The following is a 56,280-nucleotide window of genomic DNA, read 5'->3' on the forward strand; positions in this document are numbered from 1 at the left end:
GTCGACGCGGCCGGACCGCATCGCCATCTTGAGAAAGCATCTGCGCGGCAAGGGCGCTGCAGCGATCGGCGCTGCAGCCGCCATCGATTTCGGCCAGGTCGACCTGCCCGGACCGACCGGCGAGGCCAACACGCTGTCGCTGTCGCCGCGTGGCCGGGTGCTGTGCCTCGGTCCGGACGCCGACACGCTGCTTGCCCAGACGATCCAGGCGCTGGCCGCCGGCAATGCGGTGCTGGCCGTGGCGCCGAGCGCGCCGGCGGCACTGTCGGCGCTGACCGGCAAGGGGTTGCCGCTGGCGGCCATAGACGGTCGGCCAGACCCAGTCGAAGCGCGTTCGCTGCGCGTCCATGTCGTCGCCTTCTCGGGCAGGCCCGAGGCGGCGCGGATCGTGCGCAAGGTCATTGCCGACCGCAGCGGGCCGATCGTGCCGCTGGTCAGCGAGGTGCTCAACCCGGCGGCCTATGCGCATGAACGCGCTGTCTGCGTCGACACCACGGCCGCCGGCGGCAATGCCAGCCTGCTCGCGGCGGCCTAGGGGGCTTTTCGCGGCTCGCTTGCCTGCGTCGGGTTGCAAGGGTATGCGCAAGGGATAGAGAGCAACTCGAGCGGGGCAGCCGAACAGATGGAAGACACGTCCCGACCGTTTGAGCTGCCGCGCGTGGCGGTGGTCATCACCTGCTTCAATTATCGGCCGTACGTCGAACAGGCGATCCGCTCGGTGCTTGCGCAGACCTACCGGAATTGGGAATGCGTCATCGTCGACGATGCCTCGACGGACGGCTCGGCCGACCATGTCCGACAGCTTCTAAGGGATATAGACGACCCGCGCCTGCGCCTGTTGGCGCGCACGGAGAATGGCGGCCAGACCGCGGGATTCCGCGACGGCTTTGCCGCAACCGACGCGCCCTTCGTCGCGTTTCTCGACGCCGATGACGTGTGGCTGCCGGATTTTCTCCTCGCGCATCTGTCCGCCCACCTCAACACGACGCATTCGGCCGCACTGTCGAGTTCCGATGTGTTCCTTGTCGATGGCGACGGCACCTTGCTGGGCGGTACCTTCCTTGCCTTGCGCAAACCGCGGTCCGGAGCGGATCGCAGTGGCGTCGCCATCGCGCCCGGTGGCCGGCTTGCCGGCATGGCGCCCGGGATCGCCTACGCATCGGAGCATCCGGTAACCTATTTCGCACCTGCGGTGACGGGCTGGCTGTGGTCGCAATGCTCGGCGATCATGTACCGGCGTGGCGCGCTGGAACCGGTATTGTCCTTCCCGTTCAAGGCCAAGGTCGGGACGGATTATCTGACGGCGACACTCGCGCACCAGGCCGGCGGCAGCCTCATCCTGTCAGAAGGTCTCGGGCTCTATCGCCTGCATGGCTCCAACCTGTCCACCGGAACTGCCTTTGCCGGCGGCAATGTGCGGCAAACGCCTGCATACAGGAGCTACAGGAGCGTGTTGGCGGCGGATGCCGCAGACTATTTGCTGGCGAATTCTGCCTGGCTCAGCGATCTCAACGGGCGCAATTTCATAGCTGCATTCCTGACGCAGCATGTGCGCCAATTCCCGGAGCTGGCCGGTGATCCGCGGTTGGCGCGCTACCTGACACGCGGACAGCCCTGGCGGCGGCTGCGCCTGCACATTGCCCAGTGGCTTCAGCGACTGGGCGGCCGGAATTCAACCGGAACATGACGGCATCTGCCCGTCGTCAGATCTCGTCGACGGGTGAAATCTCAATCAGGCGCCTTCGACGACCGAAAAGCCTTCGAACTGCGGATGGCCGAGATAGTGCACCTTCGACGTGCCGGTGTTGCGGTGGGCGGCGCGAAAATTCTCGGATTTGGTCCAGGCGACGAAATCCTCATGGCTTGCCCACACCGTGTGCGAGGCAAATAGCGTGTAACCCTCGGGCTCGTTGACCGGGCCGCGCAGCAAGTGGAATTCCCTGAAGCCTTTCATCTCCGAGAGGCTCGAATCGCGGTTCTTCCAGACATCCTCGAAAGCGGTCTCCGAGCCGTTCTGGACCTTGAAGCGGTTCATGGCGATGTACATTGGGCTTCCTCTTGAATTGATGGACGATTTGGCGAAGGTCTGCGAGCTGGTTAAAACGGACCGATCCGCGCCCTGAACACCCAACTTGATAATCCGGTCTCGGGTGGAATGGGCGGGAACGGGGCTTGCTGGCGCACCAGTTTCAAAGCGAATTGGTCTAGTTCGGCAGACCCTGAACTTTCGACAAGCTGCAAGTCGCTGACGCTGCCGTCAGCCATGACGACGAAATAGACCCTGGCATTGTTGCGAGCCTTGGCTTGAATTTCCTTCGAAACGCGCCGGTTAGCGCGGGCAAGCTTCTTTTGAATTTCACCGCCGTAACGAGATTCCATCGCATTGCCAGCCGCGTCCTGGTTTTTACCCTTGCTGGCAACCGCCGGTGCGTCGCGTTCTTCGCCATCTGCCGCACCGCGGGTATCTCCAGATCCGGCTGGAGGGGTCGGCCGCGGGCTCGGGACTGGTGGTTTGGCAGCAGGCAAATCAACGGCGGGCTCGTCGGCGGGCGGTGCCTCTGAACTTTGCGTTTGAACCCCTGGCGGAGTCGACGTCTCAGCGCTTGGGGCGACAGTTTGATCATTCGGGATGGCGGCCGTCAGTGTATCTGGCGCGGCGGTCGCCTGTTCGGCGGCTTCCGGCGCAGGCTTGGGCGCCGCCGGCTCCTTTACCGGTTGAGGCGCCTCGGTCGGCGGCACGGGTCGAACGGCCTCGGGCTTGGCCGGCTGCGGATCGGTTACCAGGGTAACATCGACCGCGTCGGGAGCCTGGCTGTCCAAGGCGCTGCCGACCACCTCGGCGCCCGATTGGTCGGTGCCTTCGGATTGTATCGCGTTACTGGAATCGAATGTCCCTGCGGGTCCGATGAAGAACGCCGCTGCGGCAGCGGCATGGAGCAGGCAGGACGCGACGATCGCCACAGTCCATTTGCGGTCCGCGGCTGCCGGCTGTGCGAGCTCGTCCATCGTAATCGCCGGTTCGTTGCCGGCGTCGGGGAGGGGGGTGATGTCCTGCATGGTTCGCGGCGAGACCTGCCGCGAGCGGGGTGGGATTGTCAAATCAAGATCGGTTGCCGGCCATGACGGCGGAGCTGCGACGGGTCGTGTCGCATTGTCGTGCAGGAAGGCGGGATGCAGGCCCACCTCAGACGCCGAATGCGATACCGGTCTTGGTCTGCGTCTTCAGGCCGCGCATGCAGGCGCCCGGTTCGACGCCGGCGCATTCGGTGGCGCTGTTGATCAGCACGCGGCTGAGTTTGGTGCAGTCGGTGCCGGCGAGGTCGAAGCGGGTCACCTTGGTCTTGCCGGCCGGCAGGTCCTTGAAGTCGAGCACGCTCAGGCGGTCGACAATGCCGGCCTCGTTGAACAGCGCGATTTCGAATGCCGCCTTGGAAAGATCGGCGCCGAGCGCATTGTTGACGACGAAGGTCAGCCGGCAACCCTTTTCGGAGGGCTGCGCGGCATTGAGCTCGAGGCTGAGTTGCGGAGCCGACGCGGACTGAGCCCACGCCGGCATCAAGCCAAGCGACATCGCCAGCGTCGAGGTCAGGAGGCGAAGCGATGCCGTCAAACTTGTCATGGGTGTCAGCCTCCAAAGCGCATGGTTGCGGCCAGCTTCAGCGTGATGCCGGGTTCATAGATGACGGCGGTGGTACCGCCGTTCAGCGGGTTGGTGTATTTGACGTCGAACAAATTGTCGGCGCGGAAGTCCACCTTCAGATTGTCGGTGGCCTGGTAACTGGCGAAGGCGTTGACCAGAGTATAATCCTTGGCCACGGGGTTGCCCTTCGGCTTGCCGTTGTACTGCACCTCGCCGCCGACGGTCAGCTTGTCCTGAAGGAAGCGGAAGCCGAGCTGCCCGGTGACCTGCGAGGACGGGATGGTGGCAAGGTCGGCCCGCTCGCCTTCATCGGAGATGGTGTGGCCGTTGATGATCGAGGCTGAGAGGCCAGCATAGCCCCAGCCGGCATCGTAGACGCTTTCCAGTTCGAAGCCGTTGATCTTGGCCTGGGCGACGTTCTGGTACTGGAAGCAGATCGGGATGCCGGGGCCGAACGGGCAACCGCTGGTCGGGTCGAATGCCGACAACGTGACGCCTTCGATGTAGTCGTCGACATCGTTGTGGAAGTAGCCGGCCTTGAGCCGGAACGCGTCGCCGGCCTCGATAAGGTCGTTCAGCTTGTAGTTGACGCCGAATTCAGTGGTCTTGCCGGTTTCTGGCCGCAGGTTCGGATTGGGCAGGAACGGGAAGGTGACGCCCGCCGGATGGTTGCCGCTGATCAGCGTTTCGGTCAGCGACGGCGAGCGGTAGCCTTCCGCGTAGGTGCCATAGAACTGCAGGCCCGCCAGGCTGGCGCTTTCGAAGGGCGTGACACCAACGGTGATGCGCGGCGACAGACGATCACCTGACGTTTCGTGGGTGCTGTCTTCGAGGCTGTAATTGTCGTAACGCAGCCCGGCAATGACCTCGAGCCAGTCCCAGGTGAGCTTGTCCTGGATGTAGGCGCCCGAAACACTACGCTTGCCCGATGGGGTGTAGAAGCTGTCGCCGCCGGCGGTGCCGCCGGTCTCGACATCGTCACCCACCCAGTCGCCGCCATAGGTCAATTCGTGCGCAACACCGGCTGTTTCGAAGCGCGACGTGTTCCAGATGTCGACGCCGGCCGTGCCAACGTCGAAGGTCGAGGTCGAACCGACGGGCAGCAGCACGGGAAGGCCGGTCGACGGATCGAAGCGGTTCTGCGGGACCAGCGTGGTGAGGTCGAGATTGGTCTTGTTGTAGGAGGCGTTGATGTGGAGGTCGAGCCAGCTCTTGGCGTCGTCAGTGATGTTGTAGCGGGCGGTGAAGGTGTTCGACTTCAGGTCGACGTCGTTGGCCGGCACGCCGCCGCTGGTTTCCGTCCAGCCGTCGCTCGAGCCGACCCAGCCGAGCTTCAATTCGCTGTTCTCGCTCGGGCGGATTGTGGTCTTGAGCAGGCCGCTCAGCACGTCGAAACCGGTACCGGCGACGGTGTCGCCGCTGCCATTCTTGTAGTCGCCGTAGTCGCGGTAGACGATGTTGCCCAGCACATCCAAATCGTCGTTGAATTTGTAGGCGCCGCTGGCGCTGGCGGTCCAGCCCTTGCCGTTGCTTTCATAGCGCCCGGTGACGGAGCCGGCCCAGGTTTCGCCCGATCTGAGGAAATCCACCGCATCCTTGGTGTCGAAGAAGACGACGCCGCCAATGGCGCCGGAGCCGTAGGTGTTGGCGGTCGGTCCGCGAATGACGTCAACGGATTTGATGAGCTCGGGATCGACATAGAAGGTCGACTGCGTGCCGTGGTCTGAGCGCTGGAAATTCTGCCTGGCGCCGTCGACGATGACGGCGACGCGACCGAAATCCTGCAGGCCGCGGATGTTGATGCTGGAGCTGACGCGTCGCGCATCGGCCTGCACGGCGACACCAGGCACACCGAGCAGCATTTCGTTCGGCGTCGTCGCCATGCGGCGGTCGAGCTGTTCCTGGTCGACATGGCTGGCTGAGGCCAGCGATTCGATTGCCGTCTCGCCGGTGCGGCTGATGACGAGGATCTTGTCCAGCAGGGTCGCGCCGGCGGGCGCCGGCTTGGTGTCTTCGGTTTTCCTGGTCTGGTCGGCCTGGTCAGCGGCCGGCTGAGCAGCCTGCTGAGCGCTGGCCGGCGATGTCAGCAGCGCGATCGTCGCTGCCCCCGCAAGCAAGGCTGCCATTGCCTTTGCCATAGGCCGATGCACCGGATCGGCGTTCGCCAGACCCAGTCGTCCACAATTTCCCAAGCCCATGCCCCAACTCCAAAATTCCAGGTTCGATGCTGGCTGGCTTGGTGCTCGCTGGCATTTTTCATTCTGTCCGGCGTCTTAAATGTTGACTCATTTTGTCCGGTATTGCACTGACTAATAAACATGTCGAGTCAAGAAATGAATCGGCATTTTTACAACGCTAGCCAGTTGCCCGGCACAGGAAAGGGATCGAAAGAGATGAACACCCACAATCCCAACGACTTCCGTTACCGCGTCCGCCGTTCCGAGGAGACGCCGACCCGCTTCGACCGGGTGCCGCTGGCGGTGCGGACGCTGTCCTCCAACACGCTGTTCCAGGGCGAGCACGAGATCGGCATCGAGCACCATGGGGCGCTCTATCGGCTGAAGATCACCCGCCAGGGCAAGCTCATCCTCAACAAGTGACGAAACAGCCAGGCAGGCCAAAACGCCAGGCAGGACAGGTAAGCAGGACATGGACCAGCGCGTAAAACCCGCACCGCATGAAATCCGGCGAGCGCGGGCAGACAATCCGAAAGCGCGCGAGCGCGATCTTGCCGCCGAGCTCGGTATTTCCGAAGCCGAGCTGGTGGCCGCGCGTTGCGGCGACGGTGTCGTGCGCGTCGAGCCCAGGGTCAACGATCTTCTGACCGGCCTCGACGCCGTCGGCGAAGTGATGGCGCTGACCCGCAACGAAAGCGCGGTGCACGAGAAGATCGGCGTCTACGACAAGGTTGTCACAGGCGCGCACAATGCCATGGTGCTGGGCGAAAACATCGACCTGCGTATCTTTCCAAAGGTCTGGGCGCATGGCTTTGCCGTGGAAAAGCGCGACGGTGGCGACATCCGCCGCAGCCTGCAATTCTTCGACGCGGCCGGCGATGCGGTGCACAAGGTGCATCTGCGGCCGGCGTCCAATCTCTATGCCTACCAGAAGCTCGTGGCCGCACTCGAATCGCCGAACCAGGAGGCGACCGTGTCTATCGCAGGCCTGGCCGACGACGACGCGGAGACGTCGGGCATTGCCGCAGACATCGATGATCTGCGCGACCGCTGGAGCCGGCTGACCGACGTCCACCAGTTCTTTGGCATGTTGAAAGCGCTGAAGCTCAGCCGCCGCCAGGCCGTGCGCATGGTCGGCCAGGACTATGCCTGGCTGCTCGACAATCACGCCATCGGCGCCATGTTCCACCATGCCGCCGCCGACGGCATGCCGATCATGTGTTTTGTCGGAAACCGAGGCTGCATCCAGATCCATTCCGGCCCGGTCAAGTCGATCAAGCCGATGGGGCCGTGGATCAACGTCATGGACGAGACCTTCCATTTGCATCTGCGCACCGACCACATCCAGGAGGTGTGGGCGGTGCGCAAACCGACCAAGGACGGTCATGTCACCTCGCTCGAAGCCTATGGCGCCGACGGCAAGATGATCATCCAGTTCTTCGGCAAGCGCCGTGAAGGCGAGGGCGAGCGCGACGACTGGCGGTTCCTTGCCGAGAACCTGCCGCGCATTCCAAGCCCGACCGCAGCCTGAGGAAACGACGATGATTTCACTGTTCAGGACGCTTGCCGTGGCCATGGGCCTGTCGCTGTTTATTGCCGCCCCAGTGCCGGCCAGCGAGAACGTGGCCGTGTTGGCCGACACGTCGCGGATCGTGGCGATCGGCGGTTCGATCACCGAGATCGTCTACGCGCTTGGCGAGGAAGGTCATCTCGTCGCCCGCGATTCGACCAGCCGCTACCCCGCCGCCGCGGTCGCGCTGCCCGACGTCGGCTATATGCGCCAGCTGTCGCCGGAAGGCGTGTTGTCGGTCAATCCTTCGGGCATTCTGGCGCTGCATGGCAGTGGGCCGAAGGAAGCGGTCGATGTGCTGAAAAAGTCGAGCGTTCCGTTCATCGACGTGCCCGAGCATTACAGCCATGACGGCATCCTGGAAAAGATCCGCATCGTCGGCAAGGCGCTTGGCGTCGACGCCAAGGCCGAGACGCTGGTGGCTGAGACCGACGCCAAGCTGAAGGCGGCCGAGAAGCAGACGGCGTCGATCAAGCAGCGCAAGCGCATCCTGTTCGTGCTGTCGATCCAGGGCGGCAAGATCCTGGCCGCCGGCACCGACACCGCCGGTGACGGCATCATCAAGCTCGCCGGTGCCGTCAATGCGGTCGAAGGTTTTTCCGGCTACAAGCAGATGTCCGACGAGGCGATCGTCACTGCCAGGCCGGACGTGATCCTGGCCATGAAGAATGCCGGCCCGCCGATTGCGGAGGCCGAGCTGTTCGCCATCCCGTCGATCACCTCGACGCCGGCGGGCGAAGGCCGCAAGCTGACCCTGATGGATGGCAGCTATCTCCTCGGCTTCGGGCCGCGCACGGCCGATGCCATCCACGATCTGGCCGCCTCGCTCTATGGCAGCCAGGTCACGGACTGAGCCGATGGTGGATCAGTCGATCGCCGGCGCGGCGGGCAAGGTGGCCGAGGGCGATCGTTCCGGGCGCGCTCGCCTGGTTATTGTGCTCCTGTGTGTGGCGCTTGCCCTTTCGATGTTCCTGTCGCTGAGGTCGGGCGCTTCCGATGCATCGGCCGTTGGTGTCATTCGTGACTGGCTGACCGGCGCCACGCCGGACGACGCCGCGCTTGGTGCCCGCGACCGGTTGATCGTCTACGATATCCGCATGCCGCGCGTACTGCTCGGTGTGCTCATCGGGGCGGCACTGGCCGTATCGGGTGCGGTCATGCAAGGCCTGTTTCGCAACCCGCTCGCCGATCCCGGCCTGATCGGCGTTTCCGCCGGGTCGAGCCTCGGCGCGGTCGCCGTCATCGTGCTCGGCACGACGTGGCTGGCGCCGCTCACTCTGGCGCTCGGCGGGCTGGCCTTGCCGCTCGCCGCTTTCTGCGGCGGCCTTGCGGTCACGCTGGTGCTCTACCGCGTCGCCACGCGGCAGGGGCGCACATCGGTCGCTACCATGCTGCTTGCCGGCATTGCGCTCGCAGCCCTTGCCATGGCGCTGACCGGTATCCTGATTTTCATGGCCGACGACCGGCAGTTGCGCGATCTGACCTTCTGGCAACTGGGCTCGCTGGGCGGCGCGACCTGGCCGAAGATCGCTTCCGTCGGTCCGATCATCATCCTGGCGCTTGCGGCAATGCCGTTCCTGGCCAAAGGCCTCAACGCCCTGGCGCTCGGCGAGGCGACGGCCGGACATCTCGGCATCCCGGTACAGCGGCTGAAATACACCGCGATCGTCGGCGTCTCGGCAGCGGTCGGCGCCTCTGTCGCAGTCAGCGGAGGCATCGGTTTTGTCGGCATCGTCGTGCCGCATCTGCTGCGGCTGCTGATCGGTCCGGACAATCGCTATCTCTTGCCGGCTTCGGCGCTGCTCGGCGCCTCGATGCTGCTGATTGCCGATGCCGTCGCCCGCGTCATCGTGGCGCCGGCCGAACTGCCGATCGGCATCGTCACGGCGATCGCCGGCGCACCGTTCTTCCTCTGGATCCTGCTGCGCAAGCGCGGGGTAATCGACTTGTGAGGCGGCATGATCGAAGCACGCGATGTCTCGGTGGCGATCGGCGGCAAGCGCATTGTTGCCAATGTCGATTTCGTCGCGCGGCCGGGCGAAATTGCGGCAATCGTCGGACCCAACGGCTCGGGCAAGACGACGTTTTTGAAGGCGTTGTCGGGCGATCTGGCGTTTACGGGGACAGTGGCCGTCAACGGGCGCGACCTCTCCGAGATGAAGCCGGTGGAGGCCGCGACCGTGCGTGCCGTGCTGCCGCAGACCGCGACGCTGTCCTTTCCCTTCACCGTGCACGAAGTGGTCAGGCTCGGCCTTATCGGCGGCCGTTCCGGCGTTCTGCCGGGCGAAGATGATCGTCTGCCCGAGCGGGCGCTGGCGCGGGTCGACCTCGACGGCTTTGCCGGCCGCTTCTATCAGGAGCTTTCGGGCGGCGAACAACAGCGTGTGCAGCTGGCGCGCGTGCTGTGCCAGGTCTGGGCGCCGGTGCTCGACGGCAAGCCGCGCTATCTCTATCTCGACGAGCCGGTCTCCAGCCTCGATATCAAGCACCAGCTGATCATCATGAACATCGCCCGCGATTTCGCCCGGCGCGGCGGCGGTGTGATCGCCATCCTGCACGACCTCAATCTGACGGCCATGTATGCCGACCGGATTTTCGTGATGCATCGCGGCCGGCTCGCCGCCGACGGTTCACCGCAGGAGGTGCTGAGCGACGATCTGATCGAAAAGGTGTTCGATTGTCGGCTAAGGGTCGGTGTGTTGCCGGCGGCGAACATGCCGTTCGTCTTGCTGCAGTCAGCCGCCTAAAGCGCGTCGCGTTTGAACGGACTCAGGCGACGCGCTTTAGGTCTTTGTTTTTATGCATGTCATTGTCTCAAAACCGGGGCCACTTTTGAGCGACATGCACTAGAAAACTCAGGCGGCCGGTGCTCGCTGGACCAGCATGTCGATGCCGAGTAAATGACGCACATTCGGGCGCGCCGCCACCATATCGGCGATCGTGTAGCGGGAAAGCACGGCAAAGAAGGCGTTGAGCGCCTCGCGCAGCGCCGAATTCAGCTGGCAGCTGTCGACCAGCGGGCATTCGGCGGCGTCGTTTTCGAAGCACTCGGCCATGGCAAAGCTCTCTTCTGTCACCCGTACGACGTCGAACAGGCTGATCTGCTCGGCGGGGCGGCCGATCCTCACGCCGCCATTCCTGCCGCGCACTGTCTCGACCAGGCCATGCTCGACCAGCGGCTGCAGGATCTTGAACAGGAAAAGCTCCGACACCGAATAGGCGGCCGCAATCTCGGGGATGCGGCTCAGGCGATCGTTGTTGGCGGCGCAATACATCAGGATGCGCATGGCGTAGTTGGTCTGGCGCGTCAGCCGCATTTCATTCCTCACCGAGTGCTGGCGCGCTGGAACTGCACCAGATTTTAGATTGTGCTGGTGCAGCTTTCTCACCCGGAGTTTCGGATTCGCCCACACTGGCCTGATCGGAATATGGCCTATACCTTGGAACAATTCCAGACTGGGATTGCATGATAGATGAACATTCTTGTCAACTTTGCGTGCGAAACCGGCAATTCCCGGACGAAATCGGCCCATCCGATCATGCTACGGGCCCAAACACCCCCTAAATAGCCCATGCCAGATAGCCAAGAGATCGATGAGGAGCGGCGTATCATGTCCCAATCGGCTTCGTCCCTGGCGCCTGGCGGTTTTGATGCCGAGACGGGCGCCAAGCTTTTCGCGTTGCGGCGGACAAAGTTCCTCGCCACGGCTGCGCTGGTGCTTTGCGTCGTGGTTTTTGCCGTGGCCAAATCGTTCGAGGCCAAGTATCCGTGGCTGGGCTTCGTGGCGGCCTTCGCCGAGGCGGCGACCATTGGCGGCCTGGCCGACTGGTACGCGGTGGTGGCGCTGTTCAAGCGGCCGCTGGGCCTGCCGATCCCGCACACCGCCATCATCCCAGCGAACCAGAACCGCATCGCCGATAATCTGGGCCGCTTCATCGAGGTCAATTTTCTGGCGCCCGGGCCGGTGCGGGAAAAGCTGGCCGAGGTCGATTTTGCAGCACTCGTCGCCGACTGGCTGACTGACGCCGAACGCTCTGCCGGCCTGTCGCGCTTCGTCGTACGGCTGGTCCCGCAGACGCTTGCGGCGATCGAGCAATCCGGCCTGCGGAGCTTCGTCACCAGCCGCATGCTGGAGCAGATCGACAAGGTGCCGCTGGCGCCGCTCGCGGCCGAATTGCTGTCGGCACTGACCGACGACCGCCGCCACCAGAAACTCTTCGACGAATTCACCAGGGTGATCGGCCGGTTCCTGAACGATGAAGAGGCGCTGGCGACCATGCGCGAGAAAATCCGCGAGGAATTGCCGTCGCTGTTCAACCTGTTCAGAGCCGACGCCTATCTGCTGAAAAAGATCGTCGCTTCCGCCGGTTCGCTGCTTGACGAGGTGCGGGCCGATCCCGACCATCCGATGCGCGCCGAATTCGACCGTTTCGCGCACAGCTTCATCGAGCGGCTCAGAACCTCGAAGCAATACGCCAAACGGGCCGAGAAGCTGAAGCGCGATTTCCTGGCGCGGCCGGAAGTGAAGTCGCTCGCCGGCGACATGTGGCAGAGCCTCAGCGTGTTCATCGAACAGGACGCCAAGGCGGAGAATTCGATTGTTCGCGCGCATCTCGCCAACATGTTCGTCGAGGTCGGCCGCCATCTCTCAGGCGATCCGCAGATCAGGGCCGACATGAACCAGGGCTTTGTCGTGGCGCTGTCGTCGTTCGTGGAGAGCCAGAAGAGCGGTGTGTCGACGTTCATCGCCGATCAGGTCAAGCGCTGGGACCTTGCCCAGCTGACGAGGCTGATCGAGATGAACATCGGCAGGGACCTGCAATATATCCGCTTCAATGGCATGATTATTGGCGGCCTGGCCGGTCTCGTGCTCTACACGGCGGAGAGGCTGTTTCTCGCTGGCTGATGCTGCATTTGCCGCTGAATTGCTTGGGCGTCCGAATGGACACACGGCGCGCGAGTGCTATTGTCCAGAACAGAACAGTTCACCGTTTCAAGGAAACGGCGACCTGCTCTAACTCTTTGTTTTGACGCAATTCCTGACGGAAAACCGTTTCACACTTTTCCTGGAATTGCTCGAGGTTCAGCATTTGCGACAACTGGGGAGCACGAGCAATGGCCAAACAACCCGACTCCGATTCGTTCCTTGACATGTTCAGCCGGTTCGGCCGTGACCTGAAGGTGCCGAATGTCGAGGCGATCCTCGCGCATCATCGCAAGAACCTCGAGGCCCTGGAAAGATCGGCGCGGGCGGGAGCTGCCGGCGCGACCTCATTGTTGTCCAGACAGCGCGAGATGCTGCAGGACACGCTGCGTGAAGTCAGCGACATGGCGCAGAGCTACAAGGCGCCGGGCAATCCCCAGGAACTGATGACAAAACAGGCGGAGTTCGCCAGGAAATCCTTCGAAGCCGCCCTGAAAAATGCCGGCGAAGTGGCCGAGCTGGTCAAGAAATCCGGCACCGAATCGATCGAAATCCTGCGCAGCCGCATCAAGGAAGCGATGGAGGAAATCCGCTCGGGCTATGACAAGAAGTGACTCTCAACGCAACCATGAGAGGAGTGGGCCGGTTGCGGCGCATGAGCATGGACGAGGGACGCTGTTTGGCGGAAAATGGCGGAACGGAATCGCAACGGGCGAATTGACAGGAGCCGTCCGTTCGTGGTCCGAGGCACTGGGAGCCACCGGGAAAGCAGGAATGACGGAACTACGGCCGAAAACGCCGCCGACCTTCGAGCAGTTAAGGGCGATGGCCGGGCAGGAGCTCGGCGTGTCGGAATGGACGACCGTCGACCAGAACCGCATCAACCAGTTTGCCGAATGCACAGGCGACCATCAGTGGATCCACGTCGATCCGGAGCGGGCGAAGCGGCAGAGCCCATTTCGCACCACGATCGCGCATGGCTATCTGACGCTGTCGATCATCGGCGCGCTGGCGCTGGGCATGGGCATCGTACCCGAAAACACGCAAGCCGCCTTCAATTACGGCTTCGACAAGGTGCGGTTCCTGGCGCCCGTCAGGGTCGGCGCACGCATCCGGCTGCGCACGACGCTGTTGTCGGTGGAGGACAAGGGGCCGGGCCAGTATCTGATGAAGGCCGCCAATACGGTCGAGATCGAGGGCGAACAGAGGCCGGCGCTGACCGCCGAAACGCTGGTCATGCTTTATGAGCGGCGCAAGCGGGCGGGAGCGTAAGCTCCCTATCTTCGGTCATGATGGCTGTTGCCGCACCGACAGCCTGCCGCCGGCGCGGGTCGAGAGCAGTGCCAGCAACAGCGCAGCCACCGCCAGGACCGTTGCCGTCTGAAAGGTAACCTGCATGCCGCGCGCGGCTGCCGCTGAGGTCAGCATGTCCTGGCTTTGCCGTTCTCCCGTCGAGGCAGCCGCAAAAATGGCGCCCATAAGCGATGCGCCGGTGATCAGGCCGAGATTGCGCGACAGATTGAGCAGGCCGGACACCACGCCGCGCTCGCCGGCAGCGACACCGCTCATGACGGCGGCATTGTTGGATGTCTGGAACAGGGCGTACCCGAAGCAGGTGACGGCGATCGGCACGATATAGCTGGCAATGCCGAGTTTTGTTGCGGCGAGCGACAACAATGAGGTTCCGACGGCAAGACTGAACAGTCCGACGACCATCATCCTGTGCGCGCCGAAGCGATCGGTGAGGCGGCCGGCGACGAGCGCCGAGAGCGCGGAGACCAGCGGACCTGTCGACAGGACCACGCCGACCATCGCAGCATCGAGCCCCAGCGCTCGCGACAGATAGAATGGAGCGACCACCAGGGTCGCCATCATCACTGTGGCGACAACGAGGTTCGTGGCGAGGCTGGCGCTGAGCCGGATGTCGTACAACCGGGCAAGCCGGATCAAGGGATTCTTCGCCCTCTTCTGCGCGACGCCGAACAGAACGACGCCGATGCCGGCGGCAACCAGCAGGCCGGTGTTGAGGGCGCCGAAATGGCCGCGGCCGAGCGTCATGGCCAATGCATAGGCGGCCAGCGTCAGGGCCAGCAAGACCGTCCCGATCGCATCGAAGCTGTTTTGAGCTGCTTCCGCAGTCTTGTCGCGGGCAGGCAGGGCCAGCGAGGCGAGGGCAAAGGTCAGGAGGCCGAGCGGCACATTGACGAGGAAGATCGCCCGCCAGCCGAAGCCGGCGATCAGCAAGCCGCCGAGCGAGGGTCCGAGCGTCGTGCCGATCGCCGACATGGCGCCGAGCAGGCCCATGGCGCTGCCGGTTCTCTCCTTGGTCACGGTCTCCGCGACAAAGGCCAGCGTCAACGCCATCATCAGCGCGGCACCCAGTCCTTGTACGGCGCGCGCCGCAATCAGCAGCCAGAGCGTCGGCGCCAGGCCGCAGAGCACCGAAGCCAGTGTGAACAGCGCGATGCCGCCGAGCAGCAACGGCCGGCGGCCGAGCATATCGGCCAGCCGACCGGCGCTGACGATCAGGGCCGTGATGGCGAGCAGATAGGCGAGAACCACCCATTGCACGGACTGGAACGGCGCACCGAACGCCTGCATGAGGGAAGGCAGTCCGACGCTGGCAATGCTGGTTCCAAGCGACGACAGCAGCGTGGCGAGCGACAGGCTGGCCAATGCCAAGACAGGAGAGTGGGCCAGGCCTGCGGACCGGGTGTTGTGCGGCGCCGATGCGCACTCGTTCTGCTCAGCAATTGCCATGGCGATTTCCTCCTTGTCAGTCCCGCAACCGGACCTGTCGGAGATCTAGTCGTCAGGATGGAATGGCGGAAGGCGCATCATTTGCATCTTATTCGTGCACCAAACGCCATGGCATGTGCTACAATCCGCCGATGGCATCGCCAGATCTCAATCTGCTGTTCGCTCTCGACGTCCTGCTGACCGAAGGTAGCGTGGCTCGCGCGGCAACCCGGCTGCGGCTCAGCCCTTCGGCGATGAGCCGCACGCTGGCGCGGCTGCGGGAAGCGACCGGCGATCCGCTGCTGGTCCGCGCCGGCCGCGGCCTGGTCCCGACGCCGCGCGCGGAGGCATTGCGGCAGCAGGCCGGCCGTGTCGTCCACGATGCGGAAACGCTATTGCGTCCCGCCAGGCTGCTCGATCTGGCAAAGCTGAACCAGATCTTCACGCTGCGCACCAATGAAGGGTTCGTCGAGGAATTCGGGCCGCGTCTTGTCGCCCGCATCCAGGCCGAGGCGCCGGGCGCGCGGCTGCGCTTTAGGCCCAAATCCGACAAGGATGTCGCCTCGCTGCGCGACGCGGACATCGACCTCGAAATCGGCGTTGCCGGCGAGGCCGGACCTGAAGTGCTGATACAGGCGCTGTTTCGCGACCGCTTCGTCGGTGCTGTGCGAGCCGGCCACCCTTTGAGTGAAGGCGCGGTAACGCCTGAACGCTACGCGGCCGGCCGCCACATCAGCGTTTCACGGCGGGGTCGGGAAAGAGGGCCGATCGATCAGACTTTGGCGCTGCTCGGCCTGCAGCGAACCGTGGCGTGCATGGTCTCCGGCTTTTCGGCTGCACTCTCCATGGCGCGCGCTTCGGACCTTATTGCCAGCGTGCCCGAACGGCACACGCAAGGCGCACGCGCCGGCATGGTCAGCTTTCTGCTGCCGGTCGCCACGGTGGAGGTCACCATCTCGATGCTCTGGCATCCACGGCTCGATGCCGATCCGGCGCAACGCTGGCTGCGAGATTGCGTTCGGGAGGTCTGCGCGGCCTCCCGCTGAGCCCTCAGCGCGCCATTGCCCCCTTGAGCACCCTGAAAATCCGCTCGTCCTGGCACTGGGCAACGTTGAAGCGCAGGAAGCGGCTGGCGGTTCCCGACAGGCTGAATGCGTTGCCGGGCGCCAATACGATGTTGTCGGCCAGCGCGCGGCGGGCGATTTCGGCTGCGTCCACGCCATCGGGCAGGCTGCACCACAGGAACAAGCCGGCCGGTTGGTCGATCCAGGGCGTGATGCCGATGGCCTTCAGGCGCGCGCCCGTCTCGCCCATGGCGCGGGAAAGCCGCGCGCGCAGCAATTCCATGTGCTTGCGGTAGCTGCCGTCCCTAAGCAGCGTCAGCACCAGTTCGGCCGCCAGCCGGCCGCCGCCGAAGGTGGTGGCGATCTTGAGGTCGGTAAGTTGCTCGATCCAGTCGCGTGGTGCCGCGATGAAGCCGCAGCGAACCGATGCCGATAGCGTCTTGGAGAAGCTGCCGATATGGACGACGCGGTTGAGGCCGTCGAACGCCGCCAGCCGGGGCGCGGGGCTGTGCTCGAAATCGGCGAAGATGTCGTCCTCGACGATGGTCAGGTCCGACTGGTCGGCGAGCTTCAGCAGCCGGTGCGCGGTGACCGGCGACAGGATCGCGCCGGTCGGGTTGTGGATGGCGGAATTGGTGATGTAGAGGCGCGGCCTGTGCTCGGCGAGCGCCTGCGCGAACAGCTCGATATCAGGCCCCGATGGCGTGTAGGGCACGCTGACGACCTTGGCGCGGTGGGCGCGCAGCAGCGCGTGAAAATTGAAATAGCAGGGGTCGTCGAGCAGCACGGTATCGCCCGGTTCGATCAGGAAGCGGCACAGAAGATCGATGGCCTGCGTGCCCGATTCGGTCAGCATGATCTGTTCGGGCGAGACCTCGATGCCGTGGCCGGCCATGCGCCGCGCGAGCAATTGCCTGAGCGGCGGCAGGCCGAGCGGCGTGCCGTAATCGGCGAGGTCGACATCGTCGGCGCGCGCCACGGTGCGCAGCGCCCGGCGCAAGGCCGCCTGCGGCATCCATGAGGCCGGCATCCAGCCGCAGCCGGGTTTCAGCATCTCGTCGCCGGCTTCCAGCGACTGGCGCGAAACCCAAAGCGGATCGACAGCGCGGTCGAGCCGAGGGCCGATCTCGGCCAGCGATAGCGGCGCCAGCGATCCGGCGGCATAGAAACCCGAGCCCGGCCGCGAGCGGATCGCGCCTTCGGCAGCAAGCCGCTCATAGGCTTCGACGACGGTGGATTTGGACACCTGCATGGCCTTGGCGAAGGCGCGGATCGAAGGCAGCCGCGCGCCCGGCGTCAGGCTGCGCGCGGCAATCCGCTGGCGGATGGTCGCCATGACAGTTTCGACCAGAGTGGCCGCGGCAACAGTGCGTGCGGTGTCGACTTCCAGAACGAGACCAGTCATCTGTATTGCTCAATCAGCCATTACAGTTTGATGGAATTGTACTGCATTGTCTCTGGCTGCACCATAGGCACGTGCCCGATAGAGGGCGAAAGCAATGGAGCCTGGAATGGACAAGACCGCGAGCGGCTGGGTGAACGGATTCATCGGCGTGTTGATCTTCTCAGGCTCGCTGCCGGCGACGCGCGTCGCCGTGGCGGAGTTCGATCCGACATTCCTGACCTCGGCCCGCGCCGCGATTGCCGGGCTGCTTGGTCTCGCGATGCTCGTCCTGTTCCAGCAGAAGCGCCCGGCGCGCAGCGATTTTCTGTCGCTGGTGATCGTCGCCCTTGGGGTGGTTGTCGGCTTTCCCTTGCTCACCGCTCTGGCGCTCAAGCACGTCACCTCTGCCCACTCTATCATCTTCGTCGGCCTGCTGCCGCTGGCCACCGCGATCTTCGGCGTGCTGCGCGGTGGCGAGCGTCCGCGCCCGGCCTTCTGGCTGTTTTCCTGCATCGGCAGCGCGCTGGTCGCCGGTTTTGCCCTGATGCAAGGCGTGACGGCCTCACCTGTCGGCGACGGCCTGATGCTGGCCGCCATCATCGTCTGCGGCCTGGGCTATGCCGAGGGGGCGGCATTGTCGCGCAGGCTGGGCGGCTGGCAGGTGATCTGCTGGGCGCTGGCGATCTCGCTGCCGATCATGCTGGTTCTGACCTTTGCGACGCTGCCGTCGTCCTTCGCCGGCGTCGGCTCCGGCGCCTGGATGGGTCTCGCCTATGTCTCGCTGTTCAGCATGCTGATCGGCTTCGTGTTCTGGTACCGCGGCCTCGCCCAAGGCGGCATCGCTGCCGTCGGGCAGTTGCAGTTACTGCAGCCCTTTTTCGGCCTGGCGCTGGCAGCGTCGCTGCTGCACGAGCAGGTCAGCCCGCTGATGGTGGTTGTCACGCTGGGTGTGGTCGCCTGCGTGGTCGGGGCGAAGAGGTTTGCGCGGTAGGATTGGCTGATTCGGCCGCGGTCTCATTAATGTGAAATGACAGAACTTGGTGGAAGCAGTCACTCCGCGATCAGGTTGGGCCACGAGTCGGAAAGCGGAGCGGGGTTGCCGGATCAAGGCCAACCTCGAAAACCCGAAGCGGTACAACTGTATCGTGTGGATGAACGCGGCCGGGCCAATTTCCCCATACCACCTCAGCCATAAACCTGCGGCCGCGACATTCGACCTCAATCAAGTCACCAACCACCGGAGCCGTTCCAGCAAATCGGTTTTCGTCTGCGCGAAGCTCACGTTCCGTGACTACTTCGCCATCCTTTAGTGCAATACGCTTTACCCAATAGGCCATAGCGACAGTATAGTTCCTGTGTGTGGCTGGTCCAGCCAGGTTCAATCCGATGATCGCTTGGGGTCGATTCTGACGGACTAGCGCAACCTTGTCGAGCGATTCTACTGGCGTCTTGGTTGCATGGACTGTTCTGCAATTTCTATCGAATCGCTGTCAGAACTTCGTCACAACCCCGATGCCAATCCCCTCGAACCCGCCCATCGCCATCAGCGCCGCCGGCGCCTCATCGAGGCTGATCTTCTTGCCAACCAGCAGATCGGGCTTCAGCTTGCCGGTGCGGATCATTTCCATCATTGCGGGGTAGCGATGGGCCTGCATGCCGTGGCTGCCGAGGATTTCGAGCTCGAAGGCAATCACCTTGTCCATCGGCACCTGTGGCCGGGCATGCTCGCCCAGCATCAGGCCAACCTGCACATGGCGGCCACGCCGGCGCAGATTGGAAATCGAGTTGAACGACGTCGTGGGGTGGCCGAGCGCGTCCATCGACATGTGTGCGCCGCCATTGGTGATCTGCTTGACCGCCTTGACGACATTCGGCGTGTTCGAGGCATTGATGGTCGCCACGGCGCCGATCTTTTTGGCGAACTCCAGCTTCTCGTCGGTAAGGTCGATGGCAATGACATTGGCGCCCATGGAACTGGCGATCATGATCGCCGACAGGCCGACGCCGCCGCAGCCATGCACCGCCACCCATTCGCCCGGCGTCACCCGGCCCTGGTCGACAATGGCGCGAAACGAGGTGACGAAGCGGCAGCCGAGGCTGGCGGCGGTGGCGAATTCCATCTCCTCGGGCAGCCGCACGAGGTTGGTGTCGGCATGTTCGATGGCGACATATTCGGCAAACGATCCCCAGGCGGTGAAGCCGGGCTGCGTCTGGTGTTCGCAGACCTGATGATTGCCCGAATTGCATTCGAAGCAGCGGCCGCAGCCGACACAGAACGGCACGGTGACGCGTTCGCCGGCCTTCCAGCGGGTGACCTGCTTGCCGACGGCGACGACGACGCCGGCCAGCTCATGGCCCGGCACATGCGGCAGCGTGATGCCGTCATCATGGCCCATCCAGCCATGCCAGTCGCTGCGGCAGAGCCCGGTCGCCTCGACCTTGATGACGACGCCATCGGCGGCCGGCTTCGGATCCGGCACGGTCTGGATCGTCGGCGCTTGGCCGAATTTCTCGAAGACGACGGCTTTCATCGGGTGGTCCTCATGCTCTGCGCCAGTGCGCTTCTATTCCGCATCTATCTGATTCTCCGGTGCTGCCTTCTGAAAGGCCGGCAGCGCCATGCAGGCGGCGTGGATGCGCGAGATCTCGGGGTAGGGTGTCAGGTCGACGCCGAAGCGGGCGTTGCTGGCGATCTGGGCGACCAGGCAGATGTCGGCGAGGCCCGGTGCGTCGCCATGGCAAAATGTGCCGGTCTCATCCGATGAAGCCAGAATCTTTTCAAGCGGCTGGAACCCTTCGTTCACCCAGTGGCGAAACCAGTGGATGACATCCTGGTCGCCGGCGCCGAACAAAGTGCGCAGCGAGGTCAGCACGCGCAGATTGTTCACCGGGTGGATGTCGCAGGCGATCATCTGTGCCAGCATTCGCACGCGCGCCCGGCCGAGCGCATTCTTCGGCAGCAGCGGCGGATCGGGATTGGTCTCGTCGAGATATTCGATGATCGCCAGCGACTGCGTCAAAAGCGTGCCGTCGCCCAGGATCAGCGCCGGCACCAGCCCCTGCGGGTTGACCGCGCGATAGGCGGGCTCCAGATGGTCGCCATGACGCAGATGATGCGGCACGTAATCGTAGGTCAGGCCCTTCATCTCCAGCGCGATGCGTGCGCGATAGGAGGTGGAGGAGCGGTAGTAGTTATGGAGGACCAGATCGCTCATCGGATCACGGCTTGTCGGTGGAATTTTGGCCGATCGAATCTTGGCCGACAGTGATCTCGATGGTGCCGATGCCGTCGACACCGCCGGTCATCGTCTGACCCGGCGCCACCGCGCCGACGCCGGCCGGCGTGCCGGTGAAGATCAGGTCGCCCGGTTGTAGTACAACCGCACTGCTGCAGATCGAAACGATATCGGCGATCGGCCAGATCAGTTCGGCGAGGTCGCCGTCCTGTTTCACCGCGCCGTCAACGGCCAGCCAGATGCGGCCCTTTTGCGGATGGCCGGATTTGGCGGCCGGCACCAGCGGACCGCAGGGCGCCGAGCGGTCGAAGGCCTTGGACCAATCCCAGGGCCGCGCTGCTTTCTTGGCTTCGTCCTGCAGGTCGCGGCGGGTGAGGTCGATGCCGACGCCGTAGCCCCAGACATGGTCGAGCGCCTCAGCGCGCGGAATGCGGAAGCCGGCCTTGCCGATCGCCGCCACCAGCTCGATCTCATGGTGCAGGTTTTTGGTCAAAGGCGGGTAGGGGACCGTGGTGCCGGAATCGACCACCGCATCGGCCGGCTTGGTGAAGAAGAAGGGCGGGTCGCGCTCGTCATTGCCGAGTTCGCGGGCATGCGCAGCGTAGTTGCGGCCGACGCAGAAAATGCGGCGCACCGCAAAACGCTGGGCCGAGCCTTCTGTGGCGACCGATGGTGTTGCGGGCAAGGGAAAGACGAATTCTGTCATGCGCGGTCTTTCTGCTTCAACTGCCGGCACATTTGACCGATTTGAACCGCCGGGCAAGGCATGAGCGTCCGCAAAAGCATCGGCTGCGCCTGATGGTCCGATAAAGTCGGCTTCGCCTCCGGGGGTCAAGATGACGATAGACTATTTGCCAATAAGCTGGCCATGGTCCCGGGGAGTATCGTGCCCAGGGAGGACTGAAACGAACACCATGACCGCAGTCAACGATCGCGCCCGGTTTCTGATCATCGACGACCATCCGCTGTTTCGCGAGGCGCTGCACAGCGCCGTGCAGATGGCCTATCCGGAAGTCGACACCGTGGAGGCGCGCTCGATCGCCGAGGCGCTCGATCTTCTGGGTGGGATAAAGCCATTCGATCTGGCGCTGCTCGATCTCAACATGCCTGATGTGCATGGCTTCGATGGGTTGCTGCAGCTCAGGACCCGCCATCCGCGGCTGCCGGTGGTCGTCGTCTCGGGTTATGAGGAGCCGAAGATCATTTCCGAGGCACTGTCATATGGCGCTGCCGGCTTCATCCCCAAATCGGCGCGCAAGAGCGATCTCGCCGCCGCCATCCGCTCGGTGATGGAGGGCGCGATCTATGTGCCGGAGACATATGAGGGACAGCCACCCGACGCCGACAGCGCCGACCGCGCCGACATGGTGCAGCGGCTGGCCAAACTGACGCCGCAGCAGCTGCGCGTGCTGCAGATGCTGCGCCAAGGCCTGCTCAACAAGCAGATCGCCTACGAGCTGCAGGTCGGCGAGACCACGGTCAAGGCGCATGTCTCGGAGATCCTGCGCAAGCTCAACGTCTACAGCCGCACGCAAGCGGTGATTGAGGTGTCGAAGCTGGACAATGCGGAGCTGTTTCGCGATCAGGCCGGGTTTTGATCTTTACCCTCCCCCTTGTGGGGAGGGTCGATCCGCGAAGCGGAGCGGGGTGGGGGAGCTTGGCGCTGCACCCCGCCCCGGCGCTGCGCGCAGACCCTCCCCATCGAGGGGAGGGTATGGGGCTCAAGCCAGCAAATGCGCCAGCAGCGCCCTTAGCTGCGCCGGCTTTAGCGGCTTCCGCATCAGCTCTATGCCTGCGGCGCGGGCTGCCTTGGCGACGGCCTCCGATCCGTCGGCGGTGACGATCAGCGCCGGCACGGCGCGGCCGAGATAGTCGCGGACTTCGGCTATTGTTGCGGTGCCGAGGTCGCCGTCGTCGAGATGCTGGTCGGCAATGACGATGTCGGGCACCCAGTCGGTGTCGCCAAGCAGGCTGATCGCAGCCTCGGTCGAGGTCGCGGCGCGCACCAGGCACTGCCAGCGCTCGAGCAGGAAAGTCATCGCCTGCAGCACGTCGGCGTCGTTTTCGACCAGCAGGACCTTGGTGCCGAACAGGCCGTAGCCGCGCGGCCGCTCCATCTCGGCAAGGCTGGCGATGGCGTCGGCGCTGGCGCCGATGCCGACCGGCACGTCGATGTGGAAGATGGTGCCGCGCCCAACCCTCGAGGAGAACGTCACGGGATGACCTAGCGCGGCGGCCATGCGCCGCACGATGGCGAGGCCCAGGCCCAGCCCGCCGCCGGAGATCCCGGTGTCGGCTGGAATGGCGGAGCCGCGATGGAACTCCTCGAACACCGCCTCGCGCTGGTCGTCGGGAATGCCGCAGCCGGTGTCGGCGACATCGATGCGGATGGTATCGCCGCGATGCCTTGTGCCGACAAGCACGCCGCCCGAAGGGGTATAGCGCAGCGCATTGGACAGGATATTCTGCAGGATGCGGCGCAAGAGCGTGCGGTCCGAACGCACCACGGCGCTGACCGGGCGGAACTTCAGCGCCAGCCCCTTCATCTCGGCCACGGGCAGGAAATCCGACCGCAGCGAGGAAAACAGCGTCTCCAGATTGACATCGCCGATGTCGGGCTGGACCACGCCGGCATCGAGCTTGGAAATGTCGAGCAGCGTGCGCAACAGGTCTTCCATGGTCTCCAGCGAGCGCTCGACCTGGCGGACGAGTTTCTTGCCCTCGTCGCTGGTCTGCACTTCGGCCAGTGCCGAGACGGAAAGGTGGGCGGCGTTCAGGGGCTGCAGCACGTCATGGCTGGCGGCGGCCAGGAACCTGGTCTTGGACAGGTTTGCCAGCTCGGCGTTTTCCTTGGCGGCGCTGAGGTCGATGTTCGACTGTTCCAGCCGGCGCAAGGTCGAGTGCAGTTCCTCGGTGCGGATGCGCACGCGGTTTTCCAGCGAAATTGCGGTCTGGAACAGCGAGAAGGCATTGCCCTGCTGGTCCATCGAGCGCTCGACGCGGCTGACCAGAGCGGCGTTGATCTTCTTCAGCCTGTCGACGTCGTTGATGTCCCTGAGCGGCATGGGCTATTCCGCCGCCTGGCGTTCGCCGAAGGCGATGCCGGTGAAAGTCTGGTTCAGATGCATCGAGCGGTACTGTTCGCCATAGGTGCCGAAGCCGATGACGTTATTGACCCGGTAGAGCTCCGAAATGTCGCGGAAGACCTGGCGGTTGCGGGCGTCGAGCCGGCGCAGCACGCAATCGAAGCCGAGGATCATGTCGATGCCGCCGAGCCGTTGCTCGACGTCGCGCAGTGCGGCGCGCGTGGATTCTACCATGTCCTTGGGCTGGGCGATGGACAGCACGACGCCGTCGTCTATGGCGCAGAAGAATGACAGCGAGCCGTCGGGATGCATCTTCTGGATCGAGCGGCAGTAAAATTCGCCACCCACTTTCACCACCACCGGGTGCGAAGCGAAGCTCATCGGCGTCAGGTTCTGCGCAACGATGCCGACGGAGGCTGCATACTCCTCAGCCGCATTGGTGGCGTTGAATTCGCGCACGGTGCGGTGGTCCGGATCGGATGCCGTCACCACCAGCTTCTCGTCGGTGGGGATGAAATTGTCGGTCTTGAAGACATGGAACGGAATCTCAGTGGCGATCAGCACAATGATGGCGCTATCTGACGCTACCTTGCCGTTCGAAATCAGCCTGGTGGTTTCGAATTTCAAATCGTCGCCCGCCGAACCGCCGATCAGCGGGATGTCGTCCAGCCCCCAATGGATGGCCGAGGTCACCGCTTCCTCTGCAAAGGACAGGCCGTCGATGAAGCAGAGCGCGAAAGTGCTTTTGGCATGGCAACTGCCGGTGCGTCCGCGCAGCAGGCGCCGCAAGCCCTCGACTTCATCAGTGATCCTGTCCATGCCCGACGAGGAGAGATTGTCGACCATGGTGCTGACCGCCGAAAACGACGCGGAGGGAAAGAGCAGCGCCAGCACATGGCCTTCCTCCAGGCCCTGGGGGGTAATCTCGCCGGCGGTCGAGCAGGCGGCGTAGGCCAGCGTCGGCGCGTGGGTCTTCAGCCCTTGCGAAAGGACGCTCGCGTCAAACAGGCTCTGGGAGAAGAACAGCAGGGCAAAGCCGGCATCGATGGCTGCGGCCTCGACGGCGACCGCCAGGGCGAATGCATCGGCGTCGGGCTCGTCGGTGGTGAGCGCCGACAGACCGGATGCATAGCTCGTCCGTGAACTGGCCAGAGGCTTCCTCCCGATATCCTCCGACGCTTCCTGCGCGCGCCCGTTTTATGTCTCTCGGCGCGCTGGCGTCGAGGGCATTGTTGCCCCCTATTCGCTCTTTGGCAATGGGGCGGACAGGCCCATGATTTTCGTTTTCTCCATGACCGAAAGTACAATGAGCGCCGTGTGTTTTTTGCGCTTTGTGCAGTGTACCAATAGCGCATGGCCGAGCGCCAAAGCCGCATCGGCAGCATGACTACCAAGGTCATACCCAGGGAGGATGCATGTCGGACGTTTCGTTTGTCGTGAACGGAAAACGGATCAGCGGCGCTGCCGAGGACCGAACGCTTCTGGTTCATTTCCTGCGCGAAAATCTTGGTCTCACCGGAACGCATGTCGGTTGTGACACCTCTCAATGCGGCGCCTGCGTCGTGCATGTCGACGGCAAGGCGGTGAAGTCCTGTTCGATGCTGGCCGTGCAGGCCTCCGGGTCGACCGTGGTGACGATCGAAGGGCTTGCCAATGGCGGCGACCTGCATCCGATGCAGGCCGCGTTCAAGGAACATCATGGGCTGCAATGCGGCTTCTGCACGCCGGGCATGATCATGACGGCGACCGACATGATCGCGCGCCATCCCGAAGGCCTTGACGAGGCGACGGTGCGCGCCGAGCTCGAAGGCAACATCTGCCGCTGCACCGGCTACCACAACATCGTCAAGGCGATCCTCGCCGCATCGCAGACGATGGCGAAGGTGCCGAAGGGCAGGGCGAAACAGGCAGCGTAAGAAAGAAGCGAGTAGTGAATAGTGAATAGCGAGTAGTCGGTTTAGCCGAACCGCTCCGAGCACAATTCCCTACTCACTGTTCACTATTCGCTACTCACTATTCGCTATTCCGGAGGAATTCCTATGGGCATTGAAGGCATCGGCGCTCGGGTCGTGCGCAAGGAAGACAAACGCTTCATCACCGGCGCCGGCCGCTATGTCGACGACATGGTGGTTCCCGGCATGAAGCATGCCGCTTTCGTGCGCAGCCCGCACGCGCATGCTCAGATCAAGAAGATCGACGTCAGACGAGCGCAGGCGATGCCCGGCGTCATCGGCGTCTTGACCGGCAAGGAGCTCAAGGCCGACGGCATCGGCAACCTGATCTGCGGCTGGATGATCCATTCCAAGGACGGCTCGCCGATGAAGATGGGCGCGTGGTCGCCGCTGGCCGTCGACAAGGTGCGCTATGTCGGCGACGCGGTCGTCATCGTGGTGGCGGAAACCAAGGGCCAGGCCCGCGACGCGGCCGAAGCGGTCGAGATCACCTACAAGGAATTGAAGGCGGTGGTCGATGCCACCAAGGCGCTGCAAAAAGGTGCGCCGCAGGTCCATGCCGAAGCCGAGGACAATCTTATCTTCGACTGGGAGATCGGCGATGCCAAGGCGACCGACGCGGCGATCCAGGCGGCGGCCCATGTCACCCGCATGAAGATCGTCAACAACCGGCTGGTTCCCAACGCCATGGAGCCGCGCGCGGCCCTTGGCCATTACGACAAGGCCGAGGACCATTTTACCTGCTGGACGACGTCGCAGAACCCGCATGTCGCGCGGCTAGTGATGAGCGCCTTCTACAATGTCGCGCCGGAAAACAAGCTGCGCGTCATTGCGCCCGATGTCGGCGGCGGCTTCGGCTCGAAGATCTACATCTATCCCGAAGAGATCGTCTGCCTGTGGGCGTCGAAGAAGACCGGCGTGCCGGTCAAATGGGTTGCCGACCGTACCGAAAGCTTTCTCACCGACGCACATGGCCGCGACCATGTCTCGACGGTCGAAATGGCGTTCGACAAGAACAACAAGATCACCGGCTTCAAAGTCGACACCATCGCCAATCTCGGCGCCTACATGTCGCTGTTCTCGTCTTGCGTGCCGACCTATCTCTACGCGACGCTGCTGTCGGGCCAGTACAACATCCCGACGATCCACGCCAATGTGCGCACCGTCTACACCAACACGGCACCCGTCGATGCCTATCGTGGGGCAGGGCGGCCGGAAGCGACCTATTTGCTCGAACGCACAATGGAGACCGCCGCACGCGAACTCGGCGTGTCTCCGGCGGAGCTTCGGCGCGCCAATTTCATCACCGAGTTTCCGCATCAGACGCCGGTCATCATGAACTATGACGCCGGCGACTATGGAGCTTCACTCGATGCGGCGACACAGGCGTCCGACTATGCCGGCTTTGCCAAGCGCAAAGCGGCGGCCGCCAGCCAGGGCAGGCTGCGCGGCATCGGCATGAGCTGCTATATCGAGGCCTGCGGCATCGCGCCGTCGGCGGCGGTCGGTTCGCTCGGCGCCGGCGTCGGTCTGTGGGAATCGGCCGAGGTGCGGGTCAATGCCGTCGGCACGATCGAGGTGCTGACCGGCTCGCACAGCCACGGCCAGGGCCATGAGACGACCTTCGCGCAACTGGTCACCCAGCGCTTCGGCGTGCCGCTCGACTCGGTGTCGATCGTCCATGGCGACACCGACAAGGTGCAGATGGGCATGGGCACCTACGGCTCGCGCTCGGGCGCGGTCGGCATGTCGGCAATTGCCAAGGCGCTCGACAAGGTCGAGGCCAAGGCCAAGAAAATCGCCGCCCATCTGCTCGAGGCCGACGAGGGCGACATCGTCATCGAGAATGGCGAGGTCAAGGTTGCCGGCACCGACAAGAGCCTGCCCTGGTTCCAGGTGGCGCTTGCCGCCTACACCGCTCACAATCTGCCGGCAGGCATGGAGCCGGGACTGAAGGAAACAGCCTTCTACGATCCGGCGAACTTCACTTTCCCGGCGGGCTGCTACATCTGCGAGGTCGAGATCGATCCGGAAACCGGCACGACCGAGATCGTCCAGTTCGTCGCGGCGGACGATTTCGGCAACATCATCAACCCGATGATCGTCGAGGGTCAGGTGCATGGCGGCATCGCCCAGGGCATCGGCCAGGCGCTGCTGGAAGGCGCGCACTATGACGATAGCGGGCAGCTGCTAACGGCGAGCTACATGGACTACACCATGCCGCGCGCGGACGACCTGCCGTCATTCAAGGTGTCGACCTCGAACACGCCGTGTCCGAGCAATCCGCTCGGCATCAAGGGCTGTGGCGAGGCCGGCGCCATCGGCTCGCCGCCGGCGGTCATCAACGCCATCACCGACGCTTTGGGGATTGTGGACATCGCCATGCCAGCCTCGCCGTCAACGGTGTGGGCGGCGATTAGGGCGAAGAAATGAGTGAGTAGGGAGTAGTGAGTAGGGAATGGGCATTACCGGAGATGACAGCGTCCCTATTCCCTACTCACTACTCACTATTGCCTAACCACTTCAGGGGAGGATCCCATGTACGCAGTCAACTACCACCGCGCCGCCTCGGTCGTCGACGCCGCCAAGCTGGTGAAGAGCGGCGACGCCAGGCTTTTGTCAGGCGGCATGACGCTGATCCCGGCGATGAAGACGCGGCTCGCCGCACCGTCCGACCTGATCGACCTGTCGCGGATCAAGGAGCTGCAAGGCGTCAAGGTGTCGGGCAAGACCGTCACCATCGGCGCCGCCACAACCCATTACGACGTCGCCAATGACGAGAAGCTGCGGAAGGCCTGTCCGGCGCTTGCCCACCTTGCGTCGCTGATTGGCGATCCGGCGGTGCGCCACAAGGGCACGATCGGCGGCTCGGTCGCCAACAACGACCCAGCCGCCGATTATCCGGCGGCGCTCTTGGCGCTGGGCGCCACCATCGTCACCAACAAGCGCGAGATTTCAGCCGCGAAATTCTTCACCGGGCTGTTCGAAACGGCGCTGAAAGAAGGCGAGATCATCACCGCGGTGAGTTTTACCGCGCCGGCCAAGGCTGCTTACGAAAAATTCCGCAACCCGGCCTCGCGCTATGCGATCGTCGGCGTGTTCGTGGCAAAGGGCAAGGACGGGGTCAGCGTTGCCGTTACCGGCGCCGGCGATGACGGTGTGTTCCGCTCGAAGGAGATCGAAGCAGCACTGGCGAAGAATTTTGCCGCATCGGCGCTCGACGGCGTGAAAGTGCCGGCGAAGAATTTGATGACCGACCTCCACGCTTCGGCCGAATACCGTGCCAATTTGATCGCCGTGATGGCCAAGCGCGCGGTGGCGGCAGCCAACGCCTGACATCATAAAGCTACTGACAAGGAAAGGGGCCATCGCGGCCCCTTTGTTCGTCTGTGGCGGGCTGTAACTGCCCAGTCCTTGCGGGTTCGCTGCCACGCGCAAATCCGTTGTTTCAGGTAATTCCCGTGCAAGAACAGGCGCATACTTCCCAAGGGACTGCCCAGCCCCATTCTCGCACTTGCACAATCTGATATTGCACTGCAATATGTATAGCTTGGCGGAACACGGGGTGGATTCTGCGCGCGGCGGTGTGAGCTGCGCCAAGATCTTGCGTCGTAGAGGATCGGCATGGCCGACATCTCCGCAGCGTCTGTTGCCCTGCCGCGGGCCACAGCCGACAAAGCAGCCAGAGCAAGACTGGCCTATCTCGATGGTTGGCGCGGGCTTTCGATCGCACTGGTGCTGATCGGCCATTTCTTCCCCGTTCCCGGGATCAATCTCGGCGTGCTCGGCGTCGAGTTCTTCTTCGTGCTCTCAGGCCGGCTGATGGGCGAGATACTGTTCATCGAACGCTTTCCGCTGAAAAAATTCTTCAAGCGCCGCTTTTCGCGCATCTATCCCGCGCTGCTGGTGTTCGTGACATCAGCCATGATCGGGCTCTCCGGCACCTTTATCGGCTTCAAATGGAAGGCGGCGCTGACGGCGCTGACATTCACCTACAACTATGCCGGAATTCTCATCACCCGCGCCGGCGCGCTCGACCACATCTGGTCGCTATGCGTGGAAGAGCATGCCTACATCATCCTGGCGCTGATCAGCGTGGTGGTGACCGGGCGGGGTAATGTCGTTCGGCTGCTGGTGACGCTGTCGCTGCTGGCGATGGCCAATGGCGCCATTTCGTACTGGGCACTCGGCATGGATTACGAGCACAGCTATTGGCGCACCGATGTGCATATCGCCTCGATCCTGCTGTCGGCATCGATCTGCCTGCTCAAGCACGATGACCGGCTGCCGGCATTCCTGACGAGCCCCTATGTCAGCCTCGTGTCGGCGGCGGCGGCTATATTGCTGTTCCTCGATCCGGTGCCGACGCCGATCCATTACCTACTGGCGGTGCCGTTGCTGGCGCTTGCCGTGAATACGCTGGACACCAGCAACTGGCATCTTACCGGCCTGCTTTCATCCAGCCCGATGGTGATGATCGGGCTATGGTCGTACTCGCTCTATCTCTGGCAACAGCCCTTCTACAAATTCGTCGCCGAGCAGGGCAGTGCGCCGATCCCGATGCTGGCGGCTGTCTTCGCCTGTGCACTATGCAGCTACTATCTGGTCGAGAAGCCCGCGCGGGCCTGGCTGAACCGGAATTGGTGAGGGCTACGGACTCCTAATCTTATGCTGCCGCGACGATCTGCTTGCCGATCATCAGCCAGCGACCCATCAGCCGGCGATCTCCTTGAGGTAGTAGCGCACCGCCTTCTTGCCGCCATGGATCACCGCGTCGCCGACCTCGGCGAAGCCAAGCGCGGCATGGAAGGCGTCCGAAGCCGGATTGGGAGGTTCGGCATTCACCTCGCAGGTGACGATGCTGTGGCCCGCGCGGGCGACTTCCCCGAACAGATCCTCGTAGAGCCGGCGGGCATGGCCGCGGCCGCGCGCTTGCGCCGCGACGACGACGCGGTCGACATAGACGAAGCGTGGATAGCGCTCGCGGAACCAGAGGAAATTCGGGCTGTCGTAGCGCGCATCCTGGTCGAAGGTCATGATGAAGGCTTCGAGCGTGCCGATGCGCCTGACGTAAAACGCTTCGCCAAGCAGGAAGGACAGCCGTTCCGGCTCGAGCCATGACAGTTCGGCGGCGTGCTCATTGTTGAGTGCGAGGATGGCCGCTTCGTCCTGAGGCGAGACACGGCTGATCGGCGACGGCCCAGTCACGGCTTCGCTCATCATGCTCTGGCCGCCGCAATCGTCGCGGCAACCAGCGCCCCATCGGTGACTGTGGTGCGGTATTCGCGGTCGAGATCGCCGCCGCCCATGCCGACTTGCGGGTTGCGGTAGGCCATGGCGCTCGGTACATCCTTGAGCGCGGCGAAGTGCATTTCCGTCAGCCCGGTTGATGCCAGCACCCCGGCGATGTTTTCGGGGTCCAGCGCGCCACAGCCGAGGATGATGATGCGGCCGTCGGCCTGGCGGACGAGATCCGCCAACAGGCCGGCGCCTTCCACCGCGGTGTCCCTCTGGCCGCTGGTCAGCACGCGGCCGACCTTGCAGCGGATCAGCGCTTCCAGCGCCTCGGCCGGGTCGCGCGTCATGTCGAAGGCGCGGTGGCAGGTGACGGCGAGCGGACCGGCGGCATCGACCAGCGCGCCCATGCGGGTTTCGTCGATGGTGCCGTCGGCATTGAGGCAACCGACAACGACGCCGGCGACGCCGAGGTCACGAAGCGCTGCGACATCGGCGAGCATCGAGCTGTATTCGGCCTCGCTGTAGAGGAAATCGCCGCCGCGCGGCCGCACGATGACATGGAAGGGAATTGTCGCGCTCTCGAGTGCGGCGCGCACCGTGCCGAGGCTGGGCGTGATGCCGCCTTCGACCAGGCTGGCGCAGAGCTCGACCCGGTCGGCGCCGGCGGCCTGCGCAGCCAGCAGTCCATCGATGCCTTCGACGCAGATTTCGATCAGGGGGCGAGCATTTCCGGCCAAGGGGCGATCCTTCATGATAGCATGACGGCCAGCCCTAGCATCGGCTCGGTTGGTGGGGAAGCCGGAACAGCCAGTCGCTGCTTGGGCCAGCCCGGCAACCCGGCCGATCCGCTATTACTGGCGCAGCAGCGTGTTCTTGGCGCCTCGTTCGGCCTGGTCGATGACCAGCAGCTTGACCGGGGCGTCGCCGATGTTGGTGGCCTGGTGCCATTGGCCGATCATCTCGATGATGAAATCGCCCGTCTTGTAGGTGTTGCTGTTGCCGGTCTCGACATTCGTCACTTTGAGTGTCCCGGCCTCGACATAGGCGTAGCGGGCAAACGGGTGCTTGTGCACCGGCAGAGTGGCGCCGACCGCAATGTCATAGGTTGAAACCAGCACTTGGACATTTTTCTGCGGCAGCACGATCGGCTGGCCGGACGCCGTCTGGCTGCGATCGGCAAGCGGCGTGACGACAACCGGCGGGCTGGTACTGTCCAGCGCCCGAGCGGGGTTTGCAGAGAGCGCCGCCGCGAACAGCAGCATCGATGCCAGGATCTTTCGCATGGTTCCTCCAGGTTTTACCGCCACCGCGCGGGCGCGACGCCAAACTTCTATCTCTCGTCAGTTACTGGAGACACAACGTCATCCGCCGGTGCCGTCGTCCATCATCGTATTCGTGAGCGCTTCATAGATGTTGCTGCATACCTGGGACCGCGGACAGTGTTTTACGATGAATACCGGCACGACAGTCAGTGCGGCGGCGATCAGGATTTGCAGGAAGAGAGGAGCAGGCTCGAAGCGTTTGCCAAACAAGGCTCGGCAAGCGAAGTAGAGACTTTGAGCCAGGCATGCCCAGACAAGGACATGCAACAGCGTGCTCGTTGCTTGGGCATAGGGCGTTATGTATCCGTCGGGAAAGCCGACCATGCCAAGGTCGACGAGCCACTGCAGAGCCAGAACGCAGGACAGGCATGCCCACAGAAAGAGCGCCACGCGGGTAACCAAAACTCTGCTGCTATCCACGCTCATGTGCGATCGAAGCACAACTGCGCTCGGTCTTCCAGAGCGGCTGCTGCGTGGCTTGGAGTGTGGCCTATTTCAGAGTGCGCAGCGTGATCGAATAGCGGTGCCCGGCGACCGGCGGAATGCTGTGCTCCCACTCGTGGCGCGCCGGGCCGTCAATGAGATAGACAGATCTCGGCTGAACCTCGATCGTCTTGCGATCCCATTTCGAGCCGTTTTTTCGGCGCAGCCGAAAGCTGCAGGGCGCCAGCAGCGAGACGCCGGCGACGAGATCGAAATGCGGCTTGTCGCGATGCCAACCTATGCCCGCGCCCGGCCGATACTCGTTGATGAGCACTTGCGCGAATTCCGTGGCCTGCCTGCCGGCAAAATCCGCGACCTTGTCGCGAAGCGGCAGCAGGAATTTCGGGATGGGCGGCGCTTCGACGACCTGGCGCCGGTCGTAGTCGTAGCGCCAGCCGAAGCCGGCGACCTGCCGGTTGGCAAGGTGGCCGTGGAAATCGAACGGCTTGAAGGACAGTTCATTGAGGTGACGGACCAGTTCCGCCTCTTCGTCCGTTGTGATCAGGCTAGGCCGGTAAGAAAATCCTTCCGGCAGCGTGTCGGCCGCGCCGAAGAGATCGCCCTGGCTGGCATACGCTGTTGTACTGGATTTCGTCTGTGCCATCTGACGGAGAGATAGGAAGCCTCGCCACCCGGGCAAGATTTTCGGCGTTGTGGTGCGCCTCCCTGTCGGAACCTCCGCATCGTTGCGGCATTACGCATGTTCGAAGCAGGATTTGGAGAAGATTTGGGGACGAAGCGGGATTTTCGACATGCCGTCCACTGCCATCCGCAATACCCACTACGACCCGTCGACGAAAATCCTCTCGGTCTGGTTCGTCCCGAGCGGAGCCCGCTACGACTACGAGGAGGTCGAGCCCGAGACCTACGCGGCGTTCCGCGCCGCCTTCTCGAAAGGGCAATTTTTCAACGAGTTCGTGCGCGATCGCTACCGGTTTCACCTGGTTGAAGAAGGGCGTCCGGCGAGCAACCGGGTTCTGAAGGTGCGGTGATCCGTATAAGGTCGCGAACCCCAATTGCTTTTCGAATTGACTTGTTTCAACCTGCTTTGTGGGACGGACAATGCCGTGGTCGAGATGGCCAGAACATTGGGGGAGGCAGCTTTTGAAATGCATGTTGATTATACTCGGCGTGGTAGGTGTCCTGTCTTCCGCTGCGTCTGCAAAAGATAATCGACAACACATCGACCCTGCCTATCAAAAAAACATCAACTATCTGGCCGGGCTGTCCGACGCCCAGTTGAAATTGGTCGTAACATGGTCAGCTAACGTCATCGCCGTTACGACGCGATGCCCGGCGCTGCAGCTGACTCCAGACGGAAAATCCAAAATAACGGCGATATACATCTTGTACGATGTGCAAGATAAACACCTGATACCCAATCCCCCCGAATTCAAGAGAGCCATCAGGTTTTATGAAGGCGCTTACCGCACGGCGGCGCAACGCACTGACAGCTGTCGGGCGGAGAAAGCCAAGGACCCGGGAAGCTACCGGCAAATAGTTGTCGGCATGATCGACTAGAAGTGATTTGGCTCGCCGGAACCCCGGCGAAGCGCGAATTCTCTATAGCCCCTTCGCCAAATCGCCGCGAGAACTCACGGCCCGAAAACGCGACCGGACCGCGCGGACGCGCTTCGCCTTGCTGGTGACGCCCCCACCGTCACTTCGCAACCGAGCCCCCGAGAAAATGGACCTGGAGGCTTCTAGCGCGGGCATCGATTGTCTGGAAAGGCAACGGCGCTCTGGCTTGGTTGAATTATCGGCCGCCACCGCGGAAATCGTGCGGACGGAAGCCAAACGGCGACTGCATAGCCGCTCATCAAAGCCCTGTTCAACTCCTCAATTCGTGGTAAGGTGATTTTACCAGTTAATAACATGACGATCGGCGCGGCCGTCGTTCAAAGCGGGAGTAGGGATAGATGACGACGATTGCGCTGTTCGGTGCCGGCGGCAAAATGGGTTACCGCCTGTCGACCAATTTTCGCGGATCGCCCTACACGGTACGCCATGTCGAGGTGAGCGAGGCCGGCCGCGATCGGCTGAAGACCGGACTGGGCTTCGACGCGGTCAGTGCCGATGCGGCGCTGGACGGGGCGGATATCGCCATCCTGGCCGTTCCCGACACGCATATCGGCAAGGTGGCGGCTGATATCGAGAGCAAGCTCGCGCCTGGCACGATGGTGATAGTGCTCGACGCGGCCGCACCCTTCGCCGGCCATCTGCCCAACCGGCCGGACCTGACCTATTTCGTCACCCATCCCTGTCATCCGCCGATCTTCAACGACGAGACCGACATGGCGGCCAAGAAGGATTATTTTGGCGGCGTCAAGGCCAAGCAGCATATGGTCAGCGCGCTGATGCAGGGGCCGGAAGCGGACTACGCCAAGGGCGAGGCGGTCGCAAAAATCATCTGGGCGCCGGTCATGCGCTCGCACCGTGTCACCGTCGAACAGATGGCGCTGCTGGAGCCCGGTCTATCGGAGACGGTGTGCGCGTCACTGCTTGTCGTCATGAAGGAAGCCGTCGACGAGGTCGTCGCGCGAGGCGTCGACCAACAGGCGGCGCTCGATTTCCTGCTCGGCCACATGAACGTGCTCGGCGCCGTGATTTTCGGCGAAACCAAGGGCGTATTCTCGGATGCCTGCAACAAGGCGATCGAATTCGGCAAGCCGGTGCTGATGCGCGACGACTGGAAGCGGGTGTTCGAGCCCGAAGAGATCGCCGCCAGCATTCGGCGCATTACTTGAGACAGGCGGAGTCGGGCGCTTGCCGGAGCGCCTCGATGGCTCGACACACCCGCCATGCCCAGATGCTTTCGCTCAGTGGGCACATGTCACCTCAATTAGTGATTGACTCATCATACCAGTTGGCTTAGCTGTTGATGGCTTGGGCAAGGATTCGCGAGAAGTACGAAGCCTGGGCGAGTGGAGGGACGGCGGGGGAGCAGCGATCGTTTGGGAAGCCGGCACCGGCATTCAGCCTGAACCGATCGGCGGCCCGCGTTGCGCGATGAATTCGAATGCAGAGGCCTTGATTTATCAAGGCAATTTTTCAAACGGGAGGACATCATGAAACTCACACGCAGAATGACACTTGCGGCGTTCGCCGGCATGCTGGCGTTTGGCACGGCGGCACCCGCCTATGCGGCCGACCTCATTGCCATCATCACGCCCTCGCACGACAATCCGTTCTTCAAGGCGGAAGCCGTCGGCGCCGAAGCCAAGGCCAAGGAACTCGGCTACGAAGCGCTTGTGCTCGTCCATGATGACGACGCCAACAAGCAATCCGAATTGATCGATACGGCGATCGGTCGCGGCGCCAAGGCGATCATCCTCGACAATGCCGGCGCTGACGCCACTGTCGCTGCCGTGCAGAAGGCCAAGGACGCAGGCGTGCCGTCGTTCCTGATCGATCGCGAGATCAACGCCACCGGCGTCGCCGTGGCTCAGATCGTCTCCAACAACTACCAGGGCGCCCAGCTCGGCGCGCAGGAGTTCGTCAAGCTGATGGGCGAGAAGGGCAATTTCGTCGAGCTGGTCGGCAAGGAATCCGATACCAATGCCGGCATTCGCTCGAAGGGCTATCATGACGTCATCGACGATTATCCGGACCTGAAGATGGTCGCCCAGCAATCGGCCAACTGGAGCCAGACGGAAGCCTATTCCAAGATGGAATCGATCCTGCAGGCCAACCCGGATATCAAGGGCGTCATCTCCGGCAACGACACGATGGCCATGGGCGCGTATGCGGCGCTGGTTGCGGCGAACCGCAAGGAAGTCATCGTCGTCGGTTTCGACGGATCCAACGACGTGCGCGATTCGATCACCGCGGGCGGCATCAAGGCAACCGTGCTGCAGCCGGCCTATGCGCAGGCGCAGATGGCGGTCGAGCAGGCCAACGACTTCATCAAGAACAAGAAGTCGCCCGAGAAGGAAAAGCAGCTGATGGACTGCGTGTTGGTCAATGGCGACAATGCTTCCAAGCTGGAAACGTTTGCGCTTACCAACTGAGCCGGCGTGACATGAATAGCGAGGGGCGATCAAGGTCGTCCCTCGCCGCCATTTTCCGTGGGTGCCAATCACCATGCTCAACAGGCCATCATGCTGAACAACAAGCCGATCTGGCCGATGCTTGTCGTTGCAGTCGGCATCAGCCTGACCGCCTGCAAGATTTTGCCGACTCCCTCGGGGGATAGCGGCAGCGCTGCCGCCTTCAATCCGGACAAGATGGTCGAGGAGATCTGGGCCGCGAAGGTCGTGCCTTACCTCCAGCAGAAGGCCGGGCCTTTTGCCGAGGTCCACGCTCTGGCAAAAACCGATCCTGCTTCCGCCGGCGCCAAATATGGCAATCCGAACAAGCAGGCGAATTCGCCCTGGACCTTCGCGGTTCGCGTCGAGGGCAAGATCATCGCAGCCAACACGCAGTCGCGGGCCGCGACCATGGATATCGATGTCGACGGCGACGGCAAGGCCGATGCGCGGGTACAGATCGGACCGGCGATGCGCGGAACCGCGCTGCGCGACAGCCTCGATTTCATCCAGTTCAACGATTTTACCAACCAGATCGACTTCGCCCAGTTCGGCAAGGCGTTCAACGCCTATGCCGTCAAGGCCCTGTTTGCCAAACTGCCGCGTGACGCGCTGGAAGGCCGGACCGCCAAGGTTCTCGGCGCCTATACGCTCGAGAGCGGCCAGGACCTGCCGCTGGTGACGCCGGCGGAGGCAGAAATCGGGCTGAAGCCATGAGCGCTGCGGTTGCTCACGATGTCGTCTTGAAGCTGGAGGACGTCTCCAAGGTCTATTCCGGCACCGTCGCGGTCAAGCGCGCGAATTTCGAGGTGCGCAAGGGCGCCGTCAATGTGCTGGTCGGCGAAAACGGCGCCGGCAAATCGACGCTGATGAAGATCATCGCCGGCGTCGAACAGCCGACGCTCGGCCGGATCCTCCTGGAAGGGGAGGAGGTCTCCTTCTCGTCATCGGGCGACGCGGTGAACCGCGGCATCGGCATGGTGTTCCAGGAGCTGAACCTGTTTGGCAATATGACCGTCGCCGAGAACATCTTCGCCACGCGCGAGATCACCAACCGGTTCCGCAAGATCGACCGCAAGGAGCAGGAGCGTCGCGCGGCGCAATTTCTCGAACGCCTGCAGGCCGGGATAAGGCCCGACATGCTGGTCGAGGATCTGCGCATCGGCCAGCAGCAGCTGGTCGAGATCGCCAAGGCGGTTTCGCTCGATGCGCGCATCCTGATCATGGACGAGCCGACCTCGGCGCTCAGTGCGGCGGAAGTCGAGATCCTGTTCAAGGTGATCGCCGACCTCAAGGCGCGCGGCGTGGCGATCGTCTACATCTCGCACCGGCTGGAAGAACTGATCCGCATCGGCGACTACATCACCGTGCTGCGCGATGGGCACATCACCGGCCAGGAGGAGATGAAGAACGTCGACACCCGGTGGATCGTGCGGCAGATGATCGGCTCCGACGCCAAGGATTTCGCCAAGGCCGACGGCCATGTTCCTGGCGAAGAGATATTCCGCGCCGAGGACATCTGCCTGCCGCGCGCGACCGGCGGGCTGGCGGTCGATCACGTCTCGCTGTCGCTGCGCGCCGGCGAGATCCTCGGCATATACGGCCTGATGGGCGCCGGGCGGAGCGAGCTGTTCGACTGCATCATGGGCCGCCATGGCCAGGCGACCGGCGCGATCTTCATCGCCGGCAAAAAGGTCAAGGAGCGCGACACGACGCGGCGTATCCGGCGCGGGCTGGCGCTGATCCCCGAAGACCGCCAACGCGAAGGGCTAGTCTCGATCCTGTCCGTCGCGAGCAATCTGACACTGGCCAGCCTGTCGCGTTTTGTCCGCCTGTTTCACATTCGCGGCGGCCACGAGAAGCAGGCGGTGACGCAGATGGTGCGGGAACTGGCGATCAAGGTCGCCGACCCGGCGCAGGAGGTCTCATCGCTGTCGGGCGGCAACCAGCAAAAGGTGGTGATCGGAAAGGCGCTGCTCACCGGGCCGAAGGTGCTGCTGATGGACGAGCCGAGCCGTGGCATCGATGTCGGCGCCAAGGCCGACGTCTTCCGCACCATGCGCAAACTGTCGCGAGACGGGCTCGGCATTCTGTTCGCCACCTCGGATCTCGATGAGGTGATGGCGCTGTCCGATCGCATCGCGGTGATGAGCAATGGAAAACTGACGGGCATGTTCGATCGCGCCGAGGCGACGGAGGCAGCCCTTGTCGCCGCCTCGGCACTTGGCCACGGACCGGCCCCGCACACGGAGAACCCATGACTGACATCCCGGCCAAGGCGGCTGTCTCCTCCGTTTCGAGCGGCTCGCTGCTGCTGACGCTGATGAAGGCGAGGACCTTCATCGCGCTGATCGCCGTCTTGATCTTCTTCTCGATCGCGGCGCCGAATTTCCTGTCGACAGCCAATCTGATCCTGATGTCGAAACATGTGGCGCTGAACGCCTTCCTCGCCATGGGCATGACCTTCGTCATCATCACCGGCGGCATCGATCTCTCAGTCGGCTCGATCGTCGGCCTGTGCGGCATGGTCGCCGGCTACCTCGTGCTCAACGGCATCGACCTGCAATTCGGCTACACCGTCTATTTCAACGTCGTCGAGATCGCGCTGATCACGCTGGCGGTCGGCATATTGATCGGCGCCGTCAACGGACTGCTGATCACCAGGCTGAACGTCGCGCCGTTCATCGCCACGCTCGGCGTGCTCTATGTCGCGCGCGGCCTGGCGTTGCTGTCGTCGGACGGCCGCACCTTCCCCAACCTCGTCGGCAAGCCGGAGCTTGGCACCACCGGGTTTGGTTTCCTCGGCGCCGGGCGGCTGCTCGGCCTGCCGGTGGCGATCTGGATACTGATCGTCGTTGCGCTGGCGGCGGCCTACCTCGCCAAATACACCCCGCTCGGCCGCCACATCTTCGCCGTCGGCGGCAATGAACGGGCGTCGCGAATTTCGGGCGTTCGTGTCAACATGGTGAAAATGTTCGTCTACATGTTCTCCGGCTTCTGCGCGGCGATCGTCGGCCTGATCATCTCGTCCGAACTGATGGCCTCGCACCCGGCAACAGGCGAAAGTTTCGAGCTCAACGCCATTGCGGCGGCGGTGCTCGGCGGCACCTCGATGTCGGGTGGGCGCGGCACGATCGGCGGCACCATTGTCGGCGCCTTCGTCATCGGCATTCTTTCGGACGGGTTGGTGATGATGGGCGTGAGTTCCTTCTGGCAGATGGTGATCAAGGGCCTTGTCATCATCGTCGCCGTCGTCGTCGACCAAGCGCAGCGCCGGCTGCAGAGCCGGGTGACGCTGATGCAGATGGCAAAGGCAGGCTGAGCATGGCGGAGTTGCGGGGAGGGCTCATCGGCTGCGGCTTCTTTGCCATCAACCAGATGCATGCCTGGCGCGACATTGAAGGCGCCGCGATGGTCGCCATTTGCGACCGCGACCCGGAGCGGCTGCGCATCATCGGCGACCAGTTCGGCATTGCGAAGCGCTACACCGACGCGGCAGAGATGTTTGCAAGCGAAAGCCTCGACTTCGTCGATATCGCCACCACCGTTCCCAGCCATCGTCCGCTGGTCGAGATGGCGGCGCTGCACCGTGTGCCGGTGATTTGCCAAAAGCCGTTCGCGCCGACGCTTGCCGACGCCAAGGCGATGGTGAGGGCCTGCGTGGAAGCCGGCGTACCGCTGATGGTGCATGAGAATTTTCGCTGGCAGTCGGCGATCCAGGCGGTGCGTGCCGTGCTCGACAGCGGCGAGATCGGCACGCCGTTCTTCGGGCGCATCTCCTTCCGCTCTGCCTATGACGTGTTTTCCGGCCAGCCCTATCTCGCCAAGGGAAAGCGCTTCATCATCGAGGACCTCGGTATCCACAGTCTCGACATCGCCCGTTTTCTACTGGGCGACGTGTCGACGATCACGACGCGAACCGCGCGCATCAACCCCGGCATCGCGGGCGAAGATGTCGCGACGATGCTGATGGACCACAAGAGCGGGGCGACGTCAGTGGTCGACTGTAGCTACGCGACGAAGCTCGCCACCGAACCGTTTCCCGAAACGCTGATCGAGATCGACGGCAGCGACGGCACGATCCGCTTGGCGCAGGGATATCGGCTCACCGTCACCGGCAGGAGCGGCACGAAGATCACCGACGTTTCGCCGCCCGTACTCGCCTGGGCATCGCGCCCATGGCACAACATCCAGGAGAGCGTCGTCGCCATCCAGCAGCACTGGGTCGACTGCCTGGCAAAGGGAACCGAGCCGGCGACCTCGGGCGCCGACAACCTCAAGACATTCGCGCTGGTCGAGGCGGCCTATCTGGGCGCCGCGAGCCACGAACCTGTCCACCTGGATGGCTTGCTGACATGACAGCCGACGCCTTCCTCCTATACGGCACACGCGTGGTCGAGGCCGAGCCGGTCAGGCTGAGTGCGGGCTTGCTCAGCGCCGACTTTGTCAACGGCAGCCTGCGCACCATCCGTTACGGCGGCATCGAAGTGCTGCGCGCCATCGCCTACATCGTGCGCGACCGCGACTGGGGCACTTACGAGCCTGAACTGACCGACCTTGCCGTCGATCAGGACGCCGACAGCTTCTCCGTCAGCTACTCCGCAAGTTGCTTAGCGCCGGGCGGAAGCCGGCTCGACCTTCGCGCTACGATCAAGGGCTCCGCCAACGGTCACCTGGTCTTCGACGTCAGCGCGGTCCCTGAAAGCGATTTCGAGACCAATCGCTGCGGCTTCTGCATCCTGCATCCGATCGCCGGCCTCTCCGGAAGCCCGGTGACGGTCGAGCATACGGACGGCAGCTTGGTGGCGGCGAAGCTGCCGCTGTTGATCGATCCCTGGCAGCCTTTCAAGGATTTGCGCGCGATCACCCATGAAGTCCGGCCGGGCATCACTGCCGAATGCCGGATGGAAGGCGACACTTTCGAGATGGAGGACCAGCGCAACTGGTCGGACGCGTCATACAAGACCTATGTGCGGCCGCTGGCGCTGCCATGGCCCTATGTGCTGCCGGCCGGCCAAACTGTAAGCCAGACGGTCAGCTCGCATCACCGGCGAGGGGGGGATGCCGGCCGCAGCATCTGCCGCCGAACCGGTCAGCGTCGAACTCGGCGAGACCGGGCAGAGGCTGCCGGATCTCGGCGTGATCATCTACCCGGATGAGGTCGAAGCAGCGCTCGCAAATCTTTCGACATTGACCGAGCTCGGCCCGCAGCAACTTGTCTTCCACTACGATCCGACGCGCGGCCACGGTCTCGAAGCATTGCAGTCTTATGCAAGGCTCACCGCCGCCTATCCGGTGCAGACGACGCTGGAATGCGTCGTTGCCTGCGCGGGCGACCTCGATGCCGAGCTGTCAGGCGTTGCCGACATGGTGCGTCAAGCCGGGTTGAAGCTTTCGGCCATTGCCGTCTCGCCTTCGGTTGACCGGCAGTCGACACCGCCGGGCAGTGCGTGGCCGGACTGTCCGCCGCTCGAAGACGTCTATGACGCGGCGCGGCGCGCCTTTCCCGATATCCGGCTTGGTGGCGGCATGTTCAGCTATTTCACCGAGCTCAACCGCAAGCGCGTGCCGGGGGGCCTGCTCGATTTCGTCACCCACTGCACGTGCCCGATCGTGCACGCTGCCGACGATCTCAGCGTCATGCAGTCGCTGGAGGCGCTGCCCTTCATCACCGCGTCGACGCGGGCGATCTTCGGGGCAAAGCCCTACCGCATCGGTCCGTCGACGCTCGCCATGCGCCAGAACCCCTATGGCGGCGCGACCAAGGGCAATCCCGGGGGACAGCGCATCGCCATGGCCGATCGCGACCCTCGTCATGCCGGCCTGTTCGCTGCCGCATGGACGATCGGCTATGCCGCGCGTGTCGCGCCGGCCGGGCTGGAACTGCTCACGCTGTCCGGCTTCGCCGGGCCCTTCGGCGTGCTCGCAGCATCCGGCGAACCCGTCGCGGAAGGATCGCCTCGGCCGATCTTCGATGCCATCAAGGGGCTTTGCGAACTGGCCGGCCTTACGTATGTGGCGACGAAAACGAGCGACGAGACCAAGGTGCTGGCGCTGGCCGGCCGCTCCGCTTCGGGCAAGACCGTGGCGTGGCTGGCGAACCTGACGGCGGACGACGTGACGGTCGACATCTCAGCGCTTGGCCGAGGCCAACTGGTGATGACCCCTTACGCGATCACGCGGATCAGCTGAAATCAGTTGCCGGAGTTCATCACATAAAGCGCGCGCGAGCGCTCGAGGTGCTTGATCATCGCCTTCTCGGCGCCGTCGGCATCCTTCTTCTCGATGCGGCCGATGATCTCTTCATGCTCGGTCAGCGTGAACTGTTCCTTGCCGGTCCAGATCAGCATTTCGGTGTGATATTCCTTCAGCCAACCGAGCATCGCCTCGCTGACGGCGATATAGATCGGGTTGCCTGAAATGGCCGCGATCTGGGTGTGAAACTTCATGTCGGCTGAAATGAAAGCCTCGGAATCGCCGCGAAAGCCACGCTGTTCGGCAATTGTGGCCCGCAGCTGCTCAACGTCCTCGGCAGTGGCGTTTTCGGCGGCTTCCCTGACCATACCGCGCTCGAAGAAGATGCGCGCCGTTTTCAGGTGTTCCAACGTGTCCTTCGACGACGACAGGATGATCTTGGCTGCGCCATCGACCTGCTTGATGATCGACTTGGCGGTCAGCTGCAGCACCTTGGCGCGTTCCCCATGCGAGATCGCGACGAGGCCCATATTGCTCAGCGCCTGCATCGCCTCGCGGATCGCGGGACGGCCGACCTCGAAGCGCTCCATCAACTCGCGCTCCGACGGCATGTCGTCGCCCGGCGTCAATTCTCCGCTGGTGATCAGGCGCTTCAGCCGCAAAAACACTTCGTCGGAAAGTTTGCGCCGGACGATCGGCTCCGAACGGTTCATCGTCGCGAATCACTCCCTTGACCTGTGTCTATCTAGCACTGCCACCGCGATTTTCGGAACGCCTGTCTGACCGCTCGACCGTACCCCGCCAGACAGGATATCACTTGCAAAGCTTATGTACTCATTATACCAGGTTTCGACGATCAAGGAACTCTTTTCGAACCCCCTGCGGCCTCAGACAACGAACCATGATCACGTTCACCTACCGCATCGAGACATCAGGCAGCATCGAGAGGCTGGCAGCCAAGATCGCCAGCGACCAGTCGACTGGAACCTTCGTCGCGCTGCCCGGCGAGACCGAGGAACTGAAAGCCCGGGTGGCCGCGCGTGTCCTGGCCATTCGGCACCTGCCGGACGCACTTCGCCCCTCCATTCCCGAGGCCGGCAACGGGCCGTTCAAGCGCGCGGATGTCGACATCGCCTTTCCATTCGATGCCATCGGCCACGACCTGTCGGCTCTGATGACCATTGCCATCGGCGGCGCCTATTCGATCAAGGGCCTAACCGGCATTCGCGTTGTCGACATGAAGCTGCCGGAGCAATTCCGCGGCGCGCATCCAGGTCCGCAATTCGGCGTCGCCGGCAGCCGCAGGCTGACAGGTGTCACGGATCGGCCGATCATCGGCACCATCGTCAAGCCGGCGCTGGGGCTGCGGCCCCCCGAAACCGCCGCGATGGTGGGCGAGCTGATCGCCGCCGGTGTCGATTTCATCAAGGACGATGAGAAGCTGATGAGCCCAGCCTATTCGCCGCTGGCGGAGCGGGTAAAGGCAATCATGCCGCTGATCCTCGACCACGAGCAGAGGACCGGCAAGAAGGTGATGTACGCCTTCGGCATCTCGCATGCCGACCCGGACGAGATGATGCGCAATCACGATCTGGTGGCCAAGGCCGGCGGAAATTGCGCGGTGGTCAACATCAACTCCGTCGGTTTCGGTGGCCTGGCCTTCTTGAGAAAACGCTCCAGCCTGGTGCTTCACGCTCATCGCAACGGCTGGGACATCCTCACCCGCCATCCCGGCCTCGGTATGAACTTCAAGGTCTGGCAACAGTTCTGGCGGCTGCTCGGCGTCGACCAGTTCCAGATCAACGGCATCCAATCGAAATACTGGGAGCCGGACGCGTCTTTCGTCGAGTCCTTCAAGGCGGTGACGACGCCGATTTTTGCCCCTGAGGATTGCGCCTTGCCTGTGGCGGGCTCCGGCCAATGGGGCGGGCAAGCGCCCGAGACCTATGAACGGACCGGCCGGACCGTCGATCTGCTCTATCTGTGCGGCGGCGGCATCGTCAGCCATCCGGATGGACCGGGCGCCGGGGTGCGTGCCGTGCAGCAAGCCTGGCAGGCGGCGGTCGACGGCATTCCGCTGGCGGAGTTCGCCTTGAGCCATCCCGAACTGGCGCGGTCGATCGAAAAGTTCGGCGACGGCAAAGCGGCCTGAAGCGATGCAAGATCTGCTTCTCAGCTATTATGGCGATGACCTCACCGGTTCGACCGACGTCATGGAAGCGCTCGAACTCGGCGGCGTGCCGACCGTGCTGTTCATGCGCCAGCCGGACGCGGCCATGCTTGCGCAGTTCGCACATTGCCGAGCCGTTGGCCTGGCCGGCACCAGCCGCAGCGAAACCCCGCAATGGATGGACACGCATCTGAGCGATGCCTTCGCCTGGCTGAAGACGCTGAATGCCGCGATCTGTCACTACAAGGTCTGCTCGACCTTCGATTCCAGCCCGACCATCGGCAGCATCGGTCGCGCCATCGAGATCGGCCGCTCGGTCTTCGCGCAGGACAGCGTGCCGCTGCTGGTCGGGGCGCCGCAGCTCAAGCGTTACACGGCCTTCGGTCATTTGTTCGCGGCCTATCGCGAAAAGTATTTCCGCATCGACCGCCATCCGGTGATGAGCCGCCACCCGACGACGCCGATGGATGAATCCGACCTGCTGATCCATCTGTCGCGGCAGACGGAGCTCACATCGGGGCTGGTCGATCTCGCGACGTTGCAGTCGGTGTCGCGCTCGGAAGCCTTCGACCGCTTGCTCGCTGAGGGCACCGACATCGTACTTGTCGATGTCGACAGCCTCGAGACGCAGGCGCTTGCCGGCAAGGGGATATGGCGCGCCCGCAAGCCGGGCGGTTCGTTCATCGTCGGCTCGTCCGGGATCGAATATGCGCTGCTGGCCGAATGGGTGTCGAGTGGGACAGTCAGAGCTGAGCCAGGATTTTCGCCGCCAGGTGCCGCCGACCGGATCGCGGTCGTCTCGGGCAGTTGTTCGCCGACGACCGAACGACAGATCCGGCACGCTTTGACCGACGGCTTCGATGGCATCGAGGTCGATCCCGTCGAACTGATCTCCGAAGCTTCCGGAGATGCGATCGCACGCGCGACGGCAGCCGGTCGCGCCAGTCTGGAAGCCGGGCGCAGCGTCGTTCTCTACACGGCCCTTGGACCCGCGGCCGATAGGGGGGGCGAAATCGACCGCCAGGAAGGCGCCCGCCACAAGCTCGGGCGGGGCCTCGGCGAACTGCTTCGCGCGCTGACCATCGAGCAGAAGTTGCAGCGCGTGGTCGTTGCCGGCGGCGATACGTCGAGCCACGCGCTCGGCCAGATGGGTGTCGATGCGCTGACCGTGCGGATGCCGTTGCCGGCGTCGCTGGGCTCGCCGCTTTGCGTCGCTCACTCGCGCGTCAAGGCGATCGATGGGCTGGAGGTGGCACTCAAGGGCGGGCAGGTTGGAACCGACCGCTATTTCAGCGCCATCCGTGACGGCCTTAGCAGCTGATTACGCGTCGCCTGGCAACCGCGAGATCCATTCATGCCCTCTAACGGCGCGGTAGCGGTTTTTGTCGCGCATGTTGACGTTAAATTCACATAAAGATATGGGTGTTTTGTCGGGGCAAGGTACTTTTGCCATTTTATCCGCCTTGCTCTATCGGGGTTGTCGCCATGTGTTTCGCCCTTGCATCAGACTGCAGGATCGCCCTGTAGCAATCGCCAATGCTGAAAGAGGCGGTGATCATGCCCAGCCTGCTCGGAATCGATAACGGCCTCACGGTCACCAAGGCGGTCATCTTCGATGCCGACGGCACGCAATTGTCCGTGGCGCGTCGCCGGGTGCCGCAATCGATGCCCCACGCGCGCTGGGTGGAGCGCGACATGTCAGGCCTGTGGCAAGCAACAGCCGACGCCATCAAGGAGGCGATCGCGCTCGCCGGCAGGCCGGCGGAAGACATCAAGGCGGTGGCGGCGACCGCGCATGGCGATGGTCTCTATCTGCTCGATCATGATCGTCAGCCTTTGGGACCAGGCATCCTGTCGCTCGACAGCCGCGCCGGCGACATTGTCGACAGGTGGTCCGCCGGTACCGTTTTCACCGATGCGCTGGCGACGACAGGCCAGACGCCGCATGTTTCGGCGCCGTCGGCGCTGCTGGCATGGCTCAAGCAGAACGATCCTGATCGCTATGGCCGCATCGGTCATGTGCTGGCCTGCAAGGACTGGCTGCGCTTTTGCCTGAGCGGCACGATCGGCACCGACCGCACGGAGGCAAGCACCTCATTCACGGATTTCCGCACGCAAGCCTATGCGCCTGAGGCGCTGCGCATCTTCGGGTTGGAGGATCTGTTCGACGCGCTGCCGCCGGTGGCGCATTCCGCTGAAATCGCCGGTCAAGTCACCGCCGATGCCGCCGAAAGGACCGGCCTTCGCAAGGGAACACCGGTCGCCTGCGGCCTGCACGACGTGGCCGCCTCGGCGCTTGGCATGGGCGGCCATGAAGACGGCGTGCTCGCCATCGTCGCCGGCACCTATTCCATCAATGAAGTCGTCTCTTCGCAACCGCGCGTCGACCGGCGTTGGTTCTGCCGCAACGCCATCGACGCGGGCCGTTGGAACAACATGTCGATCTCGCCGGCCTCGACCGCGAACTACGACTGGTTTCTCGACACGTTTTGCCGCGCGGAGCAGGACAGGACGGATGGCGGCTCCCTCCACGAATTGCTGGCGGGAGAGATCGACGCGGCGTTGAAGAAGCCTTCGACCATCCTGTTTCATCCCTATCTGTTCGGCTCTCCCTATGGCGATTTGGCCAGCGGCAGCTTTGTCGGCCTGCATGGCTGGCACAATCGCGGCGACATGCTGAAGGCGGTTCTGGAAGGCATCGCCTTCAATCACCGCACCCATGTCGAGGCTTTGCGCGAAGGCTTTGCTATCAGCGAGATCCGCCTGACCGGCGGCGGCTCGCGTAATCCTGCCTTCGTGCAGATGTTTGCCGACGTGCTGAACGCCCCGGTCACCGTCACCTCGACGGATGAGACCGCGGCCCTCGGTGCCGCGCTTTGCGCAGGTGCCGCGGTCGGGATCTTCGCGACGCCGCAACAGGGCGCCAGGCAGGTCGGGATGACGGAGCGGACGTATCAACCCGTGCCCGCCTCCAGTGCTGTGTTCAATGAGCGGTTTTCGCTCTACTGCCGCATAGCCGAGCAGCTGAAGTCGCATTGGCCTGATATCGAAAGGCTGGCGGGGGTAAACGCATGATCAAGGCCGACGAACGACGCGAAGAGATCGCCGATTATGTGATCAAGCTCGGCCAGGTGCGCATCGATGATCTGGTCGAGCATTTCGGCGTGTCGCGCATGACCATCCACCGGCATATCGACCGGCTGGCGCAGCAGGGCGTGCTGCGCAAGCTGCACGGTGCGGTGACGGTCCAGCCTTCCGGCCTCTACGAGAGCGCTTTCCGCTACCGGGTGACCGTCAATCGAGCCGAGAAGGATGCACTGGCGCGGGCGGCACTGGATTATATCGAGGCCGGCCAGGTGGTGATGCTGGACGATTCATCGACGGCAAACGCGGTCGCGACACTGCTGCTCGACGTCAAGCCGCTGACCGTCATTTCCAACAGCGTTTCGACGGCGGGCCAATTGATCAATGTGGACGATATCGATTTCATCTGCCTCGGCGGCCAGTATCATCCCACTTACAATGCCTATATCGGCATTGTCTGCGAGAACGCCGTGGCGCAGTTGCGCGCCAATGTGCTGATCTGTTCGGCTTCGGCCGTCACCGGAACCACTGCTTTCATCCAGGATCCGAATGTCGTGCGGGTCAAGCAGGCGATGATGACCGCCTCCGTGAAGCGCATCCTTTTGGTCGACCACGCAAAATTCGACCGGATCGCGCTGCATGTCTTCGACGATCTGACCAGTTTCGACGCCGTGCTGGTGACCGAGGGCCTGGGCGATGCGCAGGCGCAGAGCCTCGAACGGGCGGGGGTGAAGTTGCGCATCGTCAAGACGAAGGCGCCATGAACCCAGCAGATGGAGCCGGGGCGGACAATCCCGCAGGGCGTCTCGCCGCGATGGCCGGGACCGGCGAAGTCGACGTCGTCATTCTTGGCGCCGGCATCAACGGGGCTGGGCTGTTTCGCGATCTGTGCGCGCAAGGTGTCAGCTGCCTGATCGTCGAAAAGGCGGATTTCGGCTCGGGCACCAGTGCCGCGCCGTCGAGGCTCATCCACGGCGGCTTGAAATATCTCGAGACCGGCGAGTTCGGGCTGGTGGCGCAGTCGACGCTCGAACGCAATCTGCTTCTTCAAAACGCGCCGCACTATGTCAGCCCGCTGCCGACCGTCATCCCGATCTTCTCGTGGAGCAAGGGCATGCTCGCGGCGTTGCGAACGCTGTTCGGCTCGACCAGCGCGCCGCGCAGCCGCGGCGCCATACTGATCAAGATCGGCTTGATGATCTACGATTTCTACGGTTCACGAAACCAGGTCATGCCGCGCCACCGCATGGTCGGGCGGCGGCAGGCGCTTGTTGAGATGCCGGCGCTCAATCCGGCGATCGTCGCCACCGGCACCTACTACGACGCCAAGATAAGTCACCCGGAAAGGCTGGTGCTGGAACTGATCCTCGACGGCTTGCAGGCTCACGCGGCGTCTGCCGGTGCCAACTACACGACACTGGCGGCTTCAGCCAATGGCGTGCTCACCTTCCAGCCGGAAAACGGCGCGGCCTTTTCGGTGCGGCCGAAGCTGGTGGTGAACGCCGCCGGTCCGTGGATCGACGACGTCAACGCGCTGCTTGGTGCTCCATCGAAGATGATCGGCGGCACCAAGGGCTCGCATATCCTGTTAAGGCATGACGAACTGGTCAAAAGCCTCGCCGGGCGCATGCTCTATTTCGAGGCCGATGACGGCCGCATCTGCCTGGTCTACGACTATCTCGGCCTGGCGCTGGTCGGCTCGACCGACATCAAGGCCGACAATCCGGACGCGGTCCGCTGCGAACCCGAAGAAGTCGACTATCTGCTCGACAGCGTGCGAACGCTGCTGCCGGGCATGGCGTTCGAGCGCGACCAGATCGTCTACGCCTATAGCGGCATCCGGCCGCTGCCGACGTCCGAGGCGTCGACACCAGGGCTGATCAGCCGCGATCATTCAGCGCCGGTCGCCGAGCCGGACGGCAACAGGCCCTTTGCAGTCATTTCGCTGGTCGGCGGCAAATGGACGACGTTCCGCGGCTTTGCCGAGGAAGTCGCTGACACGGTACTCAAGCGCCTGCAGCGCAGCCGCAAGGTGACGACGCGAGCCATGCCGATCGGCGGCGGGAGGAATTTTCCGGCCAATGCCGCCGCGCGCGCGGACTGGCTGGCTAAGGCACAGCAGGCAACAGGCGCCGGGGAAAGGCGCCTTGACCAATTGCTGTCGCGCTACGGGACCAGAGCCGTTGAGATCGCCAGGCACGGGTCGGATGATGAGGGTCGTCGTCTGCCGGACTCGGACGGCTACGGCAAGGCGGAAATCGACTACATCGTGCGCAACGAATTCGTCGAACATCTGGCCGATGTCGTTATGCGCCGCAGCACGTTGGCGATAGGCGGCTCGCTGACGAGCCGCGACCTGCAGGAGATTGCCGCGATCGCGGGGCGGGCGTTGGGGTGGAGCACCGAGCGCCTCACGCGGGAGGTCGAATCCGCTGTTGTCGAGCTCGAGGGCAGGAACCTGATGCGGCTGGACTGATCGCTTGATCGCCGACGCCTAGCTTTTCCTGAGGCAATCCGATCGATTTGCCCTTGTTGCGCCGTGTGCATCACCTTCCCATTTTGCACCCGGATTGGGATTTGCCGGCGCCTACGGGCTCATGCTGTCACTGGATACGGTAACACAAATTGACGTTAAATTAACACTACCGTATGGTCATATTATATGCTTACCTTCTAATAGGCTCGCGTTGGCTGCGGAACGTCGGCTGAGGCAACCATCTGCGGAGGGATTGACAGCGGTGCAAAGGTATGAAAATTTTTGCACACAAAGATAATATTATCACCCTGGGGAGGGGATGGCTTGAATTCCGGCGGAAGCGCAAACCGCGACCATGAATCCAGCCTCGCCACGCGCGCGGCCTGGCTGCACTATGCCGGTGGTCTGACCCAGGCCCAGGTGGCCAAGCGGCTTGGCCTGACCAGCCTCAAGGCGCATAGGCTGATCACCAAGGCCAACCAGGAAGGTCTGGTCAGGGTCTTCATCGACGGCGACGTCGCCGAATGCGTCGACCTGGAACAGCGCCTGATCGCCGCCTTTGGGCTCCACTATTGCGAGGTGGTTCCCGATCTCGATCAGGACGAACTGCCGCTGAAGGGGCTGGGCATTGCAGGCGCCCAGTTCCTGAAGCGCGAAATCGATCGCGGCGAAGACATGCTGATCGGCGTCGGCCATGGCCGCACGCTTGCCGCCAGCGTCGAATATCTGACGCGCGCAACTGCTGCTCACATCCGTTTCGTCTCGCTGCTTGGCGGCGTGACGCGCAAATTCGCCGCCAACCCGCACGACGTCATGCATCGCCTGGCAGAGCGGACAGGCGCGCAGGCCTTTGTGATGCCGGTGCCTTTTGTCGCCAATACCGCCGAGGACCGTGAAGTGCTGCTTGGCCAACGCGGCATCAGCGATGTGTTCGCTCTCGCCAGCCGGTCCGACCTGATGTTCGTCGGAATAGGCACGGCCGAGCGGGAGGCGTCGCTGGTCGCCACCGGCATGATCGAGCCTTCCGAAATCGATGAGGTCAAGCGGGACGGCGGCGTTGGTGAATTGCTGGCGCATTTCTTCGACGACAAGGGTGGTCCGGTCGAAACGGCGCTGTCGGAAAGAATACTGGCGCTTCCGCGGGATCAGTTGAAGGGCCGCAGGATCGTTGCCGTCGCCGGCGGCAAGGTGAAGGTGCGCGCCATCAAGGCAGTACTCGAAAGCCGTTATCTCAGCGGCCTGATCACCGACGAATGCACGGCCCGCGCGCTGGTCGAGCTCGACGATGCAGCCGGGACCGCGAAGCGCCGCGTGAACGGAGGAACTTCGAATGCGTGACAACGGAAAATCGCTGGTGGTTGCATCATGAGCGCGAAGGCTGCCACCGCCCGGCAAGCTTCGCCCCGCTTGCGCCGGGTGCTTGCCGGCGCCGCGGTTGTGGTTCTGCTCGGCGCCATGGCGCTCGACACCAAGGTGATCAAGATCGGCTCTGCCGGCGATGTCCGCAACGCCGTGTTTTCGGCGGCCGACTACGGCAAATCTGAATTCCCCAAGGTGCAAGCCGATGTCGAAGCGCGTGCCGCCGACGCCGCGACGGTGGCGACGGCGATCGCCAAGGACAGGGCGACGGCCGAAAAGGAATATGGCGTGCCGGCGGGAGTCGGACCGGTCATCTCGGTCAAGTTCACCGGCGTCGTCGGCGAGGGAAAATCGGGCATCTACAAGGTCGCCGTCGACGGTTTGCCGGACACGTTGACCGTCCGCGTACAGACTGGGCCGGCGATCAACGGCACCGAGCTTCGCGACGCCACCGGCAAGATCACCTTTGGTCAGTTCACCAACCAGATCGAGTATCAGGACGCCGGCTCGGCGCTGAACAACGAGATGAAGAAGGAGGTGCTGGCGAAAGTCGACACCAGCGCCTTGACCGGCAAGACAATAGCGGTGGTCGGCGTCTTCAAGCTGGTCAATCCGAAGAGCTGGCTGGTCACACCGGTGAGGCTGGACGTCAAATGACAATGGCTGCCGGCACAGAACCCGCGACTGGCGATGCCGTGCTTTCGGCGCGCAATGTCGTCATGTCGTATGGCGGCGTCCACGCGCTCAAGGGCGTCAATTTCGACATCCATCGCGGCAAGGTCACCACCCTGTTCGGAGAGAATGGCGCCGGCAAATCGACGCTGATGAAGATCCTGTCCGGCGTGGTGACGCCGACATCCGGCGACATCGTACTCGACGGCAATCTCGTCAGCTTTGCCTCGTCTTCAGACGCGCGCGATCGCGGCATTTCGATCATCCACCAGGAGCTCAGCCTGGCGCCGAACCTCAGCGTTCGCGACAACATCTTCATGGGCCGCGAACTGCGCACCAGAACCGGCCTCGACTTCGCCGAGGAGTCGCGCCAGGCGCGGGCGCTGATGGCCGACCTCGAAGAAGACATCGATCCGATGACCCTGGTCGAGGACCTGCGCCTGGGGCAGCAGCAGATCGTCGAGATCGCACGCGCGCTGTCGGTCGATTCCCGCATCCTGATCATGGACGAGCCGACCTCCGCGCTGAGCGCCACGGAGGTCGAAGTGCTGTTCAAGGTGATCCGCGACCTGACCAGCCGCGGCGTCTCCATCGTCTACATCTCGCATCACCTCGAAGAGGCGCTGCAGATCACCGACTACGCCGTCGTGCTGCGTGACGGGGCGATCACGGCGACGGCCGAGGCCAAGGACATCGACCTCGAATGGATCGTCCGCAACATGGTGGGCGAGAATTTCGATCTCGGCTCGCCGCCGACCGGCCACGAGTTCGGCGCGGTGACGCTGTCGATCGAGGATGTCAGCGTCACCGACGCTTCGGGTTCAGGCTACGTCGTCGATCATCTGTCGCTGGATGTCAAAGCGGGCGAGATCGTCTGCATCTATGGGCTGATGGGCGCGGGCCGCACGGAATTGCTGGAGGCCGTCGCCGGCCGTGTGCCCATGGCGGGCGGGCGGGCGCTGCTGGAGGGTGAGGACGTTTCGGGACTGACCATTGCCCAGCGCATCGCCCGAGGTCTGGTTCTGGTCCCCGAGGATCGCCAGCGCGATGGCCTGGTTCAGACCATGACCGTCGGCCGCAACCTGTCGCTTGCCAGCATCGAGGCATTCGCCAAGGGGCTCTTCCTCTCCCGGCAGAGGGAGCGCGCACTGATCGACGATTCGATCCGCAAGGTGACCATCAAGACCGCGGGCGGCAACGCCATGATCGGATCGCTGTCGGGCGGCAACCAGCAGAAGGTCGTCATAGGCAAGATGCTGACGACGAATCCCAAGGTCATCCTTCTCGACGAGCCGAGCCGCGGCATCGACGTCGGCGCGAAGGCCGAAGTCTTTCGCTTGCTCAGCGAGCGTGCCGCGCAAGGCCTGGCGGTCGTCTTCTCGACCTCGGAGGTCAATGAGTGCCTCAGCATCGCCCACCGCATCGTCGTCATGCGGCGCGGCAAGATTTCAGCCGAATTCGGCGCCAACGCCACCAAAGAGCAGATCATGGCCGCCTCCGGCGAAGCCGTGGTCGCCTGACCACAGAATTTCCGGAGCCCCGACCCATGAGCGATGTCAGCCAGGCCAGCAAACAGTCCAGCCCCAATGCGGGCGGAGAGGGCTTCGACGTGGCCAAGCTGCTGCTCGAAGGCCGGGCCTTCTTTGCCCTGATCGTCATCATTGTCGTCTTCTCGATCCTGTCGCCCTACTACCTCTCGGTGGCGAATTTCCTGACCATGGCTTCGCATGTCGCCATCTTCGGGATTCTCGCCATCGGCATGCTGCTCGTCATCCTCAATGGCGGCATCGACCTGTCGGTGGGGTCGACGCTCGGGCTTGCCGGCGTCGTCGCCGGTTTTCTGATGCAAGGCGTGACGCTGACCTGGCTCGGCGTCGTTCTCTATCCGCCGGTCTGGGTGGTCGCGGTGCTGGCCTGCATGCTGGGCGCCGCTGTCGGGCTGATCAACGGCGTGCTGATCGCGCGGTTCAAGGTTCCGGCCTTTGTCGCCACGCTCGGCGTCATGTACATGGCGCGCGGCCTGGCACTGCTGATGACCAGCGGCCTGACCTACAACAATCTCGGCGGCAAGCCGGAGTTGGGCAACACCGGTTTCGACGCGCTTGGCTTCAACCGTCTGTTCGGCGTGCCGACCGGCGTGGTGGTGCTGGCGGTCATCGCGCTGATCGGCAGCATCGTGTTGAACCGCACCGCGTTCGGGCGCTGGCTCTACGCCTCGGGCGGCAATGAGCGCGCCGCCGAACTGTCCGGCGTTCCGGTCAAGACTGTGCAGATTTCGGTCTATGTGCTTTCAGGCATCTGTGCCGCCATTGCCGGCCTGATCCTGTCCTCGCAGTTGACCTCGGCCGGACCGACCGCTGGCACCACTTACGAACTGACGGCCATCGCCGCCGTCGTCATCGGCGGCGCCGCACTCACCGGCGGGCGCGGCAACATTCGCGGCACCCTGCTCGGAGCCTTCGTCATCGGCTTCCTGTCCGACGGTCTGGTGATCATCGGCATCTCATCCTACTGGCAGACAGTGTTCACCGGCGCCGTCATCGTGCTCGCCGTGCTCCTCAATGCCGTTCAGTATCGCCGCCGTAGCAAGCTTCCAGCTTCGACGGGCGGCCAACCGACTTCTCAGAAACGGGGGAAGGCCGAACCGGCCAATCCTGCCCAAGGGAAGACTGCCAGCTGACTGGCAGCAAGACCGCGTAAAATCATTGGAGGAATGTACATGAAAATCGTGCTTAGAAGTTTGCTTGCCGCCGCGATGGTGGTCGGGTTTAGCGCAGCCGCATCGGCCGCGGGCCTGATCTCGATCATCGTCAACGATCCGGCCAACCCCTACTGGCTGACCGAAGGCAACGTTGCCAAGGCCGAAGCCGAAAAGCTTGGCTATACAGCCAACGTCGCCGCCCACAAGGGCGACACCAATACCGAAAGCAATCTGATCGACACCGCCATCACCAACAAGTCGGTGGCGATCATCCTCGACCCGGCCAATGCCGATGGTTCGGTCGGCGCGGTGAAGAAGGCAATTGCCGCCAACATCCCGGTTTTCCTCGTCAATGCCGAGATCAACCAGGAAGGTCTTGCCAAGGGACAGCTCGTCTCCAACAACGCCCAGGGTGCGGCTCTCGGTGCCCAGCAGTGGGTGCAGGCGGTCGGTGAAAAGGGCAAGTATGTCGAACTGCTCGGCGCCCCGTCGGACAACAACGCCGCCACGCGCTCGAACGGCTACGCGACTGTGCTCAGCCAGTATCCGGATCTCGAAAAGGCCGCTTCGCAGGTCGCCAACTGGGATCGTACCCAGGGCCATGACAAGATGCAGAGCATGCTGCAGGCCAATCCCGACATCATCGCCGTGATCAGCGGCAACGATGAAATGGCGCTTGGCGCGGTTGCGGCGCTGAAGGAAGCTGGCAAGCTCGCCGGCATCAAGGTCGGCGGCTTTGACGGTTCCCCGGATGCGGTTGCGGCCATCAAGTCCGGCGA

At 63.4% G+C, this 56,280-nt stretch carries 53 protein-coding genes and 1 pseudogene (2 of these 54 only partly in view); 36 read left to right on the top strand and 18 right to left on the bottom strand.

All coding sequences use genetic code 11. The features are described from left to right. Together putA and NLY42_RS18850 are read left to right on the top strand one after the other, a co-directional pair. Positions 1–535, top strand: partial view of a bifunctional proline dehydrogenase/L-glutamate gamma-semialdehyde dehydrogenase PutA gene (putA, locus tag NLY42_RS18845; RefSeq protein ID WP_023753403.1) — the 3' end only. 3,074 nt of this gene lie to the left of the window's left edge; the window shows 535 of its 3,609 coding nt (coding positions 3,075–3,609); the start codon falls outside the window, past its left edge; the stop codon is at positions 533–535. A gap of 87 nt (positions 536–622) precedes the next feature. Further along, positions 623–1,687: a glycosyltransferase gene (locus tag NLY42_RS18850; RefSeq protein ID WP_023673855.1), complete on the top strand. Its 1,065-nt coding sequence runs from the start codon at positions 623–625 to the stop codon at positions 1,685–1,687. Positions 1,688–1,732: 45 nt separating this feature from the next. Here the strand turns inward: NLY42_RS18850 and hmuQ are convergent, their stop codons facing one another. From hmuQ to NLY42_RS18870, 4 genes are all read right to left on the bottom strand, one after another. Next, positions 1,733–2,047: a heme-degrading protein HmuQ gene (gene hmuQ, locus NLY42_RS18855; RefSeq protein WP_023673856.1), complete on the bottom strand. Its 315-nt coding sequence runs from the start codon at positions 2,045–2,047 to the stop codon at positions 1,733–1,735. 50 nt (positions 2,048–2,097) lie between these two features. After that, positions 2,098–3,057, bottom strand: a complete 960-nt coding sequence (locus tag NLY42_RS18860; protein WP_023673857.1) for an energy transducer TonB family protein — start codon at positions 3,055–3,057, stop codon at positions 2,098–2,100. 127 nt (positions 3,058–3,184) lie between these two features. Next, positions 3,185–3,619 carry a hypothetical protein gene (locus NLY42_RS18865; protein ID WP_023673858.1) on the bottom strand — a complete coding sequence of 145 codons (435 nt, stop codon included), beginning with the start codon at positions 3,617–3,619 and terminating at the stop codon, positions 3,185–3,187. Between the two features lie 5 nt (positions 3,620–3,624). After that, the gene (locus NLY42_RS18870; RefSeq protein WP_031209530.1) at positions 3,625–5,766 is read right to left on the bottom strand and encodes a TonB-dependent hemoglobin/transferrin/lactoferrin family receptor; all 2,142 of its coding nucleotides are present in this window, start codon (positions 5,764–5,766) and stop codon (positions 3,625–3,627) included. 267 nt (positions 5,767–6,033) lie between these two features. On the opposite strand from NLY42_RS18870, the gene hemP reads away from it, so the two are divergent. The 5 genes from hemP to NLY42_RS18895 are packed head-to-tail and all read left to right on the top strand — an operon-like array spanning position 6,034 to position 10,134. Further along, on the top strand, positions 6,034–6,240 hold the full coding sequence (hemP, locus tag NLY42_RS18875) for a hemin uptake protein HemP (protein ID WP_023673860.1): 207 nt from the start codon (positions 6,034–6,036) through the stop codon (positions 6,238–6,240). Between the two features lie 49 nt (positions 6,241–6,289). Beyond that, positions 6,290–7,348, top strand: coding sequence for a hemin-degrading factor (locus NLY42_RS18880; RefSeq protein ID WP_023753402.1), 1,059 nt, complete (start codon positions 6,290–6,292; stop codon positions 7,346–7,348). A 10-nt stretch (positions 7,349–7,358) separates the two neighbouring features. Further along, positions 7,359–8,240 (top strand): heme/hemin ABC transporter substrate-binding protein, encoded by an 882-nt coding sequence (locus tag NLY42_RS18885; RefSeq protein WP_023753401.1) that lies wholly within the window; start codon positions 7,359–7,361, stop codon positions 8,238–8,240. Positions 8,241–8,244: 4 nt separating this feature from the next. After that, entirely contained in the window at positions 8,245–9,339 is a 1,095-nt protein-coding gene (locus NLY42_RS18890; protein WP_286488223.1) for a FecCD family ABC transporter permease, read from the top strand. A gap of 6 nt (positions 9,340–9,345) precedes the next feature. Then, a complete protein-coding gene (locus NLY42_RS18895) occupies positions 9,346–10,134 on the top strand; it encodes a heme ABC transporter ATP-binding protein (protein ID WP_023753400.1) in 789 nt (262 codons plus the stop codon). A gap of 108 nt (positions 10,135–10,242) precedes the next feature. On the opposite strand, the gene rirA is transcribed toward NLY42_RS18895, so the two are convergent. Next, positions 10,243–10,704 carry an iron-responsive transcriptional regulator RirA gene (rirA, locus tag NLY42_RS18900; protein WP_023672640.1) on the bottom strand — a complete coding sequence of 154 codons (462 nt, stop codon included), beginning with the start codon at positions 10,702–10,704 and terminating at the stop codon, positions 10,243–10,245. A gap of 294 nt (positions 10,705–10,998) precedes the next feature. On the opposite strand from rirA, the gene NLY42_RS18905 reads away from it, so the two are divergent. From NLY42_RS18905 to NLY42_RS18915, 3 genes are all read left to right on the top strand, one after another. Next, positions 10,999–12,294 carry a DUF445 domain-containing protein gene (locus NLY42_RS18905; RefSeq protein ID WP_023688166.1) on the top strand — a complete coding sequence of 432 codons (1,296 nt, stop codon included), beginning with the start codon at positions 10,999–11,001 and terminating at the stop codon, positions 12,292–12,294. Between the two features lie 209 nt (positions 12,295–12,503). Then, on the top strand, positions 12,504–12,926 hold the full coding sequence (locus tag NLY42_RS18910) for a phasin family protein (protein ID WP_023672638.1): 423 nt from the start codon (positions 12,504–12,506) through the stop codon (positions 12,924–12,926). A gap of 160 nt (positions 12,927–13,086) precedes the next feature. After that, positions 13,087–13,584, top strand: a complete 498-nt coding sequence (locus NLY42_RS18915) for a MaoC family dehydratase (protein WP_023681725.1) — start codon at positions 13,087–13,089, stop codon at positions 13,582–13,584. Between the two features lie 15 nt (positions 13,585–13,599). Here NLY42_RS18915 and NLY42_RS18920 read toward each other — a convergent pair whose 3' ends face one another. Further along, positions 13,600–15,072, bottom strand: coding sequence for an MFS transporter (locus tag NLY42_RS18920; RefSeq protein ID WP_023735265.1), 1,473 nt, complete (start codon positions 15,070–15,072; stop codon positions 13,600–13,602). Between the two features lie 131 nt (positions 15,073–15,203). On the opposite strand from NLY42_RS18920, the gene NLY42_RS18925 reads away from it, so the two are divergent. Then, positions 15,204–16,097 (top strand): LysR family transcriptional regulator, encoded by an 894-nt coding sequence (locus NLY42_RS18925; RefSeq protein WP_023688168.1) that lies wholly within the window; start codon positions 15,204–15,206, stop codon positions 16,095–16,097. Between the two features lie 4 nt (positions 16,098–16,101). Here NLY42_RS18925 and NLY42_RS18930 read toward each other — a convergent pair whose 3' ends face one another. Then, positions 16,102–17,520, bottom strand: coding sequence for an aminotransferase-like domain-containing protein (locus NLY42_RS18930; RefSeq protein ID WP_031244513.1), 1,419 nt, complete (start codon positions 17,518–17,520; stop codon positions 16,102–16,104). Between the two features lie 106 nt (positions 17,521–17,626). Here NLY42_RS18930 and NLY42_RS18935 point away from each other — a divergent pair, with 106 nt between their 5' ends. Then, entirely contained in the window at positions 17,627–18,490 is an 864-nt protein-coding gene (locus tag NLY42_RS18935) for a DMT family transporter (RefSeq protein WP_023753398.1), read from the top strand. Positions 18,491–18,989: 499 nt separating this feature from the next. Here the strand turns inward: NLY42_RS18935 and NLY42_RS18940 are convergent, their stop codons facing one another. The 3 genes from NLY42_RS18940 to NLY42_RS18950 are packed head-to-tail and all read right to left on the bottom strand — an operon-like array spanning position 18,990 to position 21,441. Further along, positions 18,990–20,030 (bottom strand): zinc-dependent alcohol dehydrogenase family protein, encoded by a 1,041-nt coding sequence (locus tag NLY42_RS18940; protein WP_023753397.1) that lies wholly within the window; start codon positions 20,028–20,030, stop codon positions 18,990–18,992. Positions 20,031–20,063: 33 nt separating this feature from the next. Further along, positions 20,064–20,714: a maleylacetoacetate isomerase gene (gene maiA, locus NLY42_RS18945; protein ID WP_286488238.1), complete on the bottom strand. Its 651-nt coding sequence runs from the start codon at positions 20,712–20,714 to the stop codon at positions 20,064–20,066. 4 nt (positions 20,715–20,718) lie between these two features. Next, positions 20,719–21,441, bottom strand: coding sequence for a fumarylacetoacetate hydrolase family protein (locus tag NLY42_RS18950; RefSeq protein WP_023753395.1), 723 nt, complete (start codon positions 21,439–21,441; stop codon positions 20,719–20,721). Between the two features lie 208 nt (positions 21,442–21,649). On the opposite strand from NLY42_RS18950, the gene NLY42_RS18955 reads away from it, so the two are divergent. Beyond that, positions 21,650–22,333 (top strand): response regulator, encoded by a 684-nt coding sequence (locus NLY42_RS18955; protein WP_023701705.1) that lies wholly within the window; start codon positions 21,650–21,652, stop codon positions 22,331–22,333. Positions 22,334–22,456: 123 nt separating this feature from the next. Here NLY42_RS18955 and NLY42_RS18960 read toward each other — a convergent pair whose 3' ends face one another. After that, positions 22,457–23,800, bottom strand: a complete 1,344-nt coding sequence (locus tag NLY42_RS18960) for a hybrid sensor histidine kinase/response regulator (RefSeq protein ID WP_023753394.1) — start codon at positions 23,798–23,800, stop codon at positions 22,457–22,459. A gap of 3 nt (positions 23,801–23,803) precedes the next feature. Next, positions 23,804–24,988, bottom strand: a complete 1,185-nt coding sequence (locus NLY42_RS18965; RefSeq protein ID WP_353622726.1) for an FIST N-terminal domain-containing protein — start codon at positions 24,986–24,988, stop codon at positions 23,804–23,806. A 248-nt stretch (positions 24,989–25,236) separates the two neighbouring features. Between NLY42_RS18965 and NLY42_RS18970 the strand changes: the two genes are divergently transcribed. From NLY42_RS18970 to NLY42_RS18985, 4 genes are all read left to right on the top strand, one after another. Further along, positions 25,237–25,737 carry a (2Fe-2S)-binding protein gene (locus NLY42_RS18970; RefSeq protein ID WP_023681712.1) on the top strand — a complete coding sequence of 167 codons (501 nt, stop codon included), beginning with the start codon at positions 25,237–25,239 and terminating at the stop codon, positions 25,735–25,737. Between the two features lie 123 nt (positions 25,738–25,860). Beyond that, positions 25,861–28,206, top strand: a complete 2,346-nt coding sequence (locus NLY42_RS18975; RefSeq protein ID WP_023756366.1) for a xanthine dehydrogenase family protein molybdopterin-binding subunit — start codon at positions 25,861–25,863, stop codon at positions 28,204–28,206. 105 nt (positions 28,207–28,311) lie between these two features. Then, positions 28,312–29,109, top strand: a complete 798-nt coding sequence (locus tag NLY42_RS18980; RefSeq protein WP_023753392.1) for an FAD binding domain-containing protein — start codon at positions 28,312–28,314, stop codon at positions 29,107–29,109. Between the two features lie 288 nt (positions 29,110–29,397). Then, entirely contained in the window at positions 29,398–30,420 is a 1,023-nt protein-coding gene (locus NLY42_RS18985) for an acyltransferase family protein (RefSeq protein WP_023753391.1), read from the top strand. A 66-nt stretch (positions 30,421–30,486) separates the two neighbouring features. Here the strand turns inward: NLY42_RS18985 and NLY42_RS18990 are convergent, their stop codons facing one another. The 5 genes from NLY42_RS18990 to NLY42_RS19010 all read right to left on the bottom strand — a co-directional run bounded on the left by NLY42_RS18990 (position 30,487) and on the right by NLY42_RS19010 (position 33,420). After that, positions 30,487–30,993 carry a GNAT family N-acetyltransferase gene (locus NLY42_RS18990; RefSeq protein WP_023753390.1) on the bottom strand — a complete coding sequence of 169 codons (507 nt, stop codon included), beginning with the start codon at positions 30,991–30,993 and terminating at the stop codon, positions 30,487–30,489. Continuing rightward, on the bottom strand, positions 30,993–31,763 hold the full coding sequence (locus NLY42_RS18995) for a copper homeostasis protein CutC (protein WP_023672619.1): 771 nt from the start codon (positions 31,761–31,763) through the stop codon (positions 30,993–30,995). Before NLY42_RS18995 ends, NLY42_RS18990 begins: the two co-directional genes overlap by 1 nt. Before the next feature lie 99 nt (positions 31,764–31,862). Beyond that, positions 31,863–32,294 carry a cupin domain-containing protein gene (locus NLY42_RS19000; RefSeq protein ID WP_023753389.1) on the bottom strand — a complete coding sequence of 144 codons (432 nt, stop codon included), beginning with the start codon at positions 32,292–32,294 and terminating at the stop codon, positions 31,863–31,865. A gap of 78 nt (positions 32,295–32,372) precedes the next feature. After that, positions 32,373–32,759, bottom strand: a complete 387-nt coding sequence (locus NLY42_RS19005; protein WP_023753388.1) for a hypothetical protein — start codon at positions 32,757–32,759, stop codon at positions 32,373–32,375. A 64-nt stretch (positions 32,760–32,823) separates the two neighbouring features. Further along, a complete protein-coding gene (locus NLY42_RS19010; protein WP_023672616.1) occupies positions 32,824–33,420 on the bottom strand; it encodes an alpha-ketoglutarate-dependent dioxygenase AlkB in 597 nt (198 codons plus the stop codon). A 148-nt stretch (positions 33,421–33,568) separates the two neighbouring features. Between NLY42_RS19010 and NLY42_RS19015 the strand changes: the two genes are divergently transcribed. From NLY42_RS19015 to apnL, 9 genes and pseudogenes are all read left to right on the top strand, one after another. Then, positions 33,569–33,808, top strand: a complete 240-nt coding sequence (locus NLY42_RS19015; protein ID WP_023753387.1) for a KTSC domain-containing protein — start codon at positions 33,569–33,571, stop codon at positions 33,806–33,808. 121 nt (positions 33,809–33,929) lie between these two features. Next, the gene (locus NLY42_RS19020; protein ID WP_023753386.1) at positions 33,930–34,337 is read left to right on the top strand and encodes a hypothetical protein; all 408 of its coding nucleotides are present in this window, start codon (positions 33,930–33,932) and stop codon (positions 34,335–34,337) included. Positions 34,338–34,735: 398 nt separating this feature from the next. Further along, positions 34,736–35,563, top strand: coding sequence for a phosphogluconate dehydrogenase C-terminal domain-containing protein (locus NLY42_RS19025; protein WP_023753385.1), 828 nt, complete (start codon positions 34,736–34,738; stop codon positions 35,561–35,563). Between the two features lie 321 nt (positions 35,564–35,884). Then, positions 35,885–36,826, top strand: coding sequence for a D-ribose ABC transporter substrate-binding protein (locus NLY42_RS19030; protein WP_023753384.1), 942 nt, complete (start codon positions 35,885–35,887; stop codon positions 36,824–36,826). 90 nt (positions 36,827–36,916) lie between these two features. After that, positions 36,917–37,561 carry a DUF2291 family protein gene (locus tag NLY42_RS19035; protein WP_023753383.1) on the top strand — a complete coding sequence of 215 codons (645 nt, stop codon included), beginning with the start codon at positions 36,917–36,919 and terminating at the stop codon, positions 37,559–37,561. Next, positions 37,558–39,105, top strand: a complete 1,548-nt coding sequence (locus NLY42_RS19040) for a sugar ABC transporter ATP-binding protein (protein ID WP_023756365.1) — start codon at positions 37,558–37,560, stop codon at positions 39,103–39,105. The genes NLY42_RS19035 and NLY42_RS19040 overlap by 4 nt, the downstream gene beginning before the upstream one ends. Further along, positions 39,102–40,166, top strand: a complete 1,065-nt coding sequence (locus NLY42_RS19045) for an ABC transporter permease (RefSeq protein ID WP_023688190.1) — start codon at positions 39,102–39,104, stop codon at positions 40,164–40,166. Before NLY42_RS19040 ends, NLY42_RS19045 begins: the two co-directional genes overlap by 4 nt. Before the next feature lie 2 nt (positions 40,167–40,168). Continuing rightward, complete coding sequence (locus NLY42_RS19050) at positions 40,169–41,203, top strand: Gfo/Idh/MocA family protein (protein WP_023681700.1); 1,035 nt, start codon at positions 40,169–40,171, stop codon at positions 41,201–41,203. Continuing rightward, positions 41,200–43,036, top strand: a pseudogene (gene apnL, locus NLY42_RS19055) (D-apionate lactonase). The gene NLY42_RS19050 and the pseudogene apnL overlap by 4 nt, the downstream one beginning before the upstream one ends. A 2-nt stretch (positions 43,037–43,038) precedes the next feature. Here apnL and NLY42_RS19060 read toward each other — a convergent pair. Beyond that, the gene (locus NLY42_RS19060) at positions 43,039–43,752 is read right to left on the bottom strand and encodes a transcriptional regulator NanR (RefSeq protein WP_023672607.1); all 714 of its coding nucleotides are present in this window, start codon (positions 43,750–43,752) and stop codon (positions 43,039–43,041) included. A 188-nt stretch (positions 43,753–43,940) separates the two neighbouring features. On the opposite strand from NLY42_RS19060, the gene oiaX reads away from it, so the two are divergent. From oiaX to NLY42_RS19110, 10 genes are all read left to right on the top strand, one after another. After that, positions 43,941–45,191: a 3-oxo-isoapionate-4-phosphate decarboxylase OiaX gene (gene oiaX, locus NLY42_RS19065; RefSeq protein ID WP_023753382.1), complete on the top strand. Its 1,251-nt coding sequence runs from the start codon at positions 43,941–43,943 to the stop codon at positions 45,189–45,191. Between the two features lie 4 nt (positions 45,192–45,195). Next, entirely contained in the window at positions 45,196–46,530 is a 1,335-nt protein-coding gene (locus NLY42_RS19070) for a four-carbon acid sugar kinase family protein (RefSeq protein ID WP_023753381.1), read from the top strand. A 236-nt stretch (positions 46,531–46,766) separates the two neighbouring features. Then, on the top strand, positions 46,767–48,284 hold the full coding sequence (locus tag NLY42_RS19075; protein ID WP_023753380.1) for an FGGY-family carbohydrate kinase: 1,518 nt from the start codon (positions 46,767–46,769) through the stop codon (positions 48,282–48,284). Continuing rightward, complete coding sequence (locus tag NLY42_RS19080) at positions 48,281–49,057, top strand: DeoR/GlpR family DNA-binding transcription regulator (RefSeq protein ID WP_023672603.1); 777 nt, start codon at positions 48,281–48,283, stop codon at positions 49,055–49,057. Before NLY42_RS19075 ends, NLY42_RS19080 begins: the two co-directional genes overlap by 4 nt. Continuing rightward, positions 49,054–50,769 (top strand): glycerol-3-phosphate dehydrogenase/oxidase, encoded by a 1,716-nt coding sequence (locus NLY42_RS19085; protein ID WP_023753379.1) that lies wholly within the window; start codon positions 49,054–49,056, stop codon positions 50,767–50,769. The genes NLY42_RS19080 and NLY42_RS19085 overlap by 4 nt, the downstream gene beginning before the upstream one ends. Before the next feature lie 324 nt (positions 50,770–51,093). Continuing rightward, the gene (locus tag NLY42_RS19090; RefSeq protein WP_023701690.1) at positions 51,094–52,107 is read left to right on the top strand and encodes a sugar-binding transcriptional regulator; all 1,014 of its coding nucleotides are present in this window, start codon (positions 51,094–51,096) and stop codon (positions 52,105–52,107) included. 27 nt (positions 52,108–52,134) lie between these two features. Further along, on the top strand, positions 52,135–52,785 hold the full coding sequence (locus tag NLY42_RS19095; RefSeq protein WP_023714401.1) for a DUF2291 family protein: 651 nt from the start codon (positions 52,135–52,137) through the stop codon (positions 52,783–52,785). After that, on the top strand, positions 52,782–54,320 hold the full coding sequence (locus NLY42_RS19100; protein ID WP_023753378.1) for a sugar ABC transporter ATP-binding protein: 1,539 nt from the start codon (positions 52,782–52,784) through the stop codon (positions 54,318–54,320). The genes NLY42_RS19095 and NLY42_RS19100 overlap by 4 nt, the downstream gene beginning before the upstream one ends. Positions 54,321–54,346: 26 nt before the next feature. Next, positions 54,347–55,480, top strand: a complete 1,134-nt coding sequence (locus tag NLY42_RS19105) for an ABC transporter permease (protein WP_023681691.1) — start codon at positions 54,347–54,349, stop codon at positions 55,478–55,480. A gap of 39 nt (positions 55,481–55,519) precedes the next feature. Then, a protein-coding gene (locus tag NLY42_RS19110; RefSeq protein WP_081725422.1) for a D-ribose ABC transporter substrate-binding protein crosses the window boundary here: on the top strand, positions 55,520–56,280 show its 5' portion. The gene runs 181 nt beyond the window's last position; the window shows 761 of its 942 coding nt (coding positions 1–761); the start codon lies at positions 55,520–55,522; the stop codon falls past the right edge of the window.

Source organism: Mesorhizobium sp. C372A (genome assembly GCF_030323245.1).
Classification (GTDB): Bacteria; Pseudomonadota; Alphaproteobacteria; order Rhizobiales; family Rhizobiaceae; genus Mesorhizobium.

What these genes read in the sequence shown, in the direction of transcription:
- oiaX (WP_023753382.1), top strand. Translation starts at nt 43,941, where the DNA reads ATGATCACGTTCACCTACCGCATCGAGACATCAGGCAGCATCGAGAGG.
- NLY42_RS18950 (WP_023753395.1), bottom strand. Translation starts at nt 21,441, where the DNA reads ATGACAGAATTCGTCTTTCCCTTGCCCGCAACACCATCGGTCGCCACA.
- NLY42_RS18880 (WP_023753402.1), top strand. Translation starts at nt 6,290, where the DNA reads ATGGACCAGCGCGTAAAACCCGCACCGCATGAAATCCGGCGAGCGCGG.
- NLY42_RS18870 (WP_031209530.1), bottom strand. Translation starts at nt 5,766, where the DNA reads ATGGCAGCCTTGCTTGCGGGGGCAGCGACGATCGCGCTGCTGACATCG.
- NLY42_RS19000 (WP_023753389.1), bottom strand. Translation starts at nt 32,294, where the DNA reads ATGCGAAAGATCCTGGCATCGATGCTGCTGTTCGCGGCGGCGCTCTCT.
- NLY42_RS19095 (WP_023714401.1), top strand. Translation starts at nt 52,135, where the DNA reads ATGAGCGCGAAGGCTGCCACCGCCCGGCAAGCTTCGCCCCGCTTGCGC.
- NLY42_RS18970 (WP_023681712.1), top strand. Translation starts at nt 25,237, where the DNA reads ATGTCGGACGTTTCGTTTGTCGTGAACGGAAAACGGATCAGCGGCGCT.
- NLY42_RS18980 (WP_023753392.1), top strand. Translation starts at nt 28,312, where the DNA reads ATGTACGCAGTCAACTACCACCGCGCCGCCTCGGTCGTCGACGCCGCC.
- NLY42_RS19025 (WP_023753385.1), top strand. Translation starts at nt 34,736, where the DNA reads ATGACGACGATTGCGCTGTTCGGTGCCGGCGGCAAAATGGGTTACCGC.
- NLY42_RS19070 (WP_023753381.1), top strand. Translation starts at nt 45,196, where the DNA reads ATGCAAGATCTGCTTCTCAGCTATTATGGCGATGACCTCACCGGTTCG.
- NLY42_RS18905 (WP_023688166.1), top strand. Translation starts at nt 10,999, where the DNA reads ATGTCCCAATCGGCTTCGTCCCTGGCGCCTGGCGGTTTTGATGCCGAG.
- NLY42_RS19020 (WP_023753386.1), top strand. Translation starts at nt 33,930, where the DNA reads ATGTTGATTATACTCGGCGTGGTAGGTGTCCTGTCTTCCGCTGCGTCT.
- NLY42_RS18895 (WP_023753400.1), top strand. Translation starts at nt 9,346, where the DNA reads ATGATCGAAGCACGCGATGTCTCGGTGGCGATCGGCGGCAAGCGCATT.
- NLY42_RS18995 (WP_023672619.1), bottom strand. Translation starts at nt 31,763, where the DNA reads ATGAAGGATCGCCCCTTGGCCGGAAATGCTCGCCCCCTGATCGAAATC.
- NLY42_RS18885 (WP_023753401.1), top strand. Translation starts at nt 7,359, where the DNA reads ATGATTTCACTGTTCAGGACGCTTGCCGTGGCCATGGGCCTGTCGCTG.
- NLY42_RS18990 (WP_023753390.1), bottom strand. Translation starts at nt 30,993, where the DNA reads ATGAGCGAAGCCGTGACTGGGCCGTCGCCGATCAGCCGTGTCTCGCCT.
- NLY42_RS18850 (WP_023673855.1), top strand. Translation starts at nt 623, where the DNA reads ATGGAAGACACGTCCCGACCGTTTGAGCTGCCGCGCGTGGCGGTGGTC.
- NLY42_RS19005 (WP_023753388.1), bottom strand. Translation starts at nt 32,759, where the DNA reads ATGAGCGTGGATAGCAGCAGAGTTTTGGTTACCCGCGTGGCGCTCTTT.
- NLY42_RS18920 (WP_023735265.1), bottom strand. Translation starts at nt 15,072, where the DNA reads ATGGCAATTGCTGAGCAGAACGAGTGCGCATCGGCGCCGCACAACACC.
- NLY42_RS19085 (WP_023753379.1), top strand. Translation starts at nt 49,054, where the DNA reads ATGAACCCAGCAGATGGAGCCGGGGCGGACAATCCCGCAGGGCGTCTC.
- NLY42_RS18865 (WP_023673858.1), bottom strand. Translation starts at nt 3,619, where the DNA reads ATGACAAGTTTGACGGCATCGCTTCGCCTCCTGACCTCGACGCTGGCG.
- NLY42_RS19050 (WP_023681700.1), top strand. Translation starts at nt 40,169, where the DNA reads ATGGCGGAGTTGCGGGGAGGGCTCATCGGCTGCGGCTTCTTTGCCATC.
- NLY42_RS18940 (WP_023753397.1), bottom strand. Translation starts at nt 20,030, where the DNA reads ATGAAAGCCGTCGTCTTCGAGAAATTCGGCCAAGCGCCGACGATCCAG.
- hmuQ (WP_023673856.1), bottom strand. Translation starts at nt 2,047, where the DNA reads ATGTACATCGCCATGAACCGCTTCAAGGTCCAGAACGGCTCGGAGACC.
- NLY42_RS19015 (WP_023753387.1), top strand. Translation starts at nt 33,569, where the DNA reads ATGCCGTCCACTGCCATCCGCAATACCCACTACGACCCGTCGACGAAA.
- NLY42_RS18985 (WP_023753391.1), top strand. Translation starts at nt 29,398, where the DNA reads ATGGCCGACATCTCCGCAGCGTCTGTTGCCCTGCCGCGGGCCACAGCC.
- NLY42_RS18910 (WP_023672638.1), top strand. Translation starts at nt 12,504, where the DNA reads ATGGCCAAACAACCCGACTCCGATTCGTTCCTTGACATGTTCAGCCGG.
- NLY42_RS19030 (WP_023753384.1), top strand. Translation starts at nt 35,885, where the DNA reads ATGAAACTCACACGCAGAATGACACTTGCGGCGTTCGCCGGCATGCTG.
- NLY42_RS19040 (WP_023756365.1), top strand. Translation starts at nt 37,558, where the DNA reads ATGAGCGCTGCGGTTGCTCACGATGTCGTCTTGAAGCTGGAGGACGTC.
- NLY42_RS19035 (WP_023753383.1), top strand. Translation starts at nt 36,917, where the DNA reads ATGCTGAACAACAAGCCGATCTGGCCGATGCTTGTCGTTGCAGTCGGC.
- NLY42_RS19060 (WP_023672607.1), bottom strand. Translation starts at nt 43,752, where the DNA reads ATGAACCGTTCGGAGCCGATCGTCCGGCGCAAACTTTCCGACGAAGTG.
- NLY42_RS18915 (WP_023681725.1), top strand. Translation starts at nt 13,087, where the DNA reads ATGACGGAACTACGGCCGAAAACGCCGCCGACCTTCGAGCAGTTAAGG.
- rirA (WP_023672640.1), bottom strand. Translation starts at nt 10,704, where the DNA reads ATGCGGCTGACGCGCCAGACCAACTACGCCATGCGCATCCTGATGTAT.
- NLY42_RS19045 (WP_023688190.1), top strand. Translation starts at nt 39,102, where the DNA reads ATGACTGACATCCCGGCCAAGGCGGCTGTCTCCTCCGTTTCGAGCGGC.
- NLY42_RS19010 (WP_023672616.1), bottom strand. Translation starts at nt 33,420, where the DNA reads ATGGCACAGACGAAATCCAGTACAACAGCGTATGCCAGCCAGGGCGAT.
- NLY42_RS18890 (WP_286488223.1), top strand. Translation starts at nt 8,245, where the DNA reads ATGGTGGATCAGTCGATCGCCGGCGCGGCGGGCAAGGTGGCCGAGGGC.
- NLY42_RS18960 (WP_023753394.1), bottom strand. Translation starts at nt 23,800, where the DNA reads ATGCCGCTCAGGGACATCAACGACGTCGACAGGCTGAAGAAGATCAAC.
- NLY42_RS18955 (WP_023701705.1), top strand. Translation starts at nt 21,650, where the DNA reads ATGACCGCAGTCAACGATCGCGCCCGGTTTCTGATCATCGACGACCAT.
- NLY42_RS19075 (WP_023753380.1), top strand. Translation starts at nt 46,767, where the DNA reads ATGCCCAGCCTGCTCGGAATCGATAACGGCCTCACGGTCACCAAGGCG.
- NLY42_RS18925 (WP_023688168.1), top strand. Translation starts at nt 15,204, where the DNA reads ATGGCATCGCCAGATCTCAATCTGCTGTTCGCTCTCGACGTCCTGCTG.
- NLY42_RS18930 (WP_031244513.1), bottom strand. Translation starts at nt 17,520, where the DNA reads ATGACTGGTCTCGTTCTGGAAGTCGACACCGCACGCACTGTTGCCGCG.
- NLY42_RS18935 (WP_023753398.1), top strand. Translation starts at nt 17,627, where the DNA reads ATGGACAAGACCGCGAGCGGCTGGGTGAACGGATTCATCGGCGTGTTG.
- NLY42_RS18975 (WP_023756366.1), top strand. Translation starts at nt 25,861, where the DNA reads ATGGGCATTGAAGGCATCGGCGCTCGGGTCGTGCGCAAGGAAGACAAA.
- NLY42_RS19105 (WP_023681691.1), top strand. Translation starts at nt 54,347, where the DNA reads ATGAGCGATGTCAGCCAGGCCAGCAAACAGTCCAGCCCCAATGCGGGC.
- hemP (WP_023673860.1), top strand. Translation starts at nt 6,034, where the DNA reads ATGAACACCCACAATCCCAACGACTTCCGTTACCGCGTCCGCCGTTCC.
- NLY42_RS18860 (WP_023673857.1), bottom strand. Translation starts at nt 3,057, where the DNA reads ATGCAGGACATCACCCCCCTCCCCGACGCCGGCAACGAACCGGCGATT.
- maiA (WP_286488238.1), bottom strand. Translation starts at nt 20,714, where the DNA reads ATGAGCGATCTGGTCCTCCATAACTACTACCGCTCCTCCACCTCCTAT.
- NLY42_RS19100 (WP_023753378.1), top strand. Translation starts at nt 52,782, where the DNA reads ATGACAATGGCTGCCGGCACAGAACCCGCGACTGGCGATGCCGTGCTT.
- NLY42_RS19080 (WP_023672603.1), top strand. Translation starts at nt 48,281, where the DNA reads ATGATCAAGGCCGACGAACGACGCGAAGAGATCGCCGATTATGTGATC.